Annotated in this window: 59 protein-coding genes and 1 tRNA gene (2 of these 60 cut by a window edge); 35 read left to right on the forward strand and 25 right to left on the reverse strand. The window is 61.3% G+C overall.

The window, feature by feature from the left end; all coding sequences use genetic code 11:
* The 8 genes from IE166_RS15840 to IE166_RS15875 form a co-directional block, all read right to left on the reverse strand.
* Window positions 1-1,467, reverse strand: partial view of a hypothetical protein gene (locus tag IE166_RS15840; RefSeq protein WP_189505530.1) — the 5' portion only. 255 nt of this gene lie to the left of the window's left edge; 1,467 of the gene's 1,722 nt are visible here — the first part of the coding sequence; its start codon is at window positions 1,465-1,467; its stop codon lies off the left edge, out of view.
* 141 nt (window positions 1,468-1,608) lie between these two features.
* A complete protein-coding gene (locus tag IE166_RS15845; RefSeq protein WP_189505532.1) occupies window positions 1,609-2,091 on the reverse strand; it encodes a hypothetical protein in 483 nt (160 codons plus the stop codon).
* A gap of 95 nt (window positions 2,092-2,186) precedes the next feature.
* Entirely contained in the window at window positions 2,187-3,218 is a 1,032-nt protein-coding gene (locus IE166_RS15850) for a peptidoglycan -binding protein (RefSeq protein ID WP_189505534.1), read from the reverse strand.
* 4 nt (window positions 3,219-3,222) lie between these two features.
* Window positions 3,223-4,248 carry a MotA/TolQ/ExbB proton channel family protein gene (locus tag IE166_RS15855; protein WP_189505536.1) on the reverse strand — a complete coding sequence of 342 codons (1,026 nt, stop codon included), beginning with the start codon at window positions 4,246-4,248 and terminating at the stop codon, window positions 3,223-3,225.
* Between the two features lie 105 nt (window positions 4,249-4,353).
* Window positions 4,354-5,154 (reverse strand): inositol monophosphatase family protein, encoded by an 801-nt coding sequence (locus IE166_RS15860; protein WP_189505538.1) that lies wholly within the window; start codon window positions 5,152-5,154, stop codon window positions 4,354-4,356.
* A 66-nt stretch (window positions 5,155-5,220) separates the two neighbouring features.
* The gene (efp, locus tag IE166_RS15865; protein ID WP_189505540.1) at window positions 5,221-5,787 is read right to left on the reverse strand and encodes an elongation factor P; all 567 of its coding nucleotides are present in this window, start codon (window positions 5,785-5,787) and stop codon (window positions 5,221-5,223) included.
* 116 nt (window positions 5,788-5,903) lie between these two features.
* Entirely contained in the window at window positions 5,904-6,872 is a 969-nt protein-coding gene (locus IE166_RS15870; RefSeq protein ID WP_189505542.1) for a tetratricopeptide repeat protein, read from the reverse strand.
* Window positions 6,873-6,889: 17 nt separating this feature from the next.
* Window positions 6,890-7,552, reverse strand: a complete 663-nt coding sequence (locus IE166_RS15875) for a thiamine phosphate synthase (RefSeq protein WP_189505545.1) — start codon at window positions 7,550-7,552, stop codon at window positions 6,890-6,892.
* A 394-nt stretch (window positions 7,553-7,946) separates the two neighbouring features.
* On the opposite strand from IE166_RS15875, the gene rcdA reads away from it, so the two are divergent.
* The 6 genes from rcdA to ruvB are packed head-to-tail and all read left to right on the forward strand — an operon-like array spanning window position 7,947 to window position 11,404.
* Complete coding sequence (rcdA, locus tag IE166_RS15880) at window positions 7,947-8,465, forward strand: protease adaptor protein RcdA (RefSeq protein ID WP_189505546.1); 519 nt, start codon at window positions 7,947-7,949, stop codon at window positions 8,463-8,465.
* A gap of 43 nt (window positions 8,466-8,508) precedes the next feature.
* The gene (gene ruvC, locus IE166_RS15885) at window positions 8,509-9,021 is read left to right on the forward strand and encodes a crossover junction endodeoxyribonuclease RuvC (protein ID WP_189505547.1); all 513 of its coding nucleotides are present in this window, start codon (window positions 8,509-8,511) and stop codon (window positions 9,019-9,021) included.
* A gap of 54 nt (window positions 9,022-9,075) precedes the next feature.
* Window positions 9,076-9,345: an AbrB/MazE/SpoVT family DNA-binding domain-containing protein gene (locus tag IE166_RS15890; protein ID WP_189505548.1), complete on the forward strand. Its 270-nt coding sequence runs from the start codon at window positions 9,076-9,078 to the stop codon at window positions 9,343-9,345.
* On the forward strand, window positions 9,323-9,739 hold the full coding sequence (locus IE166_RS15895; protein WP_189505549.1) for a type II toxin-antitoxin system VapC family toxin: 417 nt from the start codon (window positions 9,323-9,325) through the stop codon (window positions 9,737-9,739). Before IE166_RS15890 ends, IE166_RS15895 begins: the two co-directional genes overlap by 23 nt.
* On the forward strand, window positions 9,736-10,353 hold the full coding sequence (gene ruvA, locus IE166_RS15900; protein ID WP_189505550.1) for a Holliday junction branch migration protein RuvA: 618 nt from the start codon (window positions 9,736-9,738) through the stop codon (window positions 10,351-10,353). Before IE166_RS15895 ends, ruvA begins: the two co-directional genes overlap by 4 nt.
* 10 nt (window positions 10,354-10,363) lie before the next feature.
* Window positions 10,364-11,404 carry a Holliday junction branch migration DNA helicase RuvB gene (ruvB, locus tag IE166_RS15905; RefSeq protein WP_189505551.1) on the forward strand — a complete coding sequence of 347 codons (1,041 nt, stop codon included), beginning with the start codon at window positions 10,364-10,366 and terminating at the stop codon, window positions 11,402-11,404.
* Here the strand turns inward: ruvB and IE166_RS15910 are convergent, their stop codons facing one another.
* From IE166_RS15910 to IE166_RS15920, 3 genes are all read right to left on the reverse strand, one after another.
* Window positions 11,405-11,935 carry a hypothetical protein gene (locus IE166_RS15910; RefSeq protein WP_189505552.1) on the reverse strand — a complete coding sequence of 177 codons (531 nt, stop codon included), beginning with the start codon at window positions 11,933-11,935 and terminating at the stop codon, window positions 11,405-11,407.
* Window positions 11,936-11,977: 42 nt separating this feature from the next.
* Window positions 11,978-12,511 carry a hypothetical protein gene (locus IE166_RS15915; protein WP_189505553.1) on the reverse strand — a complete coding sequence of 178 codons (534 nt, stop codon included), beginning with the start codon at window positions 12,509-12,511 and terminating at the stop codon, window positions 11,978-11,980.
* Window positions 12,512-12,585: 74 nt separating this feature from the next.
* On the reverse strand, window positions 12,586-13,827 hold the full coding sequence (locus tag IE166_RS15920) for a glycoside hydrolase family 5 protein (protein ID WP_189505554.1): 1,242 nt from the start codon (window positions 13,825-13,827) through the stop codon (window positions 12,586-12,588).
* Window positions 13,828-13,869: 42 nt separating this feature from the next.
* On the opposite strand from IE166_RS15920, the gene ybgC reads away from it, so the two are divergent.
* The 14 genes from ybgC to serA all read left to right on the forward strand — a co-directional run bounded on the left by ybgC (window position 13,870) and on the right by serA (window position 29,981).
* Window positions 13,870-14,361 carry a tol-pal system-associated acyl-CoA thioesterase gene (gene ybgC / locus IE166_RS15925; RefSeq protein ID WP_189505556.1) on the forward strand — a complete coding sequence of 164 codons (492 nt, stop codon included), beginning with the start codon at window positions 13,870-13,872 and terminating at the stop codon, window positions 14,359-14,361.
* Window positions 14,362-14,565: 204 nt separating this feature from the next.
* A complete protein-coding gene (gene tolQ / locus IE166_RS15930; RefSeq protein WP_189505558.1) occupies window positions 14,566-15,282 on the forward strand; it encodes a protein TolQ in 717 nt (238 codons plus the stop codon).
* A 31-nt stretch (window positions 15,283-15,313) separates the two neighbouring features.
* A complete protein-coding gene (gene tolR, locus IE166_RS15935) occupies window positions 15,314-15,763 on the forward strand; it encodes a protein TolR (RefSeq protein ID WP_189505560.1) in 450 nt (149 codons plus the stop codon).
* A 7-nt stretch (window positions 15,764-15,770) separates the two neighbouring features.
* Window positions 15,771-16,883 (forward strand): energy transducer TonB family protein, encoded by a 1,113-nt coding sequence (locus IE166_RS15940; RefSeq protein WP_189506052.1) that lies wholly within the window; start codon window positions 15,771-15,773, stop codon window positions 16,881-16,883.
* Window positions 16,884-16,978: 95 nt separating this feature from the next.
* The gene (gene tolB, locus IE166_RS15945; protein ID WP_244641535.1) at window positions 16,979-18,241 is read left to right on the forward strand and encodes a Tol-Pal system beta propeller repeat protein TolB; all 1,263 of its coding nucleotides are present in this window, start codon (window positions 16,979-16,981) and stop codon (window positions 18,239-18,241) included.
* A gap of 237 nt (window positions 18,242-18,478) precedes the next feature.
* Window positions 18,479-19,000, forward strand: a complete 522-nt coding sequence (gene pal / locus IE166_RS15950; RefSeq protein WP_189505564.1) for a peptidoglycan-associated lipoprotein Pal — start codon at window positions 18,479-18,481, stop codon at window positions 18,998-19,000.
* A 178-nt stretch (window positions 19,001-19,178) separates the two neighbouring features.
* On the forward strand, window positions 19,179-20,264 hold the full coding sequence (gene ybgF / locus IE166_RS15955) for a tol-pal system protein YbgF (protein WP_189505566.1): 1,086 nt from the start codon (window positions 19,179-19,181) through the stop codon (window positions 20,262-20,264).
* Window positions 20,258-21,397 (forward strand): tRNA lysidine(34) synthetase TilS, encoded by a 1,140-nt coding sequence (gene tilS, locus IE166_RS15960; protein WP_189505575.1) that lies wholly within the window; start codon window positions 20,258-20,260, stop codon window positions 21,395-21,397. The genes ybgF and tilS overlap by 7 nt, the downstream gene beginning before the upstream one ends.
* Before the next feature lie 166 nt (window positions 21,398-21,563).
* The gene (gene ftsH, locus IE166_RS15965; protein ID WP_189505582.1) at window positions 21,564-23,507 is read left to right on the forward strand and encodes an ATP-dependent zinc metalloprotease FtsH; all 1,944 of its coding nucleotides are present in this window, start codon (window positions 21,564-21,566) and stop codon (window positions 23,505-23,507) included.
* A gap of 218 nt (window positions 23,508-23,725) precedes the next feature.
* A complete protein-coding gene (gene glmM / locus IE166_RS15970; RefSeq protein ID WP_189505584.1) occupies window positions 23,726-25,075 on the forward strand; it encodes a phosphoglucosamine mutase in 1,350 nt (449 codons plus the stop codon).
* 178 nt (window positions 25,076-25,253) lie between these two features.
* A complete protein-coding gene (locus IE166_RS15975) occupies window positions 25,254-26,042 on the forward strand; it encodes an outer membrane protein (RefSeq protein ID WP_189505585.1) in 789 nt (262 codons plus the stop codon).
* A gap of 171 nt (window positions 26,043-26,213) precedes the next feature.
* Window positions 26,214-26,918: an outer membrane protein gene (locus IE166_RS15980; RefSeq protein ID WP_244641491.1), complete on the forward strand. Its 705-nt coding sequence runs from the start codon at window positions 26,214-26,216 to the stop codon at window positions 26,916-26,918.
* Between the two features lie 173 nt (window positions 26,919-27,091).
* Entirely contained in the window at window positions 27,092-28,267 is a 1,176-nt protein-coding gene (locus IE166_RS15985) for a phosphoserine transaminase (RefSeq protein ID WP_189505588.1), read from the forward strand.
* A gap of 112 nt (window positions 28,268-28,379) precedes the next feature.
* Complete coding sequence (gene serA / locus IE166_RS15990; RefSeq protein WP_189505590.1) at window positions 28,380-29,981, forward strand: phosphoglycerate dehydrogenase; 1,602 nt, start codon at window positions 28,380-28,382, stop codon at window positions 29,979-29,981.
* Between the two features lie 22 nt (window positions 29,982-30,003).
* On the opposite strand, the gene IE166_RS15995 is transcribed toward serA, so the two are convergent.
* The 3 genes from IE166_RS15995 to IE166_RS16005 are packed head-to-tail and all read right to left on the reverse strand — an operon-like array spanning window position 30,004 to window position 31,608.
* Window positions 30,004-30,417, reverse strand: coding sequence for a type II toxin-antitoxin system VapC family toxin (locus IE166_RS15995; protein WP_280514879.1), 414 nt, complete (start codon window positions 30,415-30,417; stop codon window positions 30,004-30,006).
* Window positions 30,414-30,668: a FitA-like ribbon-helix-helix domain-containing protein gene (locus IE166_RS16000; protein WP_189505594.1), complete on the reverse strand. Its 255-nt coding sequence runs from the start codon at window positions 30,666-30,668 to the stop codon at window positions 30,414-30,416. The genes IE166_RS15995 and IE166_RS16000 overlap by 4 nt, the downstream gene beginning before the upstream one ends.
* Window positions 30,669-30,720: 52 nt before the next feature.
* Window positions 30,721-31,608, reverse strand: coding sequence for a DMT family transporter (locus tag IE166_RS16005; protein ID WP_189505596.1), 888 nt, complete (start codon window positions 31,606-31,608; stop codon window positions 30,721-30,723).
* A gap of 197 nt (window positions 31,609-31,805) precedes the next feature.
* On the opposite strand from IE166_RS16005, the gene IE166_RS16010 reads away from it, so the two are divergent.
* The gene (locus tag IE166_RS16010) at window positions 31,806-33,104 is read left to right on the forward strand and encodes an adenylosuccinate synthase (RefSeq protein ID WP_189505598.1); all 1,299 of its coding nucleotides are present in this window, start codon (window positions 31,806-31,808) and stop codon (window positions 33,102-33,104) included.
* 64 nt (window positions 33,105-33,168) lie between these two features.
* The gene (locus tag IE166_RS16015) at window positions 33,169-34,773 is read left to right on the forward strand and encodes a hypothetical protein (RefSeq protein WP_189505601.1); all 1,605 of its coding nucleotides are present in this window, start codon (window positions 33,169-33,171) and stop codon (window positions 34,771-34,773) included.
* A 97-nt stretch (window positions 34,774-34,870) separates the two neighbouring features.
* On the opposite strand, the gene rpoH is transcribed toward IE166_RS16015, so the two are convergent.
* Complete coding sequence (gene rpoH, locus IE166_RS16020) at window positions 34,871-35,779, reverse strand: RNA polymerase sigma factor RpoH (protein WP_189505603.1); 909 nt, start codon at window positions 35,777-35,779, stop codon at window positions 34,871-34,873.
* Between the two features lie 165 nt (window positions 35,780-35,944).
* A complete protein-coding gene (locus tag IE166_RS16025) occupies window positions 35,945-36,958 on the reverse strand; it encodes an RluA family pseudouridine synthase (protein WP_189506054.1) in 1,014 nt (337 codons plus the stop codon).
* Window positions 36,959-37,035: 77 nt separating this feature from the next.
* Here IE166_RS16025 and IE166_RS16030 point away from each other — a divergent pair, with 77 nt between their 5' ends.
* Both IE166_RS16030 and IE166_RS16035 read left to right on the forward strand, forming a co-directional pair.
* Window positions 37,036-37,422, forward strand: coding sequence for a fimbrial protein (locus tag IE166_RS16030; RefSeq protein ID WP_189505605.1), 387 nt, complete (start codon window positions 37,036-37,038; stop codon window positions 37,420-37,422).
* Between the two features lie 81 nt (window positions 37,423-37,503).
* Window positions 37,504-37,578, forward strand: a tRNA-Glu gene (locus IE166_RS16035).
* Window positions 37,579-37,601: 23 nt separating this feature from the next.
* Here the strand turns inward: IE166_RS16035 and IE166_RS16040 are convergent.
* The 3 genes from IE166_RS16040 to IE166_RS16050 all read right to left on the reverse strand — a co-directional run bounded on the left by IE166_RS16040 (window position 37,602) and on the right by IE166_RS16050 (window position 39,513).
* Window positions 37,602-38,624: a bile acid:sodium symporter family protein gene (locus IE166_RS16040; protein ID WP_189505607.1), complete on the reverse strand. Its 1,023-nt coding sequence runs from the start codon at window positions 38,622-38,624 to the stop codon at window positions 37,602-37,604.
* Window positions 38,625-38,779: 155 nt separating this feature from the next.
* Complete coding sequence (locus IE166_RS16045) at window positions 38,780-39,103, reverse strand: RcnB family protein (protein WP_189505609.1); 324 nt, start codon at window positions 39,101-39,103, stop codon at window positions 38,780-38,782.
* Window positions 39,104-39,261: 158 nt separating this feature from the next.
* A complete protein-coding gene (locus tag IE166_RS16050; protein ID WP_189505610.1) occupies window positions 39,262-39,513 on the reverse strand; it encodes a hypothetical protein in 252 nt (83 codons plus the stop codon).
* Between the two features lie 284 nt (window positions 39,514-39,797).
* Between IE166_RS16050 and IE166_RS16055 the strand changes: the two genes are divergently transcribed.
* Window positions 39,798-40,484: a gamma-glutamylcyclotransferase gene (locus IE166_RS16055; RefSeq protein ID WP_189505612.1), complete on the forward strand. Its 687-nt coding sequence runs from the start codon at window positions 39,798-39,800 to the stop codon at window positions 40,482-40,484.
* A gap of 6 nt (window positions 40,485-40,490) precedes the next feature.
* On the opposite strand, the gene IE166_RS16060 is transcribed toward IE166_RS16055, so the two are convergent.
* Window positions 40,491-41,975, reverse strand: a complete 1,485-nt coding sequence (locus IE166_RS16060; RefSeq protein WP_189505614.1) for a sensor histidine kinase — start codon at window positions 41,973-41,975, stop codon at window positions 40,491-40,493.
* Window positions 41,976-42,141: 166 nt separating this feature from the next.
* Window positions 42,142-42,507, reverse strand: a complete 366-nt coding sequence (locus IE166_RS16065; RefSeq protein ID WP_189506063.1) for a hypothetical protein — start codon at window positions 42,505-42,507, stop codon at window positions 42,142-42,144.
* Window positions 42,508-42,675: 168 nt separating this feature from the next.
* On the opposite strand from IE166_RS16065, the gene IE166_RS16070 reads away from it, so the two are divergent.
* The 10 genes from IE166_RS16070 to IE166_RS16115 all read left to right on the forward strand — a co-directional run bounded on the left by IE166_RS16070 (window position 42,676) and on the right by IE166_RS16115 (window position 53,002).
* A complete protein-coding gene (locus IE166_RS16070) occupies window positions 42,676-42,987 on the forward strand; it encodes a hypothetical protein (protein WP_189505616.1) in 312 nt (103 codons plus the stop codon).
* A gap of 261 nt (window positions 42,988-43,248) precedes the next feature.
* Window positions 43,249-44,271 carry a PstS family phosphate ABC transporter substrate-binding protein gene (locus tag IE166_RS16075; protein WP_189505618.1) on the forward strand — a complete coding sequence of 341 codons (1,023 nt, stop codon included), beginning with the start codon at window positions 43,249-43,251 and terminating at the stop codon, window positions 44,269-44,271.
* Window positions 44,272-44,412: 141 nt separating this feature from the next.
* Complete coding sequence (gene pstC / locus IE166_RS16080; RefSeq protein ID WP_189505620.1) at window positions 44,413-45,789, forward strand: phosphate ABC transporter permease subunit PstC; 1,377 nt, start codon at window positions 44,413-44,415, stop codon at window positions 45,787-45,789.
* 4 nt (window positions 45,790-45,793) lie between these two features.
* A complete protein-coding gene (gene pstA / locus IE166_RS16085; protein ID WP_189505628.1) occupies window positions 45,794-47,167 on the forward strand; it encodes a phosphate ABC transporter permease PstA in 1,374 nt (457 codons plus the stop codon).
* A 98-nt stretch (window positions 47,168-47,265) separates the two neighbouring features.
* Window positions 47,266-48,048, forward strand: a complete 783-nt coding sequence (gene pstB, locus IE166_RS16090; RefSeq protein WP_385966136.1) for a phosphate ABC transporter ATP-binding protein PstB — start codon at window positions 47,266-47,268, stop codon at window positions 48,046-48,048.
* 20 nt (window positions 48,049-48,068) lie between these two features.
* A complete protein-coding gene (gene phoU, locus IE166_RS16095) occupies window positions 48,069-48,776 on the forward strand; it encodes a phosphate signaling complex protein PhoU (protein ID WP_189505632.1) in 708 nt (235 codons plus the stop codon).
* 27 nt (window positions 48,777-48,803) lie between these two features.
* On the forward strand, window positions 48,804-49,493 hold the full coding sequence (gene phoB, locus IE166_RS16100; RefSeq protein ID WP_189505634.1) for a phosphate regulon transcriptional regulator PhoB: 690 nt from the start codon (window positions 48,804-48,806) through the stop codon (window positions 49,491-49,493).
* Between the two features lie 241 nt (window positions 49,494-49,734).
* Entirely contained in the window at window positions 49,735-50,772 is a 1,038-nt protein-coding gene (gene xylF, locus IE166_RS16105; RefSeq protein ID WP_189505637.1) for a D-xylose ABC transporter substrate-binding protein, read from the forward strand.
* A gap of 105 nt (window positions 50,773-50,877) precedes the next feature.
* Window positions 50,878-52,191, forward strand: coding sequence for a sugar ABC transporter permease (locus IE166_RS16110; protein ID WP_189505639.1), 1,314 nt, complete (start codon window positions 50,878-50,880; stop codon window positions 52,189-52,191).
* A 10-nt stretch (window positions 52,192-52,201) separates the two neighbouring features.
* Window positions 52,202-53,002 (forward strand): ATP-binding cassette domain-containing protein, encoded by an 801-nt coding sequence (locus IE166_RS16115; RefSeq protein WP_189505640.1) that lies wholly within the window; start codon window positions 52,202-52,204, stop codon window positions 53,000-53,002.
* Window positions 53,003-53,070: 68 nt separating this feature from the next.
* Here the strand turns inward: IE166_RS16115 and IE166_RS16120 are convergent, their stop codons facing one another.
* From IE166_RS16120 to IE166_RS16135, 4 genes are all read right to left on the reverse strand, one after another.
* Complete coding sequence (locus IE166_RS16120) at window positions 53,071-53,322, reverse strand: glycine zipper domain-containing protein (protein ID WP_189505642.1); 252 nt, start codon at window positions 53,320-53,322, stop codon at window positions 53,071-53,073.
* 65 nt (window positions 53,323-53,387) lie between these two features.
* Entirely contained in the window at window positions 53,388-53,780 is a 393-nt protein-coding gene (locus IE166_RS16125; protein ID WP_189505644.1) for a hypothetical protein, read from the reverse strand.
* A gap of 370 nt (window positions 53,781-54,150) precedes the next feature.
* Window positions 54,151-54,315, reverse strand: a complete 165-nt coding sequence (locus IE166_RS16130) for a DUF1328 domain-containing protein (protein ID WP_189505646.1) — start codon at window positions 54,313-54,315, stop codon at window positions 54,151-54,153.
* A gap of 152 nt (window positions 54,316-54,467) precedes the next feature.
* A protein-coding gene (locus tag IE166_RS16135; protein WP_189505647.1) for a response regulator crosses the window boundary here: on the reverse strand, window positions 54,468-54,776 show its 3' portion. The gene runs 483 nt beyond the window's last position; 309 of the gene's 792 nt are visible here — the last part of the coding sequence; its start codon lies beyond the right edge, outside the window; the stop codon is at window positions 54,468-54,470.

The following is a 54,776-nucleotide window of genomic DNA, read 5'->3' on the forward strand; positions in this document are numbered from 1 at the left end:
CCTATCCTTAATCGCAACGGCGCGACGATGCTCAATCGGTGGAAGTAGTTCAACCAGGGATTGCGCTCTCTCAAGATCTGCTATGTGGGTATCGTGCTTAGAGATGAGCCTCTTTGCGCATTCTGAAATGCGTTTGGAGGCGTTGGAGCACTGCGCTTCCACGAATATTCTCAGATCCCCGCCATAGCTCAGAAGTAACGGATTGAGCAGAAGCTTTTCTGCCTCTACTCGCGCTTTCGGCTCTCCGTTTTTGACGATGCTCAAGAGGACTGAGGCCGCTGTCACCTCGTGGTGCCACAAAAAGCCTATACACTTTTGTGCCAAAAATTTCTGATCATGAAGATCAAGCGGCAAATGGTTTTTCTGAAGCCATACCTCGGCCCCTTTATCGTCTGCGCTGAGTAGATCGGCTAAAAACGAGCAAAGAGTGAATTCACCTCCGCTGAGCCACTTTGAAAAGAGATAGGATGAGTGGTCCGGCTTTCTCCAAACCCACTTTGAGAAACTATAATAATCTTTCTTCCTAGCTTTTTCATCGAGACGAGGGATGCAGGTGGCGAAAACGCCAGCGACCCGATGGAAGTCCCAACGGTCATCATTGTCCTTGATGGCATGATCTAGATTGTGGAGCGTCGCGACGCTGTTTGATGGTATCCTTTCAAGCAGGCCCAGCACTTGATCAATGCTCTCCTTTGACAAGCCTTTGTCATGAAAAAACAACATGCCGGATAGGACGCTCAACTCAGTCGGGTCGCCGGTCTTACCTATCGATTCTATAAATTCCTGTTGGCGATAGTCTTCCCCTGAGCCCAGCTTCTCCCAAAGCCTGAAAGCTGCCTCGATAGCCGCTATCCTTGTTTCGGCATCTATTTGACCTTCGATGACTTTAGAAGCATCATCTACACCCTGTCTAATCCCAACGCTGGATACCGTCTCCACGCGACCAATTGCTCGCAGTCCAATGCTGACGACGGAGGTATTACTCTGTCGGATAAGATCAAAGGCCAATGCCTCATCACCCAGGCCAACAACCGCGAACACTCCGTGCGCCAAGCAGAGATCGTCTAGCTCTTTGACGCCTTCCACAATCTCGCGAGCTTTTGCTGGATTATTCTTGCACCAAGTCACAAGCGAGATGTTTGGAAGGCCTGCAGCACCATCCGAACCCGCTTTTAACACTAGCCGGTGTACCAGCTTTAGAACGTCAAGATGCGAGCATACGAGGCCAGCAATCGCTTTGTCCAGCGGATGCATCACGATCCAGAAGTCGTTGTGATCAAGCGCGTCGATTGCTGCCAGATTGTGATCAGATGCCAGATTTATAAAACTGGCGTTGTGCAAGTCGCAGAGAATTTCGCTCAGTTCTACTTGCTGAGCCCGCATTTCTGCCGACGCCAATGCTTGTACCAGGCAACCTTGCTGCTCGGCGGTGATTAATTTCGCGCGTGGATCGCCTGGGTTATGCATTTACTAGAGCCGAATCGTTGACCTAACCTGAGGATAGCAGTTTGCCGCCCATAGGCCGCCCATAACCTACCAGGTCACGCGCCTCGACGAATGTTGCCTATGTTGCGAAGCGATCATGCCACGTACCAACGTCGGCTGACGCTATGTCGAACCAGAATGGATCAGCACGCGACCGTCAGGCAACTCAAGCGCAAAGCCGATCGTGTAAACGTCGGACGTAAATGGAGCGCTTGGAAAAATGGGGCCTTCGAACACATAGTCCGTCCCATGCTTGAAGCGGCTTAGGTCCGCCTCCGCCAGCAGCCAGGTGGGTGGCGCGTCTACGGTTACTTGCGGCAACGCCGCACCCGCCTTCAGCGCGCGCGAGATCGTGGCGAGATCGGCTTCGGAATAGCGCAGCACCGCCCATAGTTCATTGTCCGTCGGACCGAGACCGCCTTCCGTGCCGATGGGGGTGATTGACCATTTCGCTTCAAGCGGGGCGGGGTGCAGGGTTATGAATTTGCCCAGGAGGGCGATGTCGGTTTGCACCTCGGCGAGTTTGGCCGGTTGGCTTTCCGAGCAGCCGGGGGCTGCCATCATGACCAGCGCGGTTAGGGCGAGGGCGCGGGTGAGGTGTTTCACGCAAGCGATCCGTTCGCGCCGGGTTTTGGAGGGCGTGAAAGCTGGACGGGCCGTGATCCACGCCATCTCCGCGAACTCCCTCCAGCGCGCGCCGTTCAGCGCTCCGTCAGTTTCAGCTCGATGCGGCGGTTGCGGTCGCGGGCTTCCGGGGTGTCGGCGGCGTCGAGGGGTTGGTATTCGCCGAAGCCGGCGGCGACCAGGCGGTTGGCGGGGACGCCGCTGGCGATCAGGAACTTGACCACGGAGGTCGCGCGCGCCGAGGACAGTTCCCAGTTGTCGCGGAAGCGGCCGGTGCCCGATAGCGGGCGGTTGTCGGTGTGGCCGTCGACGCGCAGCACCCAGTTGATCTCGGGCGGGATTTCGCGCTGCAGCTCGATGATGGCCTGGGCGAGTTTCTGCATCTCGTCCTGACCGGCCGGGTTGATCTCGTCGCCGCCAACGGGGAACAGCACTTCCGACTGGAACACGAAACGGTCGCCGACGATGCGGATGTTTTCGCGGTCGGACAGGATTTCACGCAAACGGCCGAAGAAGTCGGAGCGATAACGGTTGAGTTCCTGCACGCGTTGGGCGAGCGCCACGTTCAAGCGGCGGCCGAGATCGGCGATCTTGGTGTTGGACTCGCGATCGCGGCTTTCGGAGGCGTCGAGCGCCGATTCCAGCGCGCCGATCTGCATGCGCAGCGCCGAAATCTGCTGGTTCAGCAGTTCGACCTGGCTGAGCGCGCGCTGGCTGATCTCGCGCTGGCCTTCCAGCTCGCCGGTCAGCGTGCCGATCTGGGCGGTGGCGGCGGCATCGGCGCCGGTGCCCTGGTTCAGCAACTGCTGCAAGCGGCTGCGGTCCTGCTCGGCCTGGCTGAGCGAGGCCTGGAGGCCGGCAAGCTGGTCGGTGGCGTCCTGATTGTTGGAGCGCTCCAGCGCCAGCAACTGAGTCAACTCGTTGATCTGGGAGTTCAGGCGGTTGAGCGCCTCATCCTGGCCGCTGACTTCGCGCGAAAGGAGAAACTGCGCCAGCACGAACACCGAAAGCAGGAACATGATGGCCAGCAGCAGCGTCGACAGGGCGTCGACGAAGCCCGGCCAGTAATCGACGGTGCGTTGGCTGCGTCGGCCGCGAGCAAGCGCCATGGTTCTAGCTGCGCTCCTTCTCGGCCAACGTATTGGCGAGGCGGTCGAGCGTGGCGCGTACGGCCTTTTGTTCTTCGGCCTGCGCTTCCACCCAATCGCGCATGATCTGCTGCTCCGAGCGCATGTTCTTCACCAGGCCGGAAATGCCGTCGGCGAGATTGGCCATGGCGGCCGCGACGCGCTGGTTGGAGCCGCCGCTGTCCTGAATGGCGCGCAGACGCTCGGACAGGAGCTTCAGCTCCTCGCTGGATGTGGCGGCGGAGGCGGTGTCGACGATCGGCAGGGTGGATTCCAGATCGGTCACCGAGGACAGCCAGTTTTCCAGCTCGGTATAAAAGCGGTTCTGCGCGCGGCCGGCCTGAAGGTCGAGGAAGCCGAGCACGAGCGAGCCGGCGAGACCGAAAAGGCTGGACGAGAACGCCGTGCCCATACCCTGCAAGGGCGCCGACAGACCGGACTTCAGGGAGTTCAGCACATCATTGGTGCTGCCGGTGCCGGGGTCGAGCGACTGGATGGTCTGGCCGATGGAACCGATCGTGCCGAGCAGACCCCAGAAGGTGCCGAGCAGGCCGAGAAACACCAGCAGGCCAATGAGATAGCGCGAGATGTCGCGGCTTTCATCGAGGCGGTTGGCGATCGAATCGAGAATCGCGCGGGTGGAATTGGTGGTGAGCGCGATGGCCGAGGAGCGGCTGAGCAGCGCGCGCATCGGCGCCAGCAAAACGGGATCGCCGCTATCATTGCCGGCGCGAAAATTCTTCACCCAGCGCACTTCGCGGAACAGGCGGATGACCTGCATCAGCGCAAGCAGGATGCCGACGACGAGTACGCCGAGAATCAACCCGTTCAAACCGGGATTGGTGCGGAAGGCGGTGGCGATCTGCCTTGTCAGGATAACAGCGACAAAGCCCGAGATCGCCAGAAAGACGACCATGGAGGCCAGGAAAACCTGCGGATTGGACAGTTTGTAGGGATCGGCTTCCGGCCGGTCCACCATGCGTTCCAATCCGAGCGTCTTTGCCAACGCCATTCACCCGCCTCCAAGGCCTGCGACTTAACCTTCGCCAAGCTTTAAACGGAAACGGGTGGGAAAAGAAAGGCGCGCGTGCAAGAGCGCGCGCCGCTTCCCCTTGATTCAGCTGCGCTGCAGGGGCTTGTTGAGGGTCTTGACCAGCGCGCCGTGGATGATCTCGTTGCCGGCCACCACCGAGCCGGTCTCCAGCATGTCCTGGCCGCCGTCGCGGGTGGACAGGAAACCGCCGGCTTCACGGATCATCAGGATGCCTGCCGCCATGTCCCACGGCTTGAGGCTGTCTTCCCAGAAGGCATCGAAGCGCCCGGCAGCGACATAAGCGAGGTCGATCGCCGCTGCGCCGAAGCGGCGAATGCCGGAACTGTCGGCCATGACGTTGCGCAGGTCGATCAAAGCGCGGCCGTGATTGCCGAGGCCGAGATGCGGAATGCCGGTGGCGACCACGCAATCCGACAGCTGGCGGCGCGCAGCCACCCGCATGCGGCGGTCGTTCATGAACGCGCCACCGCCACGCTCGGCCACGAACATCTCGTCCATGGCCGGATTATAGATCACGCCGGCGACGATCTGGCCCTGGCGCTCCAGCGCAATCGAAACGCCGAATACCGGGATGCCATGGAGGAAGTTGGTGGTGCCATCCAGCGGGTCGACGATCCAGCGGTGCTGGTCGTCATCGCCATGCACGGCGCCGCGCTCTTCCATCAGGAAGGAATAGCCGGGGCGGGCGCGCGACAGTTCGGTGTAGATGATGTCTTCGGCCTTGCGATCGGCCTGGCTGACATAATCGCCCGGACCCTTCACCGAAACCTGAAGGTTCTGCACCTCGCCGAAATCACGCGCAAGCGAGCGGCCGGCCTTGGTGGCGGCACCGATCATGACATTGATGAGAGCCGAACGCGCCATGCTTGATCCCGATCGTTAGAAAGAACTGTCCGCGCGGGCCAAGCGCCCCCGAAGAACCAACCGCGCTTAGTCGGCGCGGCGGATATAGGTGATTTCGTTGGTATCAACGATGATGCGCTCGCCTGACGAGATGAAAGGCGGCACGAGAACACGCACGCCGTTTTCCAGAACAGCCGGCTTGTAGGACGAGGCGGCGGTCTGACCCTTCACGACAGGATCGGCTTCCGTGATAGTCAGCGTGACCTGATCCGGCAGGGCGATGCCGATCGGGCGCTCTTCGTAAAGCTCGACCGTGACCATCATGCCGTCCTGCAGGAAGGCTGCGCGATCGCCGACGAAGTCCTTGGCGAGTTCGAGCTGCTCGTAGCTTTCGGTGTCCATGAAAACCAGCGCCTCGCCCTGCTCGTAGAGGAAGGAAAAGTCCTTCTGCTCGAGGCGGATCTTTTCGACGGTTTCGGCGGCGCGGAAGCGTTCGTTGAGCTTGGTGCCGTTGATCAGGTTCTTGAGTTCGACCTGATTATAGGCGCCACCCTTGCCGGGCTTCACCGCATTGGTCTTTACCGCAACCCAAAGGCCGCCATCATGCTCGATGACGTTGCCTGGACGGATTTCGTTGCCGTTGATCTTTGCCATGGTGGTTGATTGTCCGGGATTGTTGGCGCCGGAGCGGCGCGATTGGCGCTCCCACAACCATACTTCGCCGCCAGAAACAAGATGCGACGCAATTGAGCTGGGTTAAAGCACGTGCCTCAGCGCAGCTTGTCGGCTTGGTCTTCGGCCGCTTTCAGCTGCGCTTCGGTGAGGCCGGCGAGGTGATCGTCCATCTCGGGATCGCGCAAACCGGCACGCTGGGCGCGCAGATACCAGGCGGCGCCCGCGATAGGATCGCCCTCGACGCCGATGCCGGCAACATAGAGCTTGGCCAGGCGATTGCGCGCCGCGACATTGCCGCCTTCGGCCGCGCGCTTCATCCAGGCAAAGCCGGCGACCGCATCGCGCTTGCCGCCGCGCCCGGCAATCAGCCAGCTGGCATATTCGAGCTGTGCGGTATCATAGTTCTGCCGGGCGGCACGTTCCAGAAAGCTGCGCGCCATTGCTTCGTCGGCGGTGCGGCCGCCAACACCGTTGGCGTAGACTTCGGCCATGGCATATTCGGCATCGGCCAGCTTCTGGTCCGCGGCCTTCTCGAAATAGCCGACCGCGCGCGTCAGGGCTTCCGGCGTCGGTTCGGCCTCGCCGGACAGCACCATCTGCGCGAAGTTGAACTGCGCGAGACGATTGCCGGCATTGGCCGCTTCTTCCATCAGGGCGAAGGCCTGCTTGTTGTCGCGCTTCACGCCGCGACCGTCGAGCAGCATCATGGCATATTGGAACTGCGCTTCCGACACGCCACGCTCGGCGGCACGGCTGTACCATTTGGCGGCTTCCGCCTCGTCGCGCTTGACGCCGAGGCCGCGCGAATAGATCTCGGCAATCAGCACCTGCGCCGCGGAATCGCCAAGCTCGGCGCGCGGTTCGGCGAGGTTGCGGGCAGTGACGTACAGGCCGCGCTGATAAGCGCCGAAGGCTTCATCCGGCGCGCGCTGGCCGAAGCGCCGCGGCAGGGCTTCTTCCACCTTCGGCGCACCAGGACGATCGCCATCCGGCCCTTGTGCCGCCGCCGGCAAAGCGGTGAGGATGGCAAGGAACAGGAGCAGGATGCGAAACGCGTGCGACATCGGGTTCGAACCGGATCTTATTCGGTGAAGCGTGGGGCGGATTGTTCGAGCAGCGCGTTGACGGCGGCAACGGCCTCAGCGGGTGTGCCGTTGGCGCCATCGAAGATAGCTGCGGACAGGGCGACGAAGTCGGCGCCGGTTTCTGCCACGGCCAGTGCAGAGGCGATGTCAGTGCCGCCAAGCACGATGCAGGGCAGGGAGATCATTTCCGACCACCATTCGGCGAGCTTGAGATTGCGGCTGTGGGCTTCCGGCTTGTTGTCGTAACCGAAGCGGCCGAAAAAGACGTAGTCCGGCTGGGCTTCGCCGAGATCGAGCGCTTCATCGCGGGTCTTGATGCCGCCGGCGCCGACCATCAGGCGACCGTCGAGATGCTCGATCTGTTCGGCGAGATCAGCGGCATCGGTTTCCAGATGCACGCCATCGGCTTTGATGCGGCCGGCAATGCGGGTGTCGTTCTCGATCATCACCGCGACGCCTTTTTCCTGCGCCAGCGGAAGAAGCGCTTCGCCGAGCTTCTGCAGGCTGGCTTCATCACGGCTGCCGACCGGGATGATGAGGGACGCGACATCGCCGCCCGACAGCGCGCTTTCCACCTTGGCCGTGCAATCGCCGATCTCGCCTTCAACAGGCGCAATCAGAACAAGGCGGCAGCGATCGGGCAAAGCGGTTTTGGACATGGGTTGGCTATCTCAGGAGATCATGGTGCGAGTGGGGCACGCCTAGCGCAGCCGATGCGTCTTGAACAGAGTAGGGCGGCTTAACGCTTCATTAAGGTTTACAGGTGCTTACTGTGGGCATCCAGCGATCCTGGATTTGACCGAGTGGTGCAGCCACTTTGTTTGACGCCTCCCTGTTAACTCCTGAGAGCCGCTTTCCCGCGGCTCTTTTTTTGATCGGGCTGTGCACAGACGTCGTCCAAATGCTGAGGCCACAATCCCACCGTTAACCTTCTGTTAAACATGTGCTTGCTTTGCGGTGGAGAGGATTGCACTCTCCATTCGCACGACGTGGTGGAACCAATAGTCCGCTGTGGCGTCGATTGCGCGAGTGTGTGAGTCCCAGGAGTCCTTGATGAGCGAAGCGGAACGGAACGTTCCCGTCAACCTGGCGGAGCGGCGCATACTCTCACCTCTGTTTCAGATGATCTATGACGAGGGCATGGGCCTGGTTGAACAGGCTGCCGCTTACCTCGATGGTCCGGGACGCGTGGAAGCCAAGGTGCTTAACCGCGACGTGTCCATGCTTTACGCCGCCGAATCCATGCGGCTGACGACGCGCCTGATGCAGATCGCGTCCTGGCTGCTTTTGCAGCGCGCCGCCAATTCTGGCGAAATGACGCGCGACCAGGTTTCGGCCGAAAAGGCCAAGGTGCGGCTCGATACGGCATCGGCTTGCAACGAGGCGCCCTTGTTCGCCGACCTGCCGCGCTCCTTCCGCGATCTGGTGGAACGCTCGTTGTCCCTGCAAACGCGGGTGCGGCGCATGGATGACGAGATCTACGGTTTGGGTCATCCCAGCCTGGCTGCGCGCGCCAACGACAATCCCGTATCCGAGCAGATCTTGCTGCTGAAAACGGCGTTCGCCCACTAAGCGTTAACCCGGAACACAATGCGAACGTGCTATGGCTTCTGCCATGGCAACAGCGATTCGCATCATCGGCATCGATCCCGGCCTCCGCCGCACCGGCTGGGGCGTAATCGAAAGCGCCGGCAATAGTCTGCGCTTCATTGCGGCAGGCACGATCCAGTCCGACGACACCTGCAGCCTGGCCGAGCGCTTGTGCCAGTTGCATGACGGGCTGGCCGCAATTCTCCAGCAGTTCTCGCCGGAAGAAGCGGCTGTCGAGCATACGTTCGTCAACGTCAATCCGACCTCCACGCTGAAGCTCGGCCAGGCACGTGGCATTGCCCTGCTGGTGCCGGCACGCGCTGGCTTGGCGGTTGCGGAATATACGCCGAACGCCGTGAAGAAGGCGGTGATCGGCGTCGGCCACGGCGACAAGAAGCAGATCCAGATGATGGTGAAGGTGCTGATGCCGAAGGCCGTTTACAATGGCGCGGACTCCGCCGATGCGCTCGCCATCGCCATCTGCCATGCGCACCATCGGGTAGTAACCCGGCGCATTTCGCTGGCTGCATCTTCTTAGATGTTCTTGACTTGTTCTGGTGTTGTGGGTAAGTAATACCGGCGAGGTATTACCATGCGTGTGACATCAAAGGGCCAGGTGACCATCCCGAAGCCGATCCGCGATCGTTTGGGGATCGAGGAGGGGAGCGAAGTGGCCTTCATCGAGGATCAGGATGGGGTGCGTTTGGTGAGACAGACTGAGCGCGATGATCCCGATCTGCAAGCGCGCGAATTTCGCGAATGGCTGGAGTCAGTTCGCGGGACGATCGACACGAACGGGATGGACGGCAAGGACTTCGTCGACTGGTTGCGCGGGCCCTATGAAGACCTCGACCCTCATTGATACCAACATCCTGATCGATCTCTTCGGCAGCGGACCGATCCAGGATTCTTCCGCTGATCTGCTGGAACAAGCCATGCGAGATGGGCCAATCGTTTTTAGCGCGATCGTATGGGCGGAGTTTGCCGCGCCGGGCATCAGCGAAGAGCAGCTTTGGAAAAAGCTGCAATGGCTGAAACCCAAGCGCGAGGACTTTCCGTTTGAAGCAGCCTATTCTGCCGGTCTGGCACACCGAACCTACAAAGCGCGCGGCGGAACTCGGGAAAAGACATTGCCGGACTTTCTTATCGGCGCCCACGCGCTTGTTGCCGGCCACCGGCTTCTGACACGTGACGCACGGCGCTACCGCACCTATTTCCCCGACCTCGACCTCATTGCACCGGACACGCATCCATGATCGGCAAGCTCAAGGGCCTCCTAGATGAGATCGGCGAGGATCATTGCGTCATCGATGTCGGCGGCGTCGGTTATGTCGCATTCTGTTCGGCGCGGACGCTCGGCGCCTTGCCAGGCGCAGGTGAAGCGGTTTCGCTTTTTATCGAAACCTATGTGCGCGAGGACATGATCCGGCTTTACGGCTTTCGCACCCATCTCGAGCGCGAATGGTTCCGGCTGCTGCAATCGGTGCAAAGCGTCGGCGCCAAGGTTGCGCTGGCCGTGCTTTCCACGCTGACGACGTCCGAACTCGCCAATGCGATTGCGCTCCGGGACATCACCATGGTGTCGCGCGCGCCGGGTGTCGGCAAGAAGGTGGCCGAGCGGATCGTGACCGAATTGAAGACCAAGGCGCCGGCCTTTGCGGGCGAGGCGACCGGCACGATCGGGCTGAAGCAGGAACTGGGCGAAGGCGTTGCGCCCGCACCCGTGGCCGATGCCGTCTCGGCGCTGACCAATCTCGGCTATTCCCGCGACATCGCGGCCAATGCGGTTGCGGCGGCCTTGAAGGAAGCCGGCGAGGGCGCGGATTCGGCCAAGCTGATCCGGCTCGGCTTAAAGGAACTGGCGCGTTGAGTTTGGCCTGATGAGTGATGCACCCCGCCTGATTACACCGGAAAAGCGCGCCGAGGATGTTGATGCCTCCTTGCGGCCGCAAGTGCTGGACGATTTCGTCGGCCAGGCGGCTGCGCGTGCCAATCTGAAAGTCTTCATCGAGGCCGCGAGGGGGCGCGGCGAGGCGCTGGATCATGTGCTGTTCGTGGGACCGCCCGGTCTCGGCAAAACCACGCTGGCGCAGATCATGGCGCGCGAACTGGGCGTCAATTTCCGCTCGACCTCCGGGCCGGTGATCGCCAAGGCGGGTGATCTTGCGGCACTGCTAACCAATCTCGAAGATCGCGACGTGTTGTTCATCGACGAGATCCATCGCCTCAGCCCGGCGGTGGAGGAAATCCTCTATCCCGCGATGGAGGATTTCCAGCTCGATCTCATCATCGGCGAGGGGCCGGCGGCGCGGTCGGTGAAGATCGACCTTGCCAAATTCACGCTGGTTGCGGCGACCACGCGTCTTGGGCTGTTGACGACGCCGCTGCGCGACCGCTTCGGCATTCCGGTGCGGCTCAACTTCTACACCGTGGACGAACTGGAACTGATCGTGCGGCGCGGCGCGCGGCTGATGGGCCTGCCGATCGACGATGCGGGCGCGCTGGAGATCGCGCGGCGCGCACGGGGTACGCCGCGTATAGCGGGGCGCCTGCTTCGCCGCGTGCGCGACTTCGCGGATGTCGCGAAGTCGGAGAAGGTCACGCGCCAGATTGCCGATGCGGCCCTGTCGCGGCTCGATGTGGACTCGTTGGGCCTGGACCAGCTCGACCGGCGTTACCTGACGATGATTGCCAATAATTTTGGTGGCGGGCCGGTGGGGATCGAGACGATCGCGGCGGGGCTGTTCGAGCCGCGCGATGCAATCGAGGACATCATCGAGCCGTTCTTGATCCAGCAGGGCTTCATCCAGCGCACGCCACGCGGCCGCGTGTTGACGGCCAATGCCTGGAAGCATCTCGGGCTGGAAGCGCCGCGCGATCTGGCACAGCAGCAGATCGCGCTGTTCCAGGAAGAAGACTGATCAGTCGCGCACGATCAAACCAAGCTTGCGGCGCAGGAGCTCGATGCGGCGCTCGAACATGTGATGCCGATCCTCGCGCAGGGTGACGTTCTGGACCATGCCGAGCAGCTGTTCCTTTTCGTGCTCGCTGAGCTTGTCCTTGAGGAGCGCTGCGGCCTTGTCGATCACGATCGGCACGTCGGCGACCTGGTTTGTGGCCCACTTCGCATAAACCACGGCCTCGTCGACCTGGCGGTCGGATGCGGCGATGGTCGCGACTTCGAGGCGCAGCCGTTCTTCCAGCTCATCGGAGATCAGGGCGTCTTCGGCGGCGATGGCTAGGATGAGGGTAGCGGCCGCGACGACCGGATCATCGATGGCCGTGACCGGCGAGATCGCGGACTTCTTGCGCATGGCGTTGCGCCGGATATTGCCACGCACATGGCCGATCGCATCCGCCACTTCGCCGGCGGCCTTGCCCATATATTGAATGCGGTACCACCAGAACGCGGCTGCGGCGACGATACCAACGATCGCGATCAGAATATGCATCGAAGTCCTCTGCGGTAAGCTGTTGGTGGTTGGGACGGCGCCTTAGGGCTGGGCTTCGGTGAGGCCGAGCGCTTCACGCAACGCGACGATCCGGTTGGCAGTGTGAGCAGGCCGGTGCGGGCTGGCGGAAAAGACGTTCTGCACCATGTCGACAAAGCGCAGACGCTCGGCGACCGTGAGGCGCTCGCTCAAAGTTGCGCCGAGGATCTGGATGACGTCCATGACGCGCGTTGTCTTGCGCTGAAGCCGCTTGGCTTCGCGGATGGCGGTCTCGATCTGGTCAGGACCGGCTACTTCGGAGAGCGCTTCTTCAAGCCGGTATTCGACACGCTGCGGCACGTCCTTGCCTTCGCAGACGATGGACAGGATCAGCGTAGCGGCGATCGTGACGGTGTCGTCGACCTGCAGCATGGGCGCGACGGAGCCGAGATGGGCTTGATGATCGGCGCGCAGGCGCTTGGCCGTGCTGGAAAGCGCCGTCGTCATCTCCTTGCCGGCTTTGCGCGCGTGCTGGATACGATACCACCAGTAACCAACGGCAATTAACAGGCCGACGAGGCCGACTAGAATATGCATTCCCTCTCCCGTCGGTCCGCGTGTGGCGACGTTGTTGAATTCCTATGATGATCCGAAGCGGATTTGAAGAGGTTTTACTTTGCTAAGTTGCGAATGACCTGAAGAACATCAGGCTCGGCGGCCTCGCCACCAAAGCTTTCCACTATGCCGAAGGCGCCGCCATAGCCCCATATGGCCCAGGCGAAATCATGCTTTTCCGCGGCCGCAATAACGTCTTTCGCATATTTGGCGCGGCTGGCGGCGGGCATGACGAAGGGGTTCTGGTATTCCTGCCGGATCATGCCGAACTCACCGAGCAGGATCTGGTCGGGCGCTACGCGATTGCGTTTGGCCCAGTCGGCGACCTGGTCGAACGGGCGCTGGATCAAGGCGTCGAGCTTTTCGGGCGTGTCGAGTTCGGCCAGCTGCTCGTCTAGGTAAGCGAGCATGCCGGCGCGGCGATGAAGAGGGGCTTCGTTCTCAATGCGTTTGCGGATTGTCTCGCGTGTTTTGTCCGTGGACGCGTCGAGCGGGTAGGGGAGGCCGGTCACATAGCGGATGAAGTCGCCCGCCCACTCCGCGCCCTGATGGGTAAGGAGGAAGGGCTGGTAGGAATGAAAGGTCCAGATGACGTTCTGGTCCGGAATGTCCTTCGCTTTCATCGCGACCAGCCCCTCGGCATTTCCCGCGCAGCCCCCGGTGAGAACGAGGGTGAGCTTGGTGGCGGACGAGCGGGCGGCGGCATAGAGTTTCAGCAATCGGTCGCGCCAGTCGGCGTTGCCGGCCTCGTCGCACACCGTGCCAGGCTCGTTCATGAGTTCGAGCGCAACGCGCGACGGGTCTTCGTTTGCAAGGGTGCGGCCCATGCGGCGGGTAAGCTCGATGTAGCGGCCGAAGGTCTCGGTTGAGCCGAGCACGCCGGACATGCTGTTGGCGGGATTGTCGTCACGCTCGATCAGGTGCAGATCGACGATGACCTTCAGGCCGGCTGCGTTGATCATGCGCACGGCATCGTGAACTTCGGCGAACAGGCGGTCATGCAGGGCTTGCGCCTTGTTGGACAGAAACGGTGCGGGATCGATCGGCATGCGCACGAAGTCGAAACCGTCCGCTTTCAGCTTGGCGAGTTTGTCGGGACCAACGAAGCGCTTCCATTCGGGGAAGGGAAAGAGGGCCGTTTCATCATGCCAGCGATCTTCCATCGGCCAGGTGACCCATTGGTCGAGATTGATGCCGCGCTTCATCGTAAAGCTGGCCGCCGGCGAGGGCAGGGCTGCGGCCAGCAGAAGGCCGGCGGCGAGGAGGCAAGTCTTGATCCAGACAAATGATGGTGCCATGCGGCAAGTCATGTCAGCTCGAGATCACAGAGAAAAGACCGCATGACCGATCATGGCGAATTCGACGCCGCCGCTGCCCAAGTGAACCCGAGCGTCGGGCTGGCGGGCACGCTGTTTCCCGGCGGCCATCGCCTGGAAGCGCGCGTTTACTTCGCCGATACGGATTTTTCCGGCGTGGTTTATCATGGCCGCTATCTTGAATTCTTCGAACGCGGACGTTCGGATTATCTGCGGCTCGCCGGCGTGCATCACAAGGAACTGGCGGCCGGTCAGCACGGGGAAGCGCTGATCTGGGTGGTGACGCGCATGGAGATCGATTGGCGCTCGCCGGCACGGATCGACGACATTCTGACGATCGAGACGCGCACGCAGGCGATTTCGGGCGCGCGCATCACCATGGCGCAGGTCATCAAGCGCGGCGCCACCGTGCTGGTGCAAGCCAAGGTGCAGGCTGCGGTGCTCGGGCCCGATGTCCGCCCGCGGCGATTTCCCAAGGAATGGATCGACGCTTTTCAGCCGGACAAGCCCGCCTGAGTTTCATCGTTACCGATCCTTAACCTTACTGCTTCATGAACGAAAGCTGGATGATTAGAGGATTTCGACGCGCCTTCGTTTGACCAAGATTTGCCGAGAGAAGCCGAAACAAGCGTGAAAATGCAGGTTCGGCTTTGTCGGTAGACCAAGTTAGTCGCAGCGCGAGGGTGTTTCACAACCCGCTTCGATCAAGGATCTGTTGAGATGGAAACGTTGCCATTGGCTGCGACAGCCCATGATATGTCGATCTGGGGTCTGTTCTGGCAGGCCGGCTGGATCGTCAAATTCGTGATGATCGGTTTGTTGGTGGCCTCGGTCTGGACCTGGGCCATCGTGGTGGACAAGGTCATCTCGTTCAACCGCATGCGCGCGGCGCTGAACCGCTTCGAGCAGACCTTCTGGTCGGGCCAGTCGCTGGAAGAGCTTTACCGCAGCCTTTCGGACAAGAACACGATGGGCATGGGCGCGATCTTCGTGGCCGCCATGCGCGAATGGAAGAAGAGCTTCGAGAAGGGCGCGCGTTCGCCCATCGGTCTGCAGAACCGCATCGACAAGGCGATGGACCTTGCCCTGACCCGCGAGATGGAGCGCCTTGAGGGCCGCTTGAGCTTCCTCGCCACCGTCGGCTCGGCAGCCCCTTTCGTCGGCCTGTTCGGTACGGTTGTGGGCATCATGACCTCGTTCCAGGCCATTGCCGGATCGAGCTCCACCAACCTTGCAGTTGTTGCGCCGGGTATTGCCGAAGCGCTGCTGGCGACCGCGATCGGCCTCGTTGCCGCTATTCCGGCGGTTATCGCCTACAACAAGCTCTCCACCGATGCCGCGAAGCTGTCCAGCCGCATGGAAGGCTTTTCGGACGAGTTCTCTGCCATCCTTTCGCGCCAAATCGATGAAAAGGTCGTGCAGCGTGCAGCGGCTTAAAGCCCAAGCCCAGCACAAGGAGTGATCTCAGATGGGTATGTCAGTCAGCCAGGGTGCAGGTAAGGGCGGTCGTCGCCGCCGTGGCCGCAAGCACGGCGTGATGTCCGAGATCAACGTTACGCCGATGGTGGACGTGATGCTCGTGCTCCTCATTATCTTCATGGTTGCAGCACCCATGCTGACCGTCGGCGTGCCGATCGACATGCCGGAAACGCAGGCCAAGGCGCTGAATGCCGATACGCAGCCGATCACGGTGACCGTGAACCAGGCCGGCCAGGTTTATCTGCAGGAAACCGAGATCCCGGCGGAAGAGATCGTGGCCAGGCTGCAGGCGATCGCGCAGACCGGCTATGAAGAGCGCATCTTCGTGCGCGGCGACAAGTCGGCGGATTACGGCATGGTGATGCAGGTCATGGCGCGCATCAACGCGGCCGGCTACCGCAATCTCGGCCTCGTGACGCTGCCGGACCAGACGAACTGAGATGGACATGAAGGCGGGGCTCACCACATCGGTAGTTCTGCATGCGGCAGCGCTTGGCATTGGCCTGCTGACGCTGTCGGCGCCTGCGCCGCTTGACGCGGGTTCGCAGGAGTCGTTTCCGGTCGATATCGTGCCGATGGCCGAATTTGCCGAAAGCGTGAAGGGCGACAAGGAAGCACCGGTTTCCGAAAAGCCGGCGCCTGTTCCCACCACGCGGCCTGAAACGATGGCCGAAGCGCAGAATGTCGGCGACAACGATGCCGACCTTTCGACGCCACCGACCGACAAGCCCGCCAAGCGCGAAGTCGAAACGGCCGCCGCGCCACCGCCTGCGCCCGAGCCGACGCCGAAGCCCGTTGAAGAGCAGAAGCCGGAACCGAAGCCGGAGCCAATTCCAGAACCAACACCGGCGCCCGAGCCGACACCTGCACCGACGCCGGAACCCACACCCGCGCCAGAGCCTGTGGTGAAGCCCGAGCCTGCGCCGGAAAAGCCGGAACCGGCTCCGCAGGCGGAAGCCTTGCCGCTGCCGACCAGCGCGCCGGCACCGCAGACCCGCCCGCAGCAAGAGCCGCCGAAGCCGGTGCAAACCGCCAAGGTCGAGGAAAAGCCGAAAGAGCCGGAAAAGAAGAAGCCGGAAGAAGCCAAGAAGTCCGACAAGCCGAAGGATACGGCTGCGTCTTCTAAGCCGAAGTCGGAAGAAAAGACCTTCGACGCGGATGAGGTTGCGGCGCTCCTGAACAAGGCTGCCGCACAGGGCGGTGGCGCCAAGCGTTCCACCGAAACCGCTTCGCTCGGCGGCAAGCAGACCACGGGCGCTAAGCTGTCGCAAAGCGAGATGGGCGCATTGTCGAGCCAGTTGGCCGGCTGCTGGTCGATCCCGGCCGGTGCCGAAGGCGTCGAGTCCATGCGCGTGAGCGTGCGCTTCCGCCTCGATCCGACCGGCAAGCTCGATGGCGAGCCGGTGGTGGACACGTCGAGCGGCAATTCCGCGTTCGACCGCAGTGCTGTCCGCGCCGTTCAGAAGTGCAATGCCGAAGGGCTGCAGGTTCCCGCCAGCAAGGCCGAAGTCTGGGCCAGCGGCGTCGTTGTTAATTTCGATCCGAGCGAGATGTTCTGACCTTCGAGGCCAGGACCGCTCCCGACCATGAGACCAAGAGGCTGGATGGAATGATCCGAAAACTCAGAGTTCTTTTCGCTGTTGCCACTGTCGCCATGAGCGCCGGCTTTGTTGTGGCACCGGCCCATGCCCAGCTCGTCATCGACGTCAACAAGGGCAATGTCGCGCCTCTGCCGATCGCCATCACCGACTTCGTGTCGGCCGATGCGATGGGTGCCGAGATCTCGTCGATCGTGACGGCGGATCTGAAGCGCTCCGGCCTGTTTGCGCCGATCGCCAAGTCGGCCTTTATCGAGAAGATTTCCAATCCGGATGTCGCGCCGCGCTTCCAGGACTGGCAGGTCATCAATGCGCAGGCGATCGTCACCGGCCGTGTCACCAAGGAAGGCGATGGCCGTTTGCGCGCCGAGTTCCGCCTGTGGGACACGTTTGGCAACAAGCAGATCACCGGCGAGCAGTTTTTTGCCAATCCGCAGAATTCGAGGCGCGTCGCCCATATCATCGCCGATGCGATCTATGAGGCCCTGACGGGCGAGAAGGGCTATTTCGACACGCGCGTCGTTTACATCGACGAAGCGGGCTCAAAGACCCAGCGCGTGAAGCGTCTGGCCATCATGGACCAGGACGGCGCCAACAAGCGCTTCCTGTCGGACGGCAAGACCATTGCCCTGACGCCGCGCTTTTCGCCGACGCGCCAGGAAATCACCTACATGTCTTATGAAAGCGGTCAGCCGCAGGTGTACCTGCTGCAGATCGAAACCGGACAGCGCGAGCTGGTCGGCAACTTCCCGGGTATGACTTTTGCGCCGCGCTTTTCGCCCGATGGCCAGAAGGTCATCATGAGCCTTCTGCGCGACGATGGTAACTCCAACATCTTCACCATGGACTTGCGCAGCCGCAACACGATGCGCCTGACCAATTCCAACGCCATCGACACTTCGCCCTCCTATTCGCCGGATGGCTCCAAGGTGGTGTTTACGTCGGATCGCGGCGGCCAGCCGCAAATCTATGCGATGGGTGCTGACGGTTCGGGTGCGACCCGCATTTCGTTCGGCGGCGGCAGCTATTCCACGCCGGTCTGGTCGCCGCGTGGTGATCTGATCGCCTTTACCAAGCAGACAGGCGGTGACTTCCAGATCGGGGTGATGCGCACCGATGGTTCGGGCGAGCGCATCCTGTCGTCAGGTCACCTGCAGGAGGGCCCGACATGGGCACCGAATGGCCGTGTCTTGATGTTCTTTCGAGAAAGTTCGGGTGGACCAAAGCTTTATTCTGTCGATCTGACCGGTCGCAACGAGCAGCCAATCCCGACATCCGGCTTCGGTTCCGACCCGGCCTGGTCGCCGCTTCTGGAATGATCGGAGCGGTCCGTACTGAATTTGGGATGGAGGCTCCTTCGTGGGCCTCCTTCTTTTTGTCACGTTTGCGCCGCATTGCGGCAGGTATGCCGGCGATTCGCATAGGTCATTTTCGCTCGGCCGCGCATTCAGTTACACGGCAGAAACAGATAATTAACCTTGTTCGTTGAATCAGCATTAACCCAAACGTGGTTACTTCGACCTCAACGAATTCACTCGAATGCTCAGGAGATGGCGATGCGCCGTATCGCAGCAATTACCCGCAACCCGGTCGCTATCGCTTTGCTTGCAACGCTGGCGGTTGCCGGCTGCGCCAACAAGAAGAACAACCTGCCCAACAGCAGCTCCGAACTCGGCCTCAACGGCGGTCGCGGTGCTGGCGCGGCAACGCCGGGCTCCAGCCAGGACTTCACGGTCAATGTCGGCGACCGCATCTTCTTCGACACCGACTCCTCGGCCATTCGTGCCGATGCACAGCAGACCCTGTCGCGTCAGGCCCAGTGGCTGCAGCAGTATTCCAGCTACGCGATCACCGTTGAAGGTCACTCCGACGAGCGCGGCACGCGCGAATACAACCTGGCACTCGGCGCTCGTCGCGCAGCAGCTGCCCGTGACTTCCTCGCTTCGCGCGGCGTTCCGTCCAACCGCATCCGCACCATCTCCTACGGCAAGGAACGTCCGGTCGCCGTTTGCGACGACATTTCCTGCTGGTCGCAGAACCGTCGCGCCGTCACCGTGCTCAACGGCGCCGGCAGCTGATTGTCGCATTAATGCCGCATGAACAGGTGAAAAGGCGGTCCTCGGATCGCCTTTTTGCTGTCATGCGGTTCCAACCCCATCTGCCAACAAAATTTGGCCGAAGTCCCGGGTGCAGCTCATCTCCAACCTGCAAAGCAACGGTTCTCCAACGGCCGGATTGATCGATCGAGAGACACGGATGATTTTAGCAAAGACCTTCAAAGGCAAACTGGTTCTCGGGCTCATGGCCGTGCCGCTGCTGTTGTCAGCAGCCCCGGCATCCGCGCTGACCGGCCAGTCTCCCGCTGCCTCGCACACCGCTGCCGGACAGGAACTGGCGCTTCTCAACGGCTTGTTCGAGCGTCAGGCTCCGGCACCGCGTCAGGGCCGCGCCGATGTGCAACTGGCGCAGGCCGGCGACCCTCGCGTTCAGGCGCTGGAAGAACAGGTCCGCTCGCTGAACGGCAAGCTAGAAGAGTTGAACTTCCTGATCCTGCAAACGCAGGAACAGTTGCGCAAGCAGCAGGAAGACAATGAATTCCGCTTCCAGGAGCTGGAAGGCGGCAAGAGCGGGGGCGCCAAGGCTCCGGCCAAGAAGTCCGACCTCGGCACTACCGACACCGGAACCCAGACGGCGAGCGTTCCCCCGCTCGCCACGCCCGACACCTCAGCAGCCGGCACGACTCCGGCTGCAACGCTGCCTTCAGCCGACACCAACAATCAGGTTGCCGCGACCGGTCAAGCAAATGGCGGCCTGCCGAACAATCTCGGCTCGATCCGCTTCGACACCAACGGCAATCTCGTTGGCGGCACAACGAGCGCGGATCCGGTCGATCTCTTAAGCGGCACGCAGACCCCGCCCGCTCAAGCCAACACCAATGTCGCGGCGCTTCCGTCGACGGAGGATCCGGAAGAACTCTACCGCAACTCCTACGAGTTCATCCTGTCGGGCGATTACAAGACGGCTGAAGCCGGGTTCCGCTCTTATATCGACCGCTTCCCCTCGGCCAACCGCGTGCCGGACGCCAATTTCTGGCTCGGCGAGTCGCTTGCCGCGCAGAAACGCCACCGCGAAGCCGCCGAAGTGTTTTTGGCCACCAGCCGTCAGTATCCGGATTCCAAGAAGGCGCCCGACACGCTGCTCAAGCTCGGTATCAGCCTGTCCGCGCTCAAGCAGCGCGAAGTTGCCTGCGCTACCCTGCGCGAAGTCGGTTCGCGTTACCCCAAGGCCTCTGACGCGCTCAAGGAGCGGGTTCGGCAGGAACTCGCAACGAACGGTTGCTGAACCCGGCTCAAGCTTCGGGTTCGGATCTTCGGCCTGAGCGCCTGTTCGGCAAGCTCGGCCTTCTTCAACGCCGATCGGTCATCGTGGCCGTTTCAGGCGGAAGCGACTCCCTGTCGCTGCTTACACTTCTTCACCGCTGGTTTCTTGAACACGGACGCACCAATTTAGCTGTCGCCGTCACCGTGGATCACCGTTTGCGCGCGCAAGCCGCGGATGAGGCGCGCGCCGTCGCTGCCTTCTGCGCAACACGCACCATTCCCCACATCACGAAAGTCTGGTCCGGCGACAAGCCGCAAACCGGTTTGGCTGCCGCCGCGCGTGCCGCACGCTATCGCCTGCTGATCGAGGCCGCTCGCGAGGCCGGAACCGACATCGTGTTGACCGGCCATACGCAGGACGATCAGGCCGAAACGGTCGCCATGCGCGCGCAACGGTCCGCCGGCATCGGCCTTGCCGGTATGGCGCCGGAAACGCTGCTGGACGGTTCGATCTGGCTGATGCGGCCGCTGCTGGGTGTCAGCCGTAGCGCGCTGCGGGAGCATCTCCAGAACTCGGACATTCCTTGGATCGATGATCCCAGCAACAGCAATCCGACGTCCGAGCGCGTGCGGGTGAGGGCAGGGCTGGCGCCAGAGCGAAGGACGCTTCTGGCTGAACAGGCGAAACGAGCAGGGGCTTTGCGGCGCGAGTTGTCCGAGCGGGCTGCTTCACTTCTGGCCGAGCACGTGACGGCAGACGCAGAGGCGGTGATGATCGCGCCGGCCTTCCTGCAAACCCTGGATCGGGATGCGGCAATCCACGCTTTCCGGCTTCTGCTTTGCGTTCTCGGTCGGCAGCCGCATTGGCCTGACCTCCCGCGTGCCACCCTGTTGTTCGATCAGTTGGGCCTGCTTGGCTTCTCCGGATCGCTGGCCGGCTGCGTCGCGCGCCATCGCCGCGCGGGGATCACGGTGCGGCCGGAGCGTCGTGACGCTAGCGATCACGGCACGATCACGACGATGTTTGCCGCAACGGTGCTGCGACCAATCGTTCCTGGCTTCGACCTCGCCGCCATGCAGGCCTTGGCGAAGATGTTGAAGGCAAACGATTTGCCGGCACCGCCTTCCTCCCAACACAATGCGCCATTCCCTTAACCCATCGCGTGTGATCTCCTTGGCAAGGGAGATGGCTCCACCTATGTTACGAGGTAGTTCCCGAAGCGCTGCACCGTTTTTCAGCGCGCTGAGGGAAACCGGGGCGAGATGAACGGGCCGCGAGGCCACAAAGCGGTTCGTGCAAACGGGCCCGACAGGACAAAGAATGAATCCGAATTATCGCAATCTCGCTCTTTGGGCGATTATCGCTGTCCTTCTGATTGCGCTCTTCAATCTGTTTCAAACCCCGCAGCAGCGTGGCGCATCGCGCGATGTCGCTTATTCCGAGTTCCTGCAGGAAGTGGATGCCGGGCGCGTCAAGAGCGTGACCATCGCCGGTGACCGCATTTCCGGCACCTATTCCGACAATGCGACCGGCTTCCAGACCTATTCGCCGGGCGACACCAACCTCGTCCAGCGCCTTGAAGGCAAGAACGTTACCATCACCGCACGGCCGGAAACCGATGGCCAGAGCGGAATTCTCGGCCTGCTCCTGTCCTGGCTGCCGATGATCCTGATCCTGGGCGTGTGGATCTTCTTCATGCGCCAGATGCAGTCCGGTTCGGGCCGCGCCATGGGCTTTGGCAAGTCCAAGGCCAAGCTGCTCACCGAAGCGCATGGCCGCGTGACCTTTGCCGATGTCGCAGGCGTAGACGAAGCCAAGCAGGATCTGGAAGAAATCGTTGAATTCCTGCGCGATCCGCAGAAGTTTCAGCGTCTCGGCGGCAAGATCCCGCGCGGCGTATTGCTCGTAGGCCCTCCCGGTACGGGTAAGACGCTGACTGCGCGTGCCGTTGCCGGTGAAGCCAATGTGCCGTTCTTCACGATCTCCGGCTCTGACTTCGTTGAAATGTTCGTCGGCGTGGGTGCAAGCCGCGTGCGCGACATGTTCGAGCAGGCCAAGAAGAACGCGCCCTGCATCATCTTTATCGACGAAATCGACGCGGTCGGCCGTCATCGCGGCGCCGGTCTCGGCGGCGGCAATGACGAGCGCGAACAGACGCTCAACCAGCTGCTGGTCGAGATGGACGGCTTCGAGGCCAATGAAGGCGTGATCCTGATCGCCGCCACCAACCGTCCGGATGTACTCGATCCCGCGCTGCTGCGTCCAGGCCGCTTCGACCGTCAGGTCACGGTGCCCAATCCGGACGTCAACGGTCGCGAGAAGATCCTCAAGGTTCACGTCCGCAATGTGCCGCTGGCGCCGAATGTCGACCTCAAGATCTTGGCACGCGGTACGCCGGGCTTCTCCGGCGCCGATCTCATGAACCTCGTCAACGAGGCGGCCTTGATGGCTGCGCGGCGCAACAAGCGTCTGGTCACAATGGCCGAGTTCGAGGACGCCAAGGACAAGGTGATGATGGGCGCCGAGCGTCGCTCGCTCGCCATGACGCCTGAGGAAAAGAAGAACACCGCCTATCATGAAGCCGGCCACGCGATCATCGCGCTGATGCTGTCGTCGACGATCGACCCGATCCACAAGGCGACGATCATTCCACGCGGTCGTTCGCTCGGCATGGTGATGACGCTGCCGGAATCCGATCGCTACAACTGGACCTATGAAAAGGCGATTGCCCGCCTGGTCATGCTGTTCGGTGGCCGCGAAGCCGAGATCATTACCTTCGGCAAGGAGAAGGTCACCACGGGTGCCGCAGGCGACATCCAGATGGCGACCGGCCTTGCCCGCTCGATGGTGATGGAATGGGGCATGTCCGAGAAGCTCGGCCGCGTTCGCTATAAGAGCAATGACCAGGAAGTGTTCCTCGGCCACTCGGTTGCGCAGAGCAACAACATGTCCGAGGAAACCGCTCGTTTGATCGACGAAGAAGTGCGCCGCCTTATCGAGTATGGCGAAACGGAAGCGCGCAAGATCATCACGGAAAACCACGACGCGTTCATCGAGATCGCGGAAGGTCTGCTGGAATACGAGACGCTGACGGGCGACGAGTTGCGCGGCATGCTGGAAGGCAAGAAGCCGGCCCGCGACCTTGGCGACGATACGCCGCCTTCGCGTGGATCTGCCGTGCCGAATGCCGGTTCCACCGGCGGCCGCCGCAAAAAGGGTGGCGAAGAGCCGGAAGGCGGGATGGAGCCGCAGCCGCAGGGCTGAGGTTCCCGCCTCGAAAGGCTTCAACAATCAAAATGCCAGCGGTGATCCTGCTGGCATTTTACGTTTTATATCCAAGCTTTGATCCTTGCGCCAACCTTGCCTTGTAGTGGGTTGCTTAGGAAGAAGTAACATCTGCTCATATAATGTGATGCTCGCATCTTGCGATTCCGTGTCAAAGCAAACGCCATGACCCAAACCATTGCGGGCAATCGAACAGCATGAGCAGGAAATATTTCGGAACCGACGGTATCCGCGGAACGGCCAACCAGTTCCCGATGACCGTTGAAGTCGCGATGAAGGTCGGCATGGCTGCAGGGCTTTGCTTCCATCGCGGCAATCACCGCCACCGCGTGGTGATCGGCAAGGACACGCGTTTGTCCGGCTATATGATTGAGAACGCGCTGGTCGCGGGCTTCACGGCTGCGGGCATGGACGTGTTTCTGCTTGGGCCCATTCCGACGCCGGCCGTCGCGATGCTGGCGCGCTCGCTGCGCGCCGATCTGGGCGTGATGATCTCGGCCTCGCACAACCCCTACAACGACAACGGCATCAAGCTGTTCGGCCCGGACGGCTACAAGCTGTCGGACGAGATCGAAGCGCGCATCGAGGCGATGCTCGACCAGAAGGAGCCGTTGCAGGTCGCGGCACCCGATCAGATCGGCCGCGCCAAGCGTATCGACGGCGTGCATGACCGTTACATCGAATTCGCCAAGCGCACCCTGCCGCGCTCGATGTCCCTGTCCGGCCTGCGCATCGTGATCGATTGCGCAAACGGCGCCGCCTACAAGGTCGCGCCCGCCGCCCTTTGGGAACTCGGCGCCGAGGTCATCGCGATCCATGACGAGCCGGATGGCATCAACGTCAACAAGGAATGCGGTTCAACCCATCCGTTGAGCCTGTCCAAGAAGGTTCACGAAGTGCGCGCCGATATCGGCATCGCGCTCGATGGCGATGCCGACCGCATGATCATCGTCGATGAAAACGGCACGTTGATCGATGGCGACCAGATCATGGCGCTGATCGCCGAAAGCTGGGCCAAGTCCGGTCGGCTGGCCGGCGGTGGCTTAGTCGCGACAGTGATGTCCAATCTCGGGCTGGAGCGCTTCCTGACCGAACAAGGCCTGTCGCTTCATCGCACCAAGGTCGGCGACCGCTATGTGGTGGAACATATGCGCGCCCACGGCTTCAATGTCGGCGGCGAGCAGTCCGGCCATATCGTGATGTCGGACTTCTCCACGACCGGCGATGGCCTCGTTGCCGCTCTGCAGGTTCTGGCCTGCATCAAGCGCGAGGGACGGCCGGCATCGGAAGTCTGCGCCAAGTTCGAACCGGTGCCGCAGGTTTTGAAGAATGTTCGCTTCTCCGGCGGCAAGCCGCTCGAAAGCAAGCCGGTTCAGAAGATGATCGAAGACGTGCGCTCGCGCTTGGGCGAGGGCGGTCGTCTCGTGATCCGTCCTTCCGGCACCGAACCCCTGATCCGCGTCATGGCGGAAGGCGACGATCGCAATCTCGTCGAGACCGTGGTCAACGACCTGATCGGCGTTATCGCTGACCAGCGCGCGGCCTGAATATTAGCTATGCTGCAAACAAAGCCGGCCTCCAGGCCGGCTTTTTTGTTGCTGCACAGATAAACTGGTCGATAATCGTGGTTAAGGAAGACGGTTAAGCGTGATTTAACCAATGAATGTCATCGTTCCCAAAGTTCATCCGGCGCCGTGCGATCGGCGAACGTTCAGGGGTACGACGATGTTCAATTTCCGCATGCCGTTGGCCGGCGCATTGCTGCTCGGCAGCCTGGCAGTTCCGGCTGTTGCTGCCGATCTCTACGAGCCGGTGCCCGTCGAAGCACCTGTTGCCGCTCCGCAATATGGCGGTTGGTATCTGCGCGGCCATGTCGGCATGAGCAACCAGAAGCACAAAGGTCTGGACTACGACTATTTCGACGTCGACGGTTTCACGCAGAACTGGCTGGATGATGGCGATTTCGACTCGGCCCCGATCGGGGGTGGCGGTGTCGGTTACCAGTTCAACAACTGGCTGCGCGCGGATGTCACCGCCGAGTTCCGCGGCAAGTCGAGCTTCCATGCGCTCGACAGCTTCACAGAAGATGCAACGGGCGACCTTGTCGGCACCAACTCCTACTCGGCAACCAAGTCGGAATGGCTTCTGCTTGCCAACGCTTATGTCGATCTCGGTGAATTCCGCGGAATCTCGCCTTATATCGGCGCCGGTATCGGTGCATCGCGCAATACGATCTCGAACTTCAACGACACCAATGTATTCGCAGGCGGCGGTGGTTATGCGCCCAAGGATTCGCAGTGGGAGTTCGCTTATGCGCTGCATGCCGGCTTGGGCTATGCGGTGACCGATCGCCTGATGATGGATCTCGGCTACAGCTTCGTTCACCTGGGTGACGGCAAGACAGGCGAGGCGCGCAATTACGATGCCGCCTTCTCGCGCCCGAATGACGGCTTCACCTTCAAGGATCTCTACTCCCACGACTTCAAGCTGGGCTTCCGCTACAAGTTCAACTGACCCTGTAGCACGCGCTTCGACCAAGGCCCGGCATCCTGTGCCGGGCCTTTTTCGTTGCGGAAAAGCATCAGCCGCCGTTTCGCCGTTATGCTTAACCGGCGGTTAACCCACATAGTTAATGATTGCCTGATCAGGAGACCGGCACCCGCCGCTGATCAGGAGACTATGTCGATGCAATCAGGTCTGCGCCTCTTTTTACCCGCCGCTTTGGCCGCAGCGCTGGTTACCCCTTCGCAGGCAGCCGATTACGATCCGCCGATCATCATCGACGACGCTCCGGAAGTCGTTCCGGTGGAGGTCGGCTCCGGCTGGTATCTGCGCGGCGATGTCGGCTACACGATCTCCGACGGCTCGGATAATGGCGGCGGTGGTGCCTTCGACTTTGACGAGGACCATACGAGCGTCTTCGGCGGCGGCGGTATCGGCTATCATTTCACCGACTATTTCCGGGCCGACATCACCGGCGCCTTCCTTCAGCAGGAAGAAGCGAGGCTTGATCTTGGCGATCTGCGCGGCAGCATCAAGTCGACGATGAGCTATGGCATGGCCACAGGCTATGTCGATCTCGGCACGGTCGTTGGCATCACGCCCTATATTGGTGCGGGCGCCGGCTTCATCTATTCGCACAACACCAATTCCGGCGATGTCGCGTTTGCAGACTTCCCCGGCGCCTATCCAGATGACGACTTCGCCTTCGCCTACACGCTCAATGCCGGTTTCGCTTACCGCATGACCGAGAACCTGTCGCTCGATGTCGGCTACCAGTATCTGAACTCCCCGGACGCCAAGTACTTCTCGGCTTCCAGCGACGGTTACGTCGATGAGGGGTTCGACATGCACCAGGTCAAGGTCGGTTTGCGCTACGACCTCTGGTAACAGGCCAACCAGGCGAGATCAGGCGGCGGGCTTCGGCTCGCCGTTGTCGTTTCCGCAAATAGCTTGGTTGCGACGCTTTGTTTGTTCTTGACGGCAAGGCGCTTCATCAATAAACACGTCCGTGGGCCACACCTCCCCAACGAGGTGCCGACTATCTGGAAGGATAGACCACGATGACGACACAGACCAAGCCGGCATTGCGCCCGGCCAATCCCCAATTTTCTTCTGGACCTTGCGCCAAACGACCGGGATGGTCGTTGGATGCCCTGAGCGATGCCGCACTCGGCCGCTCGCATCGCGCCAAGGTCGGCAAATCCAAATTGCAGGAAGCGATCGACCTCACGCGTGAGGTGCTGCAGGTGCCGGCGGATTACCGCATCGGCATTGTACCGGCTTCCGATACCGGCGCTGTCGAAATGGCGCTCTGGTCGCTGCTCGGCGCGCGCGGTGTCGATGTTCTCGCTTGGGAAAGCTTCGGTTCGGGCTGGGTGACGGACGTAGTCAAGCAGCTCAAGCTTCCTGACGTCCGCACAATCGATGCGCCCTATGGCGCGCTGCCAGATCTCACGACGGTCGATTTCAACCGTGATGTGGTGTTCACCTGGAACGGCACGACCTCCGGCGTGCGTGTGCCCAATGCCGACTTCATCCCCGCCGACCGTCAGGGCCTGACGATTTGCGACGCGACCTCGGCAGCGTTCGCGCAGCGGCTCGACTTCGCTAAGCTCGACGTCGTGACCTTCTCCTGGCAGAAGGTGCTTGGCGGCGAGGCGGCGCATGGCATGCTGATCCTCAGCCCGCGTGCCGTTGAACGGCTGGAAAGCTACAAGCCGGCCTGGCCGCTGCCGAAGATCTTCCGCCTGACCTCCGGCGGCAAGCTGATCGAAGGCATCTTCAAGGGCGAAACGATCAACACGCCCTCCATGCTTTGCGTGGAAGACTACATCGACGCGCTGAATTGGGCGAAGTCGATCGGTAGCCTTGAAGGCCTGATTGGACGTGCTGACGCAAACTTCGCGGCGCTCGACCGCTTCGTGGCCGACAGCGACTGGCTGGGTCATCTGGCGGTGGAGCCGGCAACGCGCTCCAACACCTCCGTTTGTTTGTCGATCACCGATCCTGAGATCGAGGCTCTGGATGCCGACGGCAAGGCGGCCTTCGCCAAGGGTCTCGTTTCTGTGCTGGAAAAAGAGGGCGTCGCGCTCGATATCGGTGCCTATCGCGATGCCCCTCCCGGTCTGCGCATTTGGTGCGGCGCGACCGTCGAGACGGCCGATATCGAGGCGCTTCTGCCTTGGCTGGATTGGGCTTTTGCCGCCCAGAAGGCAAAGCTCAAGGCTGCTGCCTGACGCTTCCGCGATGCGGCTCCGGCCGCTTCGCTCACCACAACATTCTCCGATCTTTTTTCTTCGCTTCGCCCTTTGGTGCTGAGAGGCGAAATCCAACGCAAAGGACCTTCCTATGCCTCGCGTACTCGTTTCCGATAAACTCTCCCCGACCGCCGTTCAGATCTTCAAGGATCGCGGCGTCGATGTCGACTACCTGCCGGATCTCGGCAAGGACAAGGAAAAGCTGCTTGCCGTCATCGATCAGTATGACGGTCTGGCCATCCGCTCGGCCACCAAGGCGACGGAAAAGCTGATCAATGCCGCGACCAAGCTGAAGGTGATCGGCCGCGCCGGTATCGGTGTCGACAATGTCGACATCCCCGCTGCCAGCCGCAAGGGCATCATCGTGATGAACACGCCCTTCGGCAATTCGATCACGACCGCCGAACACGCCATTGCCCTGATGTTCGCGCTCGCCCGCCAGCTGCCGGAAGCCAATGCTTCCACTCAGGCCGGCAAGTGGGAAAAGAACCGCTTCATGGGTGTCGAGATCACCGGCAAGGTGCTGGGTGTGATCGGCTGCGGCAATATCGGTTCGATTGTGGCCACGCGCGGCGTCGGCCTCAAGATGCGCGTCATCGCCTTCGATCCGTTCCTGTCGGAACATCGCGCGGAAGAACTCGGTGTCGAAAAGGTCGAGCTCGACGATCTGCTGAAGCGCGCCGACTTCATCACCCTGCACACGCCGATGACGGACAAGACCAAGGGCATCATCAATGCCGAGGCCTTTGCCAAGATGAAAAACGGCGTGCGCATCATCAATTGCGCACGCGGCGGTTTGATCGTCGAGGCCGATCTCGTTGAAGCCCTGAAGAGCGGCAAGGTCGGCGGTGCGGCCGTCGATGTGTTCGAAACCGAGCCGGCAACAGAAAACCCGCTGTTCGGCATGGAAAATGTGGTTGCAACGCCGCATCTCGGCGCATCGACTTCGGAAGCGCAGGAGAATGTCGCGCTGCAGGTTGCCGAGCAGATGGCCGACTACCTGATCAAGGGCGCGGTCACCAACGCGATCAACATGCCGTCAATCACCGCCGAGGAAGCGCCGCGCTTGAAGCCGTTCGTGAAGCTCGCCGAAGTGCTCGGCGCCTTTGTCGGCCAGGTGACCGAAGATCCGATCACGGAAGTCGAGATCCTGTTCGACGGCGCAACCGCCACCATGAACACGCGTGCGCTGATCAGCGCAGCCCTGGCCGGCCTGATCCGGCCGCAGGTGGCTGACGTCAACATGGTGTCGGCGCCGATCATGGTAAAGGAGCGCGGCATCATCGTGTCCGAGGTCAAGCGCGACAAGTCCGGCGTGTTCGACGGCTATATCAAGCTGACAGTGAAGACTGAGAAGATGTCGCGCTCGATCGCCGGCACCTGCTTCTCCGACGGCAAGCCGCGCTTCATCCAGATCAAGAACATCAACCTCGATGCCGAGGTCGGCCAGCACATGCTCTACACCACCAATGCCGATACGCCGGGCATGATCGGCCTTCTTGGCACCGTGTGCGGCAGGAACGGCGTCAACATCGCCAACTTCCACCTCGGCCGCGATCATCCGGGCGGCGACGCGATTGCGCTCTTGTATCTCGACGCGCCGTTCCCTGAGGCGGTCATTCAGGAACTGAAGGATCTCAACGCGATCCAGTCCGCCAAGCCGCTGACCTTCGACGTGGCCCCGGCCGCTTAAGGCGAAACGACGATGAGGCTCGTCAGTCCCAAGGATTGACGAGCTTCAGCCCTAGACCTTCGAAATCGCGGATGTTGCGCGTGGCGAGTGTGGCGTTGTTGGCAAGAACGATGCCGGCGATCTGGGTGTCTGGAAAATCTAGGTTGCGGCCGACGGAATGAGCGTTGGCAAGGAGCGTGGCGGTAAATTCGGCTGCGTCTTGATCAAAGGCGAGAACCTCTTGCAGGTATTGCCTGCGCAAGGTCTGGAGGCTTTCCGTAAGTTCCCGCCGTTTTCGTCCAAACGGCAGTCGATGGATGCCGTAGTTCAATTCCATGATCGTGATGGACGTCGTTCGGACCAGCCGTTCAGGCCACTGGTTGAGCCATCCCGCGATATCGGGATGGTCGCTCGGCTTCATGAGAGCCGACACTACATTCGTATCGAGAACTATCATTCGTCGAAGCTGAATGGCTTATAGGGCTGATGTGGGAGCCGGGGCAATTCCTCGCCTTCCCAGTCGATGTGCCGAAACAGATCCGCAATCTTGGTGCCAATTCCGCGTGTATCCTCAGCCTCGACCGGCGCAAGCTGCCCAACCAAAATCGTCCGCGCCTCTTCTTCCATGCTCACACCATGCGCCTTGGCGCGGCTGCGCAGGCGTTCTTTGACCTCATCGTCGAGGCGGCGGATGAGAAGCTGGGCCATCGTTTCTGCTCCGTGATATCAGCTTGCAGACCAATGATATCACTCGGTGCGTTCAAGGTCGAGTCAGACTCCGCCGCTCAGCCAGTGCGATGCCGGCCAGGATCATGGCGAGCGCGATCGCGTGGTAGAGGTGGAACTCTTCGCCGAGGATCAGCACGGCCAGCAGTGCGCCCCATAGAGGCAGCAGGTTGATGAAGAGGCCGGCGCGGTTCGAGCCGATCAGTTCGACGCCCTTGATGTAAAGCACCTGTCCCAGCAGGGACGGGAACAGCACGATGAAGGCGATCAGCGCCGAGCCCTCCAGATCCGGCAGGATGGTCGAACCGGATGCCGCTTCCAGTGCCAGGAAGGGCAGGGCGGATAGTGTCGCGCCCAGGCACAGCATGATCATCAGGCTCGTCCAGTGCAGCATCGGCTTGGCTTTGAGGGCCGCGGTGTAGAAGCCGTAGGCGATGATGGCGAGCAGCATCAGCGCATCGCCGAAGTTGACGTTGAGCGTGACTAGGTTTGCCCATTCGCCGCGCAGGGCAATCACCAGCACGCCGATGAAGGACAGCGAAAAGCCGAGTACCTGTTCAAGATGCACCCGGCTGCCGAACAGCGCGAAGCTTGCGGCGAAAACGAACAAGGGCATGCCGCCCTGCAGAATGCTCGTATTCACCGCCGTCGTGAAATGCAGCGCGTAATACAGCGCGACACTGAAGCCGGTGAAGCCGATCGCGCCCCAACTTAGCAGATAGACCCAGCGTGCGCGGATCAACGCCCAGTCGCGCTTCAGCTGACTCGCTTGCGTGGCGAGCAGGATGAGGAAAACGGCGCCCCATCGCACCGTCACCAATACCATCGGCGACACATGCCCAACAGCGAGCTTGCCGGCGATGGAATTGCCGGCCCAAAGCAGCATCGTCAGTGCCAGAAGAGGATAGGCTGTTTTGCGCATGGATGCTCCCGACTGCAGGGGAGGCAGTAGCGGGGAAGGCTCGCGTAAGTAAATGGTCAGCCGCCTGAGTTTGTTGTGCCTGACTTTGCCCAAATCGTTAATCAAGGGTCGCGCAACGGCAGTCCAGCGGTTATAGAGGCGTCTGTTTTCAACTGTTTGCGGCTTGTTTGACCGCGAGAACCTGTACGGAAGATAGCATGGCCAACGTAGTGGTCGTCGGCTCGCAATGGGGCGATGAAGGCAAGGGCAAGATCGTAGACTGGCTGTCGGAGCGCGCCGATGTGGTGGTCCGCTTTCAGGGCGGCCACAATGCCGGTCATACGCTGGTCGTGGATGGCAAGACCTACAAGCTTTCGCTTCTGCCGTCCGGCGTCGTGCGTCCCGGCAAGCTTTCGATCATCGGCAGCGGCGTGGTGTTTGATCCGCATGCTTTCGTGGCTGAACTCGAGCGCATCCGCGCGCTGGGCGTTGAGATCGGGCCGGACCGGCTCAAGATCGCCGAAAACACGCCGCTGATTCTGTCGCTGCATCGCGAGCTCGACGGGTTTCGCGAGGATGCCGCATCGAATTCCGGCACCAAGATCGGCACGACGCGTCGCGGCATCGGCCCGGCCTATGAAGACAAGGGCGGCCGCCGTGCGATCCGTATCATGGATCTTGCCGAGCCTGACACGCTGCCGATGAAGGTCGACCGCCTGCTGACGCATCACAATGCGCTGCGCCGCGGCCTCGGTCATCCGGAAGTGGCGCATGAAACGATCATGGCCGAGCTGACATCGGTGGCCGGCGAGATCCTTCCTTACATCGACCGCGTCTGGAAGGTACTGGACGACAAGCGCCGCGCTGGCGAGCGCATCCTGTTCGAAGGCGCGCAGGGCACCTTGCTCGACGTCGACCACGGCACCTATCCCTTCGTGACCTCATCCAACACGGTGGCTGGTCAGGCTGCGGCCGGGTCGGGCGTCGGGCCTGGCGCGATCGGCTATGTGCTGGGCATCACCAAGGCCTATACGACGCGTGTGGGCGAAGGGCCGTTCCCAAGTGAGCAGGACAATGAAGTCGGCCAGTTCCTGGGCGAGCGTGGCCATGAATTCGGCACAGTTACCGGGCGTAAAAGGCGCTGCGGTTGGTTCGATGCGGTGCTTGTTCGCCAGGCGGTCGCCGTCAACGGCATCGACGGCATCGCGCTGACCAAGCTCGACGTGCTGGATGGGTTGGACGAGATCAAGGTCTGCACCGGCTATCGTCTGGACGGTGAGGTGATCGACTATCTGCCGGCCAGCCAGGGCGCGCAAGCTCGGGTCGAGCCGATCTACGAAGTGCTCGAGGGCTGGCAGGGCACCACGAAGGGTGCCCGCAGCTGGAATGACCTGCCGGCGCAGGCAGTCAAATATGTGCGCCATATCGAGGAATTGATCGGCGCGCCGGTGGCGCTTCTTTCAACCAGCCCGGAACGCGACGACACGATCCTTGTGACCGATCCGTTTCAAGATTAATTCGTGAAACACCAGACGCCGGTGATTTGGCTGGTGTCCCCGCCGAGATAAGGTTTCAACCCGAATGGCAGATTTCGTCGCCGTCCTTAAGAAGACGATCGAAGGGCTGAGCGAAAACACGCCGGAAGTGCGCGCCAAGGTTTATGCCAAGGCGCGCGCGACCATCGACTCCAAGCTGGCAGCGATCAATCCTCCGCCGCCGGCAGCCGTGGCCGAGCGTCAGCGGCAGGCGATCGAAGACGCGATCCAGGCGGTGGAGCAGTATTACGCACCGCCGGAAGAGGATCTCGACGAACTCGATACGCTGTTCGACACCTACCAATCGGACGACGATCATTTCCCCGAGCCGCAGCTTGAACGCGAGCAGCCGGCCGTGCTTCCGCGCACCGGCGAGTTTGCCGTTTCCGAACCACGCCAGGAAGATGCGTATGCGCGCGCGGCACTTCCCGGTGACACGGTCGATGACGAGCCTGCGCTCGATGAGGTCGGTCATGATCGCGAGCGGGATCGTCCGTTTATCCCGCAGCCTGTTTATCGCGACAAGCCGCGTCGTGGCGTTTCCGGCGGTCTGATCGCTGCCGTTCTGGCGCTGCTGGTTCTCGGCGGTGGTGCTTATGCTGCATGGTCAAACAAGGACGCGCTGACGGCCTGGGTCGGCTTGAATGGTGCGGGCGATGTTGCCGAAGGAACGGATCTGCCTGATGATGCGGCGGTGAACGACGAGGCTGCCGGCGGTGCAACAGCCGCCGCGACCGATCCGGCAACGGCGGAAACCACCGAGCCTGAAGCTACGGAAGACGCCGAGCAGCCGCAAGTTGCCGCTGCGACGCCAAGCCAGCCGGAGCAGGCGGCCGCCACACCTGCGGCGCAGCCCGCCGCAAATGGCGCCGAGCCTTTGCGCAAATACACGCAGCGCCTTCAGGCCGATGGCAGCGAGGTCGATCCCGGCCCAGCCGATGGCAGCGTAGCGATCGGCGAGGGCACCTCGGTTGCCGAGCTGACGCAAACCGCGCAAGCAGAAACGCCTGCCGCCAGCGATGCTCCGGCATCCGGTTCTGCTGCACCAACAACGACGCCAGCCGGCACCACGCCTGCCACTTCCGAGCCGACGGTTCAGGTCGGCCAGCGCGCGATCTTCTATGAAGAGCGGACGTCAACTGCGCCGAACACCGCTGAAAGCGGATCGATCGTCTGGTCGGTCGTGCAGGAATCGCCCGGCGGTGATGCGCCGCCCGAGCCAGCCATTCGCGCGGAAGCCACGATTCCCGGCAAGAATATGCAGCTGCGCATGACGATCCGCCGCAATGCCGATCCGACGCTGCCGGCCAGCCACATTATGGAAATGATCTTCCTCACGCCGGAAGGTTTCGAGGGCGGCGGCATCCAGAACGTCGTTCGCGTGGCGATGAAGGATAGCGAGCAGGCCACCGGCAGCCCGCTGCTCGGCATTCCCGCCCGAATCGCGGAAGGCTTCTTCCTTGTCGCGCTGAGCGACTCGCCGGCCGAAATCCAAGCCAACATGACGCTGCTGCGCCGCCAGAACTGGATCGACGTGCCGTTGATCTACAATTCCGGCCGCCGCGCACTCATTACCATGGAAAAGGGTGTGCCCGGCGAACGCGTGTTCGAGGAAGCGATGCGAGCCTGGCAGGCCGCCGGCAATCGCTGAACACAGACATCGAAGCATCAAAAAAGCCCGCCGGGAGCGATCCAGGCGGGCTTTTTATTTAATCAGATAATTGCAGGGATCAGGGATGATCCTGGGATCAGGCGGGTTCCGCCTCGATGGTGCGCAGGGCCTGCGCCTGACGGCGCGCGGCGACCTGAACGGCTTCCTGCACCTTTTCAAAAGCGCGGACTTCGATCTGCCGAACGCGCTCGCGGCTGATGTCAAATTCCGACGACAGTTCTTCCAGGGTCAGCGGGTCTTCCGACAAGCGGCGCGCTTCGAAGATGCGGCGCTCGCGATCGTTCAGGACCGCCATGGCCGACGACAGCATGCTGCGGCGATTATCCAGCTCATCCTGCTCGATCAGCATGGCTTCCTGGCTTTCCGAATCGTCGACCAGCCAGTCCTGCCATTCGCCGCTTTCGCCTTCGCTGGCGCGGATCGGCGCGTTCAGCGATGCGTCACCGGACAAACGGCGGTTCATCGACACGACTTCGGCTTCCGAGACGTTCAGCTTGGTGGCGATCTCGGCAATCTGGTCAGGACGCAGATCGCCATCTTCCAGCGCCTGGATCTTGCCCTTCACCTTGCGCAGGTTGAAGAACAGCCGCTTCTGGTTGGCGGTGGTGCCCATCTTCACGAGGCTCCACGAACGCAGGATGTATTCTTGGATCGAAGCCTTGATCCACCACATCGCGTAGGTGGCCAGACGGAATCCGCGTTCCGGCTCGAACTTCTTCACGGCCTGCATGAGGCCGACATTGCCTTCGGAAATGACTTCGCCGATCGGCAGACCATAGCCGCGATAGCCCATGGCGATCTTGGCCACGAGACGCAGATGGCTGGTCACGAGTTTGTGGGCCGCCTTGGTGTCCTCATGCTCGAGATACCGCTTGGCGAGCATGTACTCTTCCTGCGGCTGCAGCATGGGAAAGCGGCGGATTTCTTCCAGGTAGCGGGACAAGCCGCCTTCGCCGGAAACGATACTGGGTAGTGACTGGGCCATAAAGCACCCTCCTTCTCGAACGGCCTCCTGCTGGCAGGCCTGCCGCGCGCACTCGGATAAGCCATGCGCGACGACGTTCTTATATCAGAACAAATCGAGAAATTGCACTTTTTCTGTGGCACGCAACACAGCGTCACCCAAGCGTGAACGATGCGGCCCAGAGTGTTACAAAGCGCGAAATCCCGCCAGCAATGCAGCCATATCGGCGGGCGGTGGCGCTTCAAACCGCATCGGCTCGCCCGTAACCGGGTGTGAAAAGCCGAGGAGCCAAGCGTGCAGGGCCTGCCGAGGGAATGCAACGACCTGGGCGCGCAACGGTTCCGCCAGCCGGTTGGCCTTGGTGCGAAAAGCTTGACCATAATCCGCATCGCCGATCACGGGGTGACCGAGATGGGCCATATGCACGCGGATCTGATGGGTGCGGCCGGTTTCCAGCGTGCATTCCACCAGGGAAGCCGACGGCGCCGTCTTGTCGCCGAAGGTCTCGGCCACCGCATAATGCGTGACAGCATGGCGCGCATCTTCGCGAGTTTCGCGAACAACCGCGCGCCGGACCCGGTCCGAGGCACGACCAAGGGCCGCGTCGATCGTCCCGGTGGCCCGATCGGGAGTGCCCCAGACCAGGGCCAGATAAGCGCGTTCGAGATCGCCGCTGCGGCCATGGTCGGCAAAGGCGTCCGACAGGACACGATGGGCCTGGTCCGTTTTCGCCGCCACCATGACGCCGCTGGTGTCCTTGTCCAACCGGTGCACGATGCCCGGCCGCTTTACGCCGCCGATGCCCGACAGGCTTTGGCTGCAGTGATGGATCAGCGCATTGACCAGCGTGCCCGTCCAGTTGCCGGCACCTGGATGCACGACGAGGCCCGCCGGCTTATTGATGACGATGAGATGCTCGTCCTCAAACAGCACGTCGAGCGGGATGTTCTCGCCCTGCGGTTCCGGATCTTGCGCCGGCGGCACGTCGATGGTCACGCTCTGGCCGACGCCAAGCTTGCGCTTCTGGTCGCTGACCGGCACCTGATCGATCTGCACTGCGCCGGCCTTGATCAGAGCCTGAATGCGGCTGCGCGAATAATCAGGCGCCATTTGCGCCGACAACCATTGATCGAGCCGCATGCCAGCGCCGTCTTCTTCAACGAGCAAAGTAAGCAGGTCGGTTCCGGCAGTTGCATTCATCTCGGCACCTTCCTTTGCGGCGGCGGCTTCGCTATCACGGCCACTCATTATGGCACGCATCTCCTGGAAGTGAGTTCATGAATCAGCAGGATCCCGATCTCGACGACGACAAGCCGCTCGATCCGGCGGTGGAGAATGTTCGCCGCAAGCTCGTGCGCTTCATGGCGATCAATCTCGGCCTGCTGTTTTTGGCGCTTATGGCGGTCGTGCTGGCAATTGTCTACCGCTGGACCCGAACACCCGAACCCGAAGCAGTCCCTGCCGCCGAAACCGCGACGATCCCGCAAGGCGACGACCGCATCCAGTCCGTGCCCTTAGCTGAAGGCACGCGCGTCACCGGCCAATCCCTGTCCGGCAACCGCGTCGCGCTCGACACGATCGAGCCGAACGGCAACCGTGTTCTGGTGATCTACGACTTCACCGCCGGCCGCATTATTGCCCGCGTCGCCCTGCCGGCACTCTGATCCGCACAGGTTTTTGGCCTGCGCATCAACAGGCCATTGCCTTTTCGCAAAGTGCCGTTTATATCGCGGTCACTCCGGCTAGCGCCCATCGTCTAGCGGTTAGGACGGCGCCCTCTCACGGCGCAAACAGGGGTTCGATTCCCCTTGGGCGTACCACCTCTTCTCCCCATTCAAGCTCTTCAAGCCTTGGTTTCCACGGCTTGCACCACCGTGTTCACGGCGTTGGCATCGGCGTCCGCGTGGGCTGCGTAGCGCTGTGCCAGAAGGGCGCAGATGAAGAGCTGGATCTGGTGGAAGATCATCAGCGGCAGCACGACCAGGGATACGGACTGCCCGGCAAAGAGGATGCCGGCCATGGGCACGCCGGTGGCGAGGCTTTTCTTTGAGCCGCAGAACAGGATCGTGATCTGGTCTTCGCGGCTGAAGCCGAGCAGCTTTCCTAGCAATGCCGTGATCGCGAGGATCAAAGCGAGCAGAATGCAGGCGGTTGCCAGGATCCAGATGAGGTCGGTGCCGTCCACATGCGACCACACGCCCGCCACCATGCCTTCGCTGAAGGCAGCATAAACCACCAGCAGGATCGCGCCGCGATCGGTGAATTGGGTCATGCGCGCATGACGCTGAAGGAACTTGCCGATCAGCGGGCGGCACAGCTGGCCGATCGCGAAGGGCAGCAGGATCTGCAGCGCGATGTCGCCGACCGAGCTCAGATCGAAGCTTTCGCCACCCTGGGCGCCGATGATCAGGCCGACCAGAAGCGGTGTCACAAAGACGCCGGCTAGGTTCGACAGGCTGGCGCTGGTGATGGCGGCTGCGACATTGCCTCTGGCGATCGAGGTAAAGGCGATCGAGGACTGCACGGTCGACGGCAGCAGGCACAGAAACAAGATGCCGAGCACCAGATCATCCGGCAGATGACCGCGTAAGACATGCGACGCGATCAGCCCGAGAACCGGGAAGATGCCGTAGGTGCAGATGAAGACAAGCGATTGCAGCCGCCAATGCAGCAAGCCGGACGCAACGGCTGATGGTGACAGCTTGGCGCCATACAGAAAGAACAGCAGCGCGATGGCCGCGGTCACGACCCAGTCGAGCACGTCGGCTGCGTCGCCGCGCGCGGGCAGCAAGGCTGCCAGGAGCATCGCCCCCAGAAGCATGATCAGGAACGGGTCGAGAAGGATCTTGCGGAGGAGCATTTGCATGGAGGCGGGCTTTCGAGGAATCGAACGGCCCGCACTATGGCATCATTCCCAGCCCATTGCAGGGGCAGACGGGGAAGGATGGATCGTCCAGCCGCGCCCGGTCATCGCAGAGTTGCAACGGCCGCGATGAAGCGGCCGGTGCAAGAGCGGGTCGATTACCGTGCAGCAGCGATGCCGGCAACGACACCCGTCGCCAGGGTGATCAACAGGTAGTCATTGTCGACCTTGACCCAATGCTGGCCGCGACCTGGAGCCCGCAGACCGTGGCGCTTGTAGTCGCGGATCGCCGCGCGCTTGCGCCAATCGGATACACGCTCGCCGCGCTTCCAGCTGTGGCGCTTGGCATCCTGATGCTTCTTCTGGCTGTAATGGTGACCCTGGCGTGTATCCTGGTGACGGCTCTGCGCCTGCGCGACGGGAACAGCGAGCATGGCAACGGCCGCGGTGGACAGAACGAGACGCTTGAAAATCTTGGACATGAGAAACTCCTTGAACTCAACGCATGCTTTTTGAGCCCGTGCTGATGAACGAGGTGTGAATGACTGCATTACAAATCTGTAACTGAATCAGAGGCTTGACTTGCCTCTTCCTGCTTCTAGGAAGCGCCATCGTTCGCTTAAGAAAAAGCTTAGCTGGCTTACAGGATGGTCTGTTCTATGGCTGCCTGGCTGGGCTTGAACGGGCCGTCGAAAGCCAGGGGGCAGCGATGGCGCACCGCGCTGATGGCGATCAGCTGAACCAGTTCTTCATCCGTGTGTTCGCAGTCCGACACGGTTTCGCGCAGATGCGCAACGGCAGCCTTGGTGGAAAGCGGGCGCGACGAGGTACGGCGCAGCAGGATGTAGGCTTCTGTAACCGACCAGGCCGACTGCTCATTGGTGGACGACATGAATGCGGAGCTCCCCTCGAACGCCGCTCATTTAGGAAGCCAGCCTTCTTTTGCGTAGGGCAGACAGTGCGCAAAAAGGGAGGTCTGCTGACACCAAGAGGGGGTAGCCTGGCGGATAACCATCCAAACTTCACACGCAAGGCGCCTCTGTCCCGTTTTCGGGCGCTTGAAGCGGCTGCAGCTCATCCATGACAGCCATAACAGGGGGAATGACCCGGTTGACGCTGCGTCGCTGATGACAGGGTGGGGCTCAGCGCCTAGCTTGTTTTACCATGACCCGCCACATGACGCTGACCCCCGAGCTTGTTGCCTTGAGCGTTCGTCCCGAGCCGGAGCTTGCTCCCGAGCCCGGCATGACGCTTTTGTCCGATGACGAGCTTGATGTGCTGGCGCGTCGCTACGATGCGGAATGCGGCGATGATCCCTTGTGGGTCTTTGCTTACGGCTCACTGATCTGGAAGCCGGACTTCGATGCCACCGGTCATATGCGGGCAAGCGCCTATGGCTGGCATCGCTCGTTTTGTTTGATCATGCGGGGTTGGCGCGGCACGCCGGAACAGCCGGGCTTGATGATGGCGCTGGAGCGCGGCGGGCGTTGCGATGGTGTGATCTATCGCATCGCCGAAGACGACCGCGTGAGCCAGATCCGGCGCATGTTGTGGCGGGAATTGCGCTACCACCAGCATGCCCACATGATCCGCTGGATCACGGTAGACACAGACCAGGGCAAGATGCGCGTTCTGGCTTTTTGGGCAGGACCGACCGGCGAAAACACGGCGCGAAAACTGCCGCTGGCCGACGTCGCCGTAATTCTCGCCCGCGCTTGCGGCCACGCCGGGTCCTGCGCGGAATACCTTTACAACACCGTCGCCCATCTGGAGGCTTTCGGCATCCACGACCGCAATCTCTGGCGCTTGCAGGATCTGGTGGCGCGGGAACTGCGGCAGCTGCATCCCGCTGCTGCGGCTTGAACCAGGCTAGTCGCGCAGGGAAGACAGGTCGGCCGACAAGCGGAAGCGGAAGCCGTCGGGCGCGTAAACCGACTCGCTGCTGCAACGGATCGCGCCGGCCAGACCGGCCTTGATGAGGCGGCTGCCGGAACCAGTGGTGGTGGGCTTCACGACCTGCGGGCCGTTGCTTTCGCTCCAGTCGAGAACGAAGTGCTCGATGCCGTCGCGCATTTCTGCATTCCAGCTGAGATCGATCTGGCCACCTTCCACTGACAAGGCCCCGTGCTTGAAGGCGTTGGTGGCGAGTTCGTGCAGGATCAGCGACAGAGACAACGCCTGCTTGGCGCCCAGTACAATCTTTGGTCCTTCGATGGTGAATTGCTTGTTGCGCAGGTCGCTGTGCAGGTTGACGACGGCATCGGCGATTTCGCGCACACCGGTGCGACCACCCACGCCGACCTGGATCATGTCATGGGCGCGTCCCAGAACCTGGATACGGTCGCTGATGCTCTTGCGCGCGCCGGCCAGATCTTCGGCCGAGCGCATCGTTTGCGACACGATCGCCTGCACCATTGCCAGCTGGTTCTTCATGCGGTGCGCCAGTTCCTGATTCAGCACCTCCTGCTGGCGTTCGGACTGCACGCGGTCGGTTACATCGAGTGCCTGGACGAAAATGCCGTCCACATTTCCGGCTTCATCCCGAAGTGCCTGATATACGAAATCGACGACGCGCTCTTCGAACTTGCCATCCGACAAACGATTGAGCGTGATCGGCATGTTGGTGCCGACATAGGCCTCGCCGGTGCGATACACCGCATCGAGCAGATCGATGAAGCCTTGTTCGGCGATCTCGGGAAGTGCCTCGCGCACGGAACGGCCAACTAGTTCCTTGCGCCCGACCAGATGTTCATAGGACGCGTTGGCCATCTCGAACACGTGCTCGGGACTGCGCAGAACGGCGACACTGCCCGGTGCCTGTTCGAAGACCTGCCGCAACAGATCGCTTTCACGATGATGCTGGCGCCGCGCCATCACCATTCGCGTTGTTTCCGCGCAGGCGCAGAACATGCCGAGCACCGCACCGTCATCGCCGCGCACCGGCGTATAGGAAAAGGCGAAATGTGTTTCCTCGGGATAGCCATGGCGGTGCATGGTCAACTGGATGTCGTCCATCTGCGTGCCGATGCCTTGATAGGCACGCGCAAGAATCGGCTCGATGTCGTCCCAGATATCGAACCACAAATCGCGAAAGGGCTGGCCGAGTGCGGCCGGGTGGCGATTGCCGCACATCGGGGCATAGCCATCATTGTAAAGCGTGATCTGTTCCGGTCCCCACACGATCAGCATGGGCTGAACCGAACCCAGCGCCAGACCAACCGTCGTGCGCAGCTGCGGCGACCACGTGCTTGGAACGCCGAGAGGCGACCGGGCCCAGTCAAAGCCGCGCATCAGCGCACCGCATTCGCCGCCATTTTGCAGAATCGGGTCGTCCACCCAGTCAGTCGTCGTCATCGGTGGGCGTTCATCCAGCTCCGAAGGAACTTACGTCTTAGCGTCATCCACCGGCAGGGTCACCATCATCTGTAAGTGTCGGGCCAGTCCGTCCGACAATCTCCTGACATAAAAAACGCCCGGCTGATGAAGCCGGGCGCTTTTTCATTACCCGCGATCGAAGCGATCAGACTTCGCCGAAGCGTGAGCCTTCACGCGAGTTGTCGCGGGCGATCGAACGCTCTTCGTCGTCGTCCGGCAGGGCTTCATCGGACTCCTGATACGGATTGTCGTCATCCTGGCCGGTTACGTCCTCGGCTTCGTCGTCTTCGATTTCGTCAAGCGAGACGAGGTCTTCATCGTCGTCGAACAGATCGGCTTCGGCGAGATCCGCATCTTCCGTGTCGATCTCGTCGTCACCCAGTAGATCGTCGTCTGCAAGTACGGCACCGTCTTCTGTCCCTGCGGTGTCGGCACCGGGGAGACGGTTCTCGTCGCTGGGCAAGCGATCTTCGTTCAACGCATCGTTTCGGCGATTATCTTGGTCGGCCATGGTGGTCTCCTTCCCGAGACAGGTTGATCGAACCTAGAACCATTCTGGTGGCGGTTTGTTGCGGCCGCACGAGGGCATTTCTGTATGCGTCCTGTCACTTCGATCGGGGAACAAAGCTTGGTCCCATCCGTTCCTAGAACTTCCATTCATTGATTTGAGGACCGATCCATGACGTCTTTCTCGAAATTCCGCGACGATCTTGGAGGCGACGTGAGCGATCAGCTTGCTTCCCTGCAGAAGGAAGTGGCCGTGCTGCGCAAGCAGGTGAGGAAGCAGTCGTCGCAGGTTTATGACGATGCGTCTGAAACCATTGCGGACCTGATCGACAGCTTCCTCACCAACACCAAGGGCGCGCGCAAGGAGCTGTATTCCAAGGCTCGTTTCGTGGAAGCCACAGCCAAGGACAACCCGGTCGCGACAGCCGTTGTCGGCTTCACCATTATCGGCCTTCTGATCGCGCTGTTTTCCTCGCGCCGCTGATCTGAACGACGAGACTGATCCAAGCAGAAGCCGGCCTCGCGCCGGCTTTTTGCTGTTTGAAGCTGACGCCTAGACTCTGCATGACAAGAATTTGCAGCCGCTCTTGTAGCCGATCGGCGGATGATCTTCACTCATCATTGAGCCGATATAAAACTGTCATGTAACTGTTACACAGACCCCCTAAGCCTCCCCTCGCAGCCCGCGGGCAAGACGCCCCACGGTGCATCCGAATTTGAATTTATCCGGAACGGAGTAGGCTCCATGAACAAGCTTTTGCTTTCGACCGCCGTTGCGGCGATCCTCCTCGCAGGCCCAGCCTCGGCTCAGTCCCGCGACACCATCCAGATCGCCGGTTCCTCGACCGTGCTGCCTTTCGCCTCGATCGTGGCCGAAGAATTCGGCAACGCTTTCCCTGACTTCAAGGCACCTGTTGTCGGCTCCGGCGGCACCGGCGGTGGTTTGAAGCAGTTCTGTGAAGGTGTCGGCGAAAACACCATCGACATCGCCAACGCTTCGCGTCCGATCAAGAAGGAAGAGATCGAGGCCTGCAAGGCCAAGGGCGTCGAGAAGATCCAGGAAGTCCAGTTCGGCTTCGACGGCATCGTGTTCGCCACCAGCAGCAACCAGGGCGACTTCAAACTGCAGCCGGTCCACGTCTACAAGGCGATCGCTGCACAGGTTCCGGTTGACGGCAAGATGGTCGCCAACCCTTATAAGAACTGGAAGGACATCGACGCATCGCTTCCGGACCAGGAAATCAACGTCGCCATCCCCGGTTCCAACCACGGCACCCGCGAAGTCTTCCAGGAGAAGATGATCGCTCCAGGCTGCAAGGAAGCCAAGCTGCCGGAAATGGACAAGGAAGCCATGACCAAGGCTTGCGAAACCTTCCGTCAGGACGTCGTCGTTGAAATCTCCGGCGATTACACCGAGACGCTGGCTCGCCTGCAGGCCAATCCGTCCACCGTTGGCGTGTTCGGCCTTTCCTTCTACGAGCAGAACCGCGACACGCTGAAGGTTGCCGACGTTTCCGGCGTTACGCCTTCGCTCGAGACCGTTGCTTCGGGCAAGTATCCGGTGTCGCGTCCGCTCTACTTCTACGTCAAGGGCGAGCACATCGGCACGATCCCGGGCATCAAGGAATATACCGAGTTCTTCCTGTCCGACGCGGTGACCGGCTCGGGCGGCACGCTGGAAGGCGCTGGCCTCATCCCGATGCCGGACGACAAGCGCGCCGAAGCCTTGAAGGCTTTCGAAGACGGCAAGACCGTCGCAGCGAAGTAAAACTTTTGGAGAAGGGCGGGGCGCATCGGCGCTCCGCCTTTTTCGGTGTCTTGCCACGCGCGCAGCTGACGGCATTGTCTTTGCCTTAAAGCCTGGTCGCGCATAGCCGACTTGTTTTGACGTCTTTTCTGGAGTGGGTTCGTGAACAGCCTGGTCGTTGCCGCTCTGCTTCTCCTTCTCCTGGCCGCATCCTATCAGATCGGCCTTTCGCGTAGCCGCGCCGTTGCCGGCAGCAGCACGCTGAAAATGCATTCGCGCCCGAATTATCATGGCATGATGGTCGCGCTCTGGTGCCTGGTGCCCGCGCTGGCCATCCTGCTTGTCTGGTTTTTCGTCGGCGACGACGTCGTTCGCACCTACACGCTGTCGCTTCTGCCGCCCGAGGTGGTGAACGGCGACGCCACGCAACTGCGTGATGCGCTTCGTCGCGTCGAACAGATTTCCACCGGCTATGGCGTGGTTGGCGATGCGCAGCCCTACGAAAACGCGGCCGGGCAGTCCCTACACGAATTTCGCTTGCTGACCTTCTGGGCCACCGTTGCGGTGGCTGCCGGCCTCGGCATCATCGGGCTGCTCGTCATGCGCGCGCGCATCGCTCCAAGGCTGCGCGCCCGCAACGAGTTTGAAGCCGTTGTGAAGGTGCTGCTGGCGATCTGCTCGGGCATCGCGATCCTCACCACGGTCGGCATCATCGCCTCGCTTCTGCGCGAGGCGCTGCACTTCTTCTCCTTTATCTCGCCGATGGACTTCTTCTTCGGCACCGTGTGGGCACCGCGCTTTTCCGCGACAGCGGGCGGCGATTACGGTCAGTACGGCCTGCTGCCGCTCTTGTGGGGTACGATCATGGTGTCCACCATCGCCATGCTGGTCGCTATCCCGCTCGGGCTGATGTCGGCGATCTACCTGGCCGAATATGCGCCGCGCAAAGTGCGTGCCTTCGCCAAGCCGGCCATCGAAATCCTCGCCGGTATCCCTTCGATCATCTACGGCTTCTTCGCCCTCGTCACGCTTGGACCGGCCCTGGCTGCTCTTGGCGGCATGATCGGCGTGCCGATCCGTGCCACATCAGCGCTCACCGCCGGCATCGCGATGGGCATCATGATCATCCCCTTCGTGTCTTCCTTGTCCGACGACATCATCACCCAGGTGCCGGGCGCCATGCGTGACGGTTCGCTGGGCATGGGTGCCACCAAGTCCGAAACCATCCGCCGCGTGGTTCTGCCTGCAGCACTGCCTGGCATCGTCGGCGCCTTTCTTCTGGCCGTGTCCAAGGCTTTCGGCGAAACCATGATCGTGGTTCTCGCTGCCGGCAACGCGCCGATCCTTCGCTTCAACCCGTTCGAGGCGACGTCCACCGTCACCGTGTCCATCGTCAACCAGCTGACCGGCGACACCAACTTCGCCAGCCCACAGAGCCTTGTCGCCTTCGCGCTCGGGCTCACGCTGTTTGCCATGACGCTCTGCCTCAATGTCATCGCGCTTTATGTCGTGCGCAAATATCGGGAGCAGTACGAGTAAGACCATGACCGTTTCCGCTGTGTCCTCTCCCAAGTCATCGGCTGCCGCCAGCTCGCCCAACCGCAGCCGCATCCAGGCCAGCCTGAAGCGCCGGCGCGGTGCCGAAACCCGCTTCCGCTTCTACGGCATCGCCTCCGTCACGATTGCCATCGGCTTCGTGCTCTTCCTGTTCGGCACGATCCTGCATGATGGCGTGCCGGCCTTCTGGCAGCCGGTGGTGAAGGTCGATGTGACCTTCGATCCGGCCGTCATCAAGGTCGAGCCCAAGCCGGTCCAGCAGCCCGACCAGTCGCCCGCCGCTTTCCAGCGTGCGAACCTGGATTGGCAGCGCAAGGTGTCGCTGCTGAACTGGAACCGCATCGTGGAAAACAGCGTCCGCGCTGAAGCCCCCGATATCCAGATGACGCCGCGCGACATTCAGGCGATGATCTCGCAGAACGAGCGCTATCGTCTGCGCAACATGTTCATCGAGAACCCTGATCTGCTCGGCAAGACCGTGCCCGTCGAGTTGCTCGCTTCGGCCAATGTCGATGTCTGGCTGAAGGGCGACATCGATCGCTCGATCGCCAGCGACCGCCAGCAGCTGCCGGAAGCCGCGCGCACCTTGGCCGATCGTTTCTATGAAGACGGCCGCATCCGCATGGCCTTTGCATCCGTGCTGTTCACCAACACCGATTCCCGCAATGCCCCTGCCGAAGCCGGCCTGCTCGGTGCCTTTATCGGTTCGCTTTACATGATGATCATCGTCATTGTGCTGGCGGTTCCGGTCGGTGTGGCCAGCGCTATCTATCTCGAAGAGTTCGCCCCGAAGAACCGGCTGACCGACCTGATCGAGGTCAACATCAACAACCTCGCAGCCGTGCCGTCCATCGTGTTCGGTTTGTTGGGTGCCGCGGTCTTCATCAACTACTTTCACCTGCCATTGTCGGCGCCGCTGGCTGGCGGTCTCGTGCTCAGCCTGATGACGCTGCCCACCGTGATCATCGCGACCCGCGCCGCTCTTCGCGCCGTGCCGCCTTCGCTTCGCCAGGCCGCACTTGGCCTCGGTGCGTCGCGCACCCAGACCGTGTTCCACCACGTTTTGCCGGTCACCTATCCCGGCATCCTGACCGCCACGATCATCGGCGTGGCGCAAGCGATCGGCGAAACCGCGCCGCTGCTTCTGATCGGCATGAACGCCTTCGTGACCTCGCTGCCGGTCAGCCCGCTCGACCAATCCACCGCTTTGCCGGTTCAGATCTTCCTTTGGGAAGGCAATGAGAACCGCAACTACTTCGAGCCGAAGACAGCGGCGGCGATCATTATCCTTCTCACTGTAATGTTGGCCCTCAATGCGATCGCGATTGTTCTGCGGTCACGCTTCGAAAGGCGCGCATGATGTTTAATGCTCCGGAGACCCAGAAAATGAACGCGAACGTCGCCCCGGTTTCTATTCCCGACCCGGCCTCGGTTGCGTTGCCCAAGACCTTCCAGACGGTGCGCACGCCAGATCCCGAACCCCGCCAAGTGCGCGTTCACGCCAAGGATGTCAGTGTCTTCTATGGTCCGAAGCAGGCGCTGTTCGATGTCTCGATCGATATTCCGGAAAAGGCCGTCACCGCCTTCATCGGCCCGTCGGGTTGCGGCAAGTCGACCTTTTTGCGCTGCCTCAACCGCATGAACGACACGATCGAAGGCGCGCGCGTGTCCGGCACGATCCAGCTGGACGGCGAGGATCTCTATGATCCCAAGCTCGACGTAGTGGAATTGCGCGCCCGCATCGGCATGGTGTTCCAGAAGCCGAACCCGTTCCCGAAGACCATCTTCGAGAACGTCGCTTACGGCCCGCGCATTCACGGCCTCGCCACCTCAAAAACCGATCTCGAACAGATCGTCGTGGAAAGCCTGCAGAAGGCCTCGCTCTTCAACGAGGTGAAGGACCGTCTGCATGAAGTCGGCACCGGCCTGTCCGGCGGCCAGCAGCAGCGCCTTTGCATCGCCCGCGCCATCGCCGTGTCGCCGGAAGTGATCCTTATGGACGAGCCGTGCTCGGCACTCGATCCGATCGCGACCGCTAAGATCGAGGAGCTGATCGACGAGTTGCGCGCCAACTACACGATCGTCATCGTGACCCACTCGATGCAGCAGGCGGCCCGCGTGTCGCAGCGCACGGCGTTCTTCCATCTCGGCATTCTGGTCGAGGAAGGTCCCACCGAGATGATGTTCACGAGCCCCGCCGAAAAGCGCACGCAAGACTACATCACCGGTCGCTTCGGCTGATCGGGGAAGGGAGCAGCATCATGGTTGCACATACCGTTACTTCCTTCGACGAGGAACTTGCCGCCATCGACCGGATCATCCGTGACATGGGGCATTTTTCGGCCGCTATGGTTCAAGCCGCGACGGTCGCCCTGCTTGAAGGCGAGCAGGATATGGCGCGTCGCGTCATTGCCGATGACGCCGTCATGGATGCCCGTCAGCGCGAGTTGGACGAACGCGCCATAACGCTGATCGGCAAGCGCCAGCCGATGGCCGACGATCTGCGCACGGTTGTCGGCGCCATCCGCATCGCGTCCGATCTCGAGCGCATCGGCGATCTCGCCAAGAACCTCGGCAAGCGCGTTGCGGCAGTCGACAAGAGCCCGGCCTCGCAGACTTTCGCGCACAGCATCGAGTCCATGGCCGAACTGGTCCAGCACCAGCTCGAACGCGTCGTCGACATCTATATCGAGCGCGACGCCGAGGCTCTGGTGCCGCTGCGGGCCGATGACGAGAAGATCGACGTGCAATATACGGCCGTGTTCCGCGAACTTCTGACCTACATGATGGAAGATCCGCGCAACATCACCGCCTGCACGCATCTCCTGTTCTGCGCCAAGAACCTGGAGCGCATCGGCGATCATGTTACCAACATCGCCGAAAACGCCTATTATGTCATGACCGGCTCGCAGCTTCCGGCCAACCGACCCAAGGTCGATGAAACGGGAACGCAGCCGTCACTGGCGTAAGAATGCTGATCCGAGATTGATTATTGAATGATCGCGCCGAAAATCATGATCGTGGAGGATGAGGAGCCCTTGGGCGTCCTCCTCCAGTACAATTTGGAATCCGAAGGCTATCAAGTCGAGATCGTTACCCGTGGGGACGAGGCCGATCTGCGGCTGCAGGAGCATGTGCCGGACCTTCTTGTCCTTGACTGGATGGTGCCCGGCGTATCCGGCATCGAGATCTGCCGCCGTTTGCGGGTGCGCCCCGAAACCGAACGCCTGCCGGTGATCATGCTCACGGCCCGCGGCGAAGAAAGCGACCGCGTACGCGGTCTGGCGACCGGCGCCGACGATTATCTCGTGAAGCCGTTCTCGACGCCGGAGTTTCTCGCACGCGTCCGCGCGCTGCTGCGTCGCGCCAAGCCGGAAGTCCTGTCCAGCGTGCTCAAGGTCGGCGATCTCGTGCTCGATCGCGAGTCCCATCGCGTGTTCCGCAAGAAGAGCGAAGTGAAGCTCGGTCCAACTGAGTTCCGCCTGCTCGAATTCATGATGCGCCATCCCGGCCGCGTATTTTCGCGCGGTCAGCTGCTCGACAATGTCTGGGGCGAAACGATCTATATCGACGAGCGCACCGTCGACGTGCATGTCGGCCGCCTACGCAAAGCGGTAAACACCAACCGCATGCCGGACGTGATCCGCACCGTGCGCGGCGCCGGTTATTCCATCAGCGAGGAATAGCCGCGTCACGCGACTAGCCGGGCAGGGCGCTGATGCCGTTGCCCGACGCGTCCACGCTAAGAGTGATGCTGCCGTTCAGCAGCCATCCGCCTCTCCGCTTTCCTTCTCCACTGCCATTCCCACATGCTCCCAAGGGCTACGTTGACAGGTGCCCCACCGCCGGGTCACTCTTTCTAAGAAGGTCGGCTACGCCGGCTTCGGTGAGGATCGTCGCGCGCTTTTCGCGTGCAGGGAGGAAATCATGAATCGTTTGGCAACCGCCTTGTTGGCGGGTGTGACGCTGTCGTTCGCCTTTGCCGGCATGGCGCAGGCGAAGGACAAGGTTATCGGCGTGTCCTGGTCCAACTTCCAGGAAGAGCGCTGGAAAACCGATGAAGCCGCCATGAAGAAGGCCATCGAGGCCGCCGGCGACAAGTATATCTCTGCCGACGCCCAGTCTTCGGCATCCAAGCAGCTGACTGATGTGGAATCGCTGATCTCGCAGGGCGCGAATGCCCTGATCATCCTGGCTCAGGATGCCAGCGCGATCGGTCCGGCCGTGCAGAAGGCGGTCGACGAGGGCATTCCGGTTGTCGGCTATGATCGCCTGATCGACAGCAAGGATGCCTTCTACCTCACCTTCGACAATGTCGAAGTCGGCCGCATGCAGGCCCGCGAAGTGTTCAAGGTGAAGCCCGAAGGCAATTACGTCTTCATCAAGGGCAACGGCGCCGATCCCAATGCCGACTTCCTGTTTGCCGGCGCGACCGAAGTGCTGAAGGACGCCATCTACTCTGGCAAGATCAAGAATGTCGGTGAGGCCTATACCGACGGCTGGCTGCCCGCGAACGCCCAGAAGAACATGGAGCAGTTCCTCACCGCCAACGACAACAAGGTTGATGCCGTGGTCGCCGCCAATGACGGAACCGCCGGCGGCGCGATTGCCGCGTTGAGCGCCCAGGGTCTCGCCGGCTCGGTTCCGGTTTCCGGCCAGGATGCCGACCATGCCGCGTTGAACCGCGTTGCGCAGGGCACGCAAACCGTCTCCGTCTGGAAGGACTCGCGCGAACTCGGCAAGACCGCCGCTGAAATCGCGTCTCAGCTGGCCGATGGAAAAGCGATGACCGACATCGCCAACGTAAAACCGTTCAAGTCGCCGTCCGGCACCGAACTCACCTCGCTCTTCCTCACCCCCGTTCCTATCACCAAGGACAACCTCAACCTGGTGATCGACGCCGGCTGGATCTCAAAGGAGGCCGCTTGTCAGGGTGCCGCTCAGGGCGTGAAGGGCTGCGAATAAATCGCTGAACCAGGAAAACGGGGCGCTCCAAGCGCCCCGTTTCGTGCTGCCATTTGGCCAAATGGTGCGCCAAGTCGCGTGTTGCGCGCGGCTGGAGGAGCAGAAATGACGGATATCACAACCACGCCGGTTGATCGCGCACGCGCTTCCGAGCTCGGCCCTTTTGCGCGCTTTTTGAAAGCAACCGAGCTGGATGTACGCATGCTCGGCATGCTGGCCGCGCTCGCCATCATCTGGGTCGGCCTGCATTTCCTCTCCGGCGGCCTGTTCCTAACCCCTCGCAATCTCTGGAACTTGTCCGTTCAATCCGCTTCCGTTGCCATCATGGCGACCGGCATGGTGCTGGTGATCGTCACTCGCAACATCGACCTTTCGGTCGGCTCCATCCTCGGCTTTTCCGGCATGGTCATGGGCGTCATGCAGGCGCAATGGCTGCCGCAATACCTAGGCATCCCGCTTGGCAGCCACTGGCTCTGGATCATCGCCCTGTGTTCCGGCCTGATCGTCGGCACGGCTATTGGTGCCCTACAGGGCTATGTCATTGCTTATATGGGCGTTCCTGCCTTTATCGTCACGCTCGGCGGCTTGCTGATCTGGCGCGGTGGGGCCTGGTGGCTAACCTCTGGCCAGACCGTTGCCCCGATGGACGAGACCTATCGCCTGATGGGCGGCGGGCCGGAAGGCTCGATCGGCGCGACCTGGAGCTGGATCGTTGCCGTCATAGCCTGTCTCGGCGTTATCTGGCTGCTGCGCTCGGCCCGCACCCAGCGCAAACGCTTCCATTTCCCGCTCCGCCCGGTATGGGCTGAGGTTTTCTTGGGCGCTGTCGCCTGCCTCGTCATTCTCGGCGCTGTCTTAGTCGCCAATTCATACGGCTGGCCGATCGGCATCGTGCGCCGCTATGCGCAGGAAAACGGCATCACCTTGCCCGAAGGCGGCTTGTTCATCGCCCACGGCATCGCCATTCCCGTTCTGATGGCCGTCGCGGTTGGTATCGTCATGACCTTCCTGACCCGCCGCACCCGTTTCGGCCGCTACGTCTTTGCGATCGGCGGCAATCCTGAAGCGGCAGCGCTGGCCGGCATCGCGACTCGTTGGGTGACGATGAAGATTTTTATGCTGATGGGGCTTCTGGCCGCCATCGGGGCTGCGATTTCGTCAGCACGCCTGAACGCGTCCACCAACGCACTGGGAACGTTGGATGAATTGCTCGTCATCGCGGCAGCGGTCATTGGCGGCACGTCGCTGGCCGGCGGCGCAGGGACGGTTCTTGGCGCCATGCTGGGCGCCTTGCTGATGCAATCGCTGCAGTCCGGCATGGTGCTGCTCGGCATCGACACGCCGCTGCAAAACATCATTGTCGGCTTTGTTCTGGTGCTCGCCGTGTGGCTCGACACCATGTACCGCAAGCGCGTCTAGGAGGCGAAGCATGGTTCCCCTCGCACCCACCACCGAAGTGCCGCTCGTCGAAATGCGCGACATCTCCATCGCCTTCGGCGGCATCCGCGCCGTCGATGATGCTTCGATCGACCTTTATCCCGGCGAAGTGGTCGCCCTGCTCGGTCACAACGGGGCCGGCAAGTCGACGCTGATCAAGATCCTCTCGGGTGCCTACAAGCGCGATAGCGGCGCCATCCTCGTGAACGGCGCGGAGGTGGCGATCAACAGCCCGCGCGATGCAAAGCAGTATGGCATCGAGACGATCTATCAGACACTGGCTTTGGCCGACAATGTCGATGCCGCAGCCAACCTGTTTCTCGGCCGCGAGTTGATGACGTCCTGGGGCACGCTGGACGATGTTGCGATGGAAGCCGAAGCGCGCAAGGTGATGGGGCGTCTCAATCCGCGCTTCCAGCGTTTCAAGGATCCCGTTGCGCGTCTGTCTGGCGGTCAGCGCCAATCGGTGGCAATCGCCCGCGCCATCCTGTTCAACGCCCGCATCCTGATCATGGATGAGCCGACGGCAGCGCTTGGACCGCAGGAAACAGCGCAAGTCGGTGAGTTGGTGAAGCAATTGAAGTCGGAAGGGATCGGCATCTTCCTGATCAGCCACGACATTCATGATGTCTTCGATCTGGCCGATCGCGTCTGCGTCATGAAGAACGGTCAGGTGGTCGGCACGGCCAAGACCACGGATGTGACACAGGATGAAGTGCTAGGAATGATCATCCTAGGCAAATGTCCGCCAGGCGCCATTCCTGGTCCCGGCGCAATGAAGGCGGCAGCATAGTCTGAAGGTCGGCCTATAAAAAAGAGGCCCCGAAGGACCTCTTTCGTTTTCCAAGAAACGTCGCCGGATCAGCAGCGCGCTTCGTAACGACGGCCGGTGCGGCGGTCTTCATAAAGGCAGTAGCCAGGGGTTGCTGCCTTGCCAATAACGTAGCCGGCAACTGCGCCAGCACCAGCACCGATGAGGGCGCCCGAAGTACGGCCGGTTGCGAGGCCACCGATGGCAGCGCCACCAGCCGCGCCAACAACTGCGCTCTGCTCAGCCGTGGTGCAACCAGCTACCGTGCCGAGCGCGGCCAACGCGAAAATGGTGTTCTTCATAGTCTGCTCTCCTAAAACGCGTCCCTTGCCGCGGATCATTGGACAAGGACCAAGACAATAGCAAGTTACTCTTGCCCGACGTAGCGATCCTGCTTGGTGGCGTTTTCGGCGACCATGACATCCGGAACCTCTACAGCGGCGTATAACGAACCATCAGCCTTAAGGTTCCAGACGAGTTCAGCGTCTTCTTCTTCCATGGCCGGATCGACGGCAACGCACTTGCCCATGACCTGGGAGAACGTCGTTGTCATGCCAGCAATGGCCGGGTTGATTTCCGCTTCGCATTCCTCGGCGCTTTCGAAGATCGCGGTCTGCACGGGAAGCTCCCGGCACGCGCTCATGTCGTCAGAACAACCGATCAGCAGAAGGACAGCAGCAATATGTTCCATGTCGAACACCTCATTTGCTGCTAGTAACGGAACATCAATGTTTGTGGTTCCAAAAATTTTTGCTGGCATCCACAATGCTTCAAAGTGCGGTGCAACAAGATGCTGCGCGCAGCTTGAACGATGCTTGATGCCTGCAGAATAAAAAATTTGCAGCCAGTCAGATTTTTCGTGCTGGTGGTGGAACCAAGTGCCGGCCGTGTTGTTATTGATGCGAACACGGCGCGCCGCACCCCTATCGCCCCCACCCCAGCGGCAGTCGTGTCTTTACCGAGAACGATCCCCCCTCGGTTCTCGGTACTAAAAAAGCCGGCCCTTTGAGGCCGGCTTTCTTTTTGTCCGAATGCATGACTTTCTGTTAATCCCTTCCAGCAGTTGAAGCTTGGAGGAGGCAACAAAAAAGGGCGACCGAGGCGCCCTTTTTTGTTGCTGGTCCGATATGTCAACGCACCCGGCGCATCACACCCGTAAACAGCGAAATCACAACAAACGCGCACAGCATCATAACCAGAACCTGCGCCATGCCGATCGAAGTTGCAGTGACGCCCACGCTCAAAGCGCCGGCGATTGCGGCAACTACAGCAGATACGAGAAACCAATAGAGCATCGTCTTCACTCCTTACGCCGAGGGAAACGTGCTTGGGAGGCAGCCGTTCCCGATGTTGAATCTTAATGAAGCACAACCAGAAGGTTGTGGTTTCATCAATGATCTTCAACACCGTATTAAGGCTGTCTCCCTGAACGATGCCTGAACGTTTTTCAGGCAGCCGCTTTTTGCTGGTCGAAAAACAGCGCCTGGCTGATCAAGGCCTTCACCATGTCCGGGTTGAACGGCTTGGTCACGAGGAAGGCAGGCTCAGGACGCTCGCCGGTCAGCAGGCGCTCAGGGAAGGCGGTGATGAAGATCACCGGCACGGCGCGGTCGGCCAAGATTTCGTTGACCGCATCGATGCCCGAGCTGCCATCAGCAAGCTGAATGTCAGCCAAAATCATCTTTGGCTGGGTACGATGGAACAGTTCGGTGGCTTCCGAATGGGTGCGCGCAACGCCGACCACGCGATGGCCGAG

Source organism: Tianweitania populi (assembly GCF_014652875.1).
Taxonomy (GTDB): domain Bacteria; phylum Pseudomonadota; class Alphaproteobacteria; order Rhizobiales; family Rhizobiaceae; genus Tianweitania; species Tianweitania populi.

Bases quoted from the DNA above. Each gene is read 5' to 3' on its own strand.
- IE166_RS16045 (WP_189505609.1), bottom strand. From the start codon at position 39,103: ATGTCCAAGATTTTCAAGCGTCTCGTTCTGTCCACCGCGGCCGTTGCC.
- IE166_RS16000 (WP_189505594.1), bottom strand. From the start codon at position 30,668: ATGGCCCAGCTTCTCATCCGCCGCCTCGACGATGAGGTCAAAGAACGC.
- IE166_RS16115 (WP_189505640.1), top strand. From the start codon at position 52,202: ATGGTTCCCCTCGCACCCACCACCGAAGTGCCGCTCGTCGAAATGCGC.
- rpoH (WP_189505603.1), bottom strand. From the start codon at position 35,779: ATGGCCCAGTCACTACCCAGTATCGTTTCCGGCGAAGGCGGCTTGTCC.
- phoU (WP_189505632.1), top strand. From the start codon at position 48,069: ATGGTTGCACATACCGTTACTTCCTTCGACGAGGAACTTGCCGCCATC.
- IE166_RS16055 (WP_189505612.1), top strand. From the start codon at position 39,798: ATGACGCTGACCCCCGAGCTTGTTGCCTTGAGCGTTCGTCCCGAGCCG.
- IE166_RS16130 (WP_189505646.1), bottom strand. From the start codon at position 54,315: ATGCTCTATTGGTTTCTCGTATCTGCTGTAGTTGCCGCAATCGCCGGC.
- IE166_RS15915 (WP_189505553.1), bottom strand. From the start codon at position 12,511: ATGCATATTCTAGTCGGCCTCGTCGGCCTGTTAATTGCCGTTGGTTAC.
- IE166_RS15855 (WP_189505536.1), bottom strand. From the start codon at position 4,248: ATGGCGTTGGCAAAGACGCTCGGATTGGAACGCATGGTGGACCGGCCG.
- IE166_RS16040 (WP_189505607.1), bottom strand. From the start codon at position 38,624: ATGCAAATGCTCCTCCGCAAGATCCTTCTCGACCCGTTCCTGATCATG.
- IE166_RS16010 (WP_189505598.1), top strand. From the start codon at position 31,806: ATGGCCAACGTAGTGGTCGTCGGCTCGCAATGGGGCGATGAAGGCAAG.
- ybgC (WP_189505556.1), top strand. From the start codon at position 13,870: ATGACCGATCATGGCGAATTCGACGCCGCCGCTGCCCAAGTGAACCCG.
- pal (WP_189505564.1), top strand. From the start codon at position 18,479: ATGCGCCGTATCGCAGCAATTACCCGCAACCCGGTCGCTATCGCTTTG.
- glmM (WP_189505584.1), top strand. From the start codon at position 23,726: ATGAGCAGGAAATATTTCGGAACCGACGGTATCCGCGGAACGGCCAAC.
- ruvA (WP_189505550.1), top strand. From the start codon at position 9,736: ATGATCGGCAAGCTCAAGGGCCTCCTAGATGAGATCGGCGAGGATCAT.
- IE166_RS16025 (WP_189506054.1), bottom strand. From the start codon at position 36,958: ATGAATGCAACTGCCGGAACCGACCTGCTTACTTTGCTCGTTGAAGAA.
- pstA (WP_189505628.1), top strand. From the start codon at position 45,794: ATGACCGTTTCCGCTGTGTCCTCTCCCAAGTCATCGGCTGCCGCCAGC.
- tolQ (WP_189505558.1), top strand. From the start codon at position 14,566: ATGGAAACGTTGCCATTGGCTGCGACAGCCCATGATATGTCGATCTGG.
- phoB (WP_189505634.1), top strand. From the start codon at position 48,804: ATGATCGCGCCGAAAATCATGATCGTGGAGGATGAGGAGCCCTTGGGC.
- IE166_RS16030 (WP_189505605.1), top strand. From the start codon at position 37,036: ATGAATCAGCAGGATCCCGATCTCGACGACGACAAGCCGCTCGATCCG.
- ruvB (WP_189505551.1), top strand. From the start codon at position 10,364: ATGAGTGATGCACCCCGCCTGATTACACCGGAAAAGCGCGCCGAGGAT.
- IE166_RS15890 (WP_189505548.1), top strand. From the start codon at position 9,076: ATGCGTGTGACATCAAAGGGCCAGGTGACCATCCCGAAGCCGATCCGC.
- serA (WP_189505590.1), top strand. From the start codon at position 28,380: ATGCCTCGCGTACTCGTTTCCGATAAACTCTCCCCGACCGCCGTTCAG.
- IE166_RS16125 (WP_189505644.1), bottom strand. From the start codon at position 53,780: ATGCCAGCAAAAATTTTTGGAACCACAAACATTGATGTTCCGTTACTA.
- xylF (WP_189505637.1), top strand. From the start codon at position 49,735: ATGAATCGTTTGGCAACCGCCTTGTTGGCGGGTGTGACGCTGTCGTTC.
- IE166_RS16050 (WP_189505610.1), bottom strand. From the start codon at position 39,513: ATGTCGTCCACCAATGAGCAGTCGGCCTGGTCGGTTACAGAAGCCTAC.
- IE166_RS16075 (WP_189505618.1), top strand. From the start codon at position 43,249: ATGAACAAGCTTTTGCTTTCGACCGCCGTTGCGGCGATCCTCCTCGCA.
- tolR (WP_189505560.1), top strand. From the start codon at position 15,314: ATGGGTATGTCAGTCAGCCAGGGTGCAGGTAAGGGCGGTCGTCGCCGC.
- IE166_RS15875 (WP_189505545.1), bottom strand. From the start codon at position 7,552: ATGTCCAAAACCGCTTTGCCCGATCGCTGCCGCCTTGTTCTGATTGCG.
- ftsH (WP_189505582.1), top strand. From the start codon at position 21,564: ATGAATCCGAATTATCGCAATCTCGCTCTTTGGGCGATTATCGCTGTC.
- IE166_RS15980 (WP_244641491.1), top strand. From the start codon at position 26,214: ATGCAATCAGGTCTGCGCCTCTTTTTACCCGCCGCTTTGGCCGCAGCG.
- IE166_RS15985 (WP_189505588.1), top strand. From the start codon at position 27,092: ATGACGACACAGACCAAGCCGGCATTGCGCCCGGCCAATCCCCAATTT.
- ruvC (WP_189505547.1), top strand. From the start codon at position 8,509: ATGGCAACAGCGATTCGCATCATCGGCATCGATCCCGGCCTCCGCCGC.
- ybgF (WP_189505566.1), top strand. From the start codon at position 19,179: ATGATTTTAGCAAAGACCTTCAAAGGCAAACTGGTTCTCGGGCTCATG.
- IE166_RS15940 (WP_189506052.1), top strand. From the start codon at position 15,771: ATGAAGGCGGGGCTCACCACATCGGTAGTTCTGCATGCGGCAGCGCTT.
- IE166_RS16015 (WP_189505601.1), top strand. From the start codon at position 33,169: ATGGCAGATTTCGTCGCCGTCCTTAAGAAGACGATCGAAGGGCTGAGC.
- IE166_RS15850 (WP_189505534.1), bottom strand. From the start codon at position 3,218: ATGGCGCTTGCTCGCGGCCGACGCAGCCAACGCACCGTCGATTACTGG.
- IE166_RS15995 (WP_280514879.1), bottom strand. From the start codon at position 30,417: ATGATAGTTCTCGATACGAATGTAGTGTCGGCTCTCATGAAGCCGAGC.
- IE166_RS15895 (WP_189505549.1), top strand. From the start codon at position 9,323: ATGAAGACCTCGACCCTCATTGATACCAACATCCTGATCGATCTCTTC.
- IE166_RS15860 (WP_189505538.1), bottom strand. From the start codon at position 5,154: ATGGCGCGTTCGGCTCTCATCAATGTCATGATCGGTGCCGCCACCAAG.
- IE166_RS15870 (WP_189505542.1), bottom strand. From the start codon at position 6,872: ATGTCGCACGCGTTTCGCATCCTGCTCCTGTTCCTTGCCATCCTCACC.
- IE166_RS15910 (WP_189505552.1), bottom strand. From the start codon at position 11,935: ATGCATATTCTGATCGCGATCGTTGGTATCGTCGCCGCAGCCGCGTTC.
- IE166_RS16110 (WP_189505639.1), top strand. From the start codon at position 50,878: ATGACGGATATCACAACCACGCCGGTTGATCGCGCACGCGCTTCCGAG.
- IE166_RS16070 (WP_189505616.1), top strand. From the start codon at position 42,676: ATGACGTCTTTCTCGAAATTCCGCGACGATCTTGGAGGCGACGTGAGC.
- tolB (WP_244641535.1), top strand. From the start codon at position 16,979: ATGAGCGCCGGCTTTGTTGTGGCACCGGCCCATGCCCAGCTCGTCATC.
- rcdA (WP_189505546.1), top strand. From the start codon at position 7,947: ATGAGCGAAGCGGAACGGAACGTTCCCGTCAACCTGGCGGAGCGGCGC.
- IE166_RS15975 (WP_189505585.1), top strand. From the start codon at position 25,254: ATGTTCAATTTCCGCATGCCGTTGGCCGGCGCATTGCTGCTCGGCAGC.
- IE166_RS16120 (WP_189505642.1), bottom strand. From the start codon at position 53,322: ATGAAGAACACCATTTTCGCGTTGGCCGCGCTCGGCACGGTAGCTGGT.
- efp (WP_189505540.1), bottom strand. From the start codon at position 5,787: ATGGCAAAGATCAACGGCAACGAAATCCGTCCAGGCAACGTCATCGAG.
- IE166_RS16005 (WP_189505596.1), bottom strand. From the start codon at position 31,608: ATGCGCAAAACAGCCTATCCTCTTCTGGCACTGACGATGCTGCTTTGG.
- IE166_RS16065 (WP_189506063.1), bottom strand. From the start codon at position 42,507: ATGGCCGACCAAGATAATCGCCGAAACGATGCGTTGAACGAAGATCGC.
- IE166_RS15920 (WP_189505554.1), bottom strand. From the start codon at position 13,827: ATGGCACCATCATTTGTCTGGATCAAGACTTGCCTCCTCGCCGCCGGC.
- IE166_RS16060 (WP_189505614.1), bottom strand. From the start codon at position 41,975: ATGACGACGACTGACTGGGTGGACGACCCGATTCTGCAAAATGGCGGC.